Source organism: Rhodobium orientis, assembly GCF_003258835.1.
GTDB classification, from domain to species: domain Bacteria; phylum Pseudomonadota; class Alphaproteobacteria; order Rhizobiales; family Rhodobiaceae; genus Rhodobium; species Rhodobium orientis.
Genome location: NZ_NPEV01000020.1, coordinates 1 through 57,671 on the forward strand (window position 1 = coordinate 1; position 57,671 = coordinate 57,671).

Genomic DNA, 57,671 nt, shown 5'->3' on the forward strand with positions numbered 1-57,671 from the left:
ATCCAAAGGGCGCCGGTCTTGTCCTCCACCAGCGAGACCCGGCACGGCAGATAGGCCGCATAGGCGATGTCGAACTCGATCATCTTGGCCGCCGTCAGCGGGTTGCAGTACATGTAGATCTTGATCTTCTGGCCGGGCTCGCCGGTCATCGCCTCGACCTGGTCGGACAGCGGCAGCTCGCCGACGCCCTTTATGTTGCGCTCGATCGCCACCGACTTGATGGACTCGTCGACCTCCTCGAAGGTCAGGCCCTCGTTGACCTTGGCCTTCCAGACGGTGGCCTCGGCCGGGCTGCCGGTGGCGAGCAGTTGCGTTGCCATCCGCGTATAGGTCTCGGCCGCCTTGTCGTCGAAGGACGAGAACGCCGACAGGCGCGGCCCGATGGTGACGGCGAGATAGATGACGCCGGCAACGGCAACGAGCCCGATCAGGGCAAACAGATTCCACAGTAACCGCATATTTCCTCCCCCGTATTCCCGCCCTTGTTGTTCCGTCGCGGCGGTGTCTGGTTGGGGCATCGGATTTTTCCGAAAGCCGGTTTCCACTTTTCGCTTTCGCGGACCTCCGGTTCGCTCCGATGCTCTATGCGGTCATATCACCACATCTGAATGCAAGACGGAAGCATCACGCCTTTTTCAGGCAACGGCCGGAAAGCCGGCCGTGTCGCGTGCCTTCCACATCGCCTCGGCCGCTCCTTGCGCTTCCTCGATGGAGCCGGCGCGGCGCATCACCTTCAGCGCCAGCGCCACCGTGCCGGTGACCGCCGCCTCGGCGTAGTCGTCCGCGAATTCGCCGCGCCACAGGGCGGTGAGCCGTGAGATGTCCATATCCTCGTCGGCGCCCTGGCGCGGTTCCGGCAGCAGCGGCGGCCAGACCTCCTCGCCGGCGACGCCGTCATGGACGGTCCAGACCTCGCAGGGCTTGTTCGGCCGGCGCTCCACCTCGCCGCCCTCGCCCCGGAACACGGCCATGTTCGGCTCGCCGAGCACCTTCGCGGCGCCGCGATGGATGTCCATATAGCCGGGATGGAAGATGCCCTGGATGGTCGCCGGCGCCTTGAACGGATTGACCATGCGCGACAGGGTGTGCACCGGCGAGCGCAGGCCGAGGACGGGCCTCAGCTCGATCAGGTGCTTCAGCTTCGGCGAAATGACCTCAAGCGGCATGTAGGAGAAGTTCGTGGCGGCAAGCTGGGCGGCCGCCTCGTCGAAGCTGCCGGCGATGGAAAGGCCGAGCTGTTCCAGGGTCTCGCGGGTGTAGAGCCGGCCGGCCGTGTGGCCTTCCGTGCCGTGCATGAAGACCTTGATGCCGCTCCTGGCCAGCAGCATCGCGGAGAGCACGAACCAGGGAAGCTGGCGGCGCTTGCCGGCATAGGACGACCAGTCGAGATCGACCTTCGGCGCGCCGGCCGGAATGGCGACGTGGCTGCGCACGGCCCTGACGAAGCCGGCGATCTCCTCCGGGCTTTCCTCCTTGACGCGCAGAAGCATCAGGAAGGCGCCGACCTGCTCGGGCAGGACGCGGCCCTCGATGATCATCGACATCGCCTCTTCCGCCTCATCGACGGTGAGCGAGCGGGTCAGGGTCTTGCCGCGGCCGAGAATGGCGACGAACCGCGAAAAGGGGTGCGGCTCAGGGGTCATGATAAAAGCTCCGAAATGGTCGCGTTTAAGCTCAACAATGATCGCATTCTTTGCATGTTTCGATCCAGCGCAATCGCGGTCACAGAGGCTGGCGCTAGCCGCCGGCCTGGGCCGCCTCGACCGCCTCGCCCGGCAGGAAGCGCAGCACCATCAGGGCAAGGCCGGTGATCAGCATGGCGATCGAGACGCCGGCAAAGCCGAGGAGAACTTCAGGCAGCGACGGGGTGTAGGCGGCAATGGCGCCGTCGCCGAAGCTGCTGGAGACCTCCATGCCGGGGAACAACTGCAGCGGCCAGGCCTGACCGCCGATGATGATGACGTACATCTGGGCAAGGCCGCCGATCAGCACCAGGATGGAGGCAAGCGACAGGCCGTTGCGCGTGCGGCCGAACGCCGTGAAGTTGAGGATGAGGAGCGGGATGAGGCTGCCGAGCACGATCTGGACGCCCCAGAAGAGGACCGGATAGATGCCGCCATCGACCAAAAGGAACGCTTCGACGCCATGGTTCTTCGTGCCGTAGAGCTTGGTGAGGTGCATGACCGCTGTGAAATAGACGACGGCGAGCACGAAGATGGTCAGGAGGTTGCGGAACTTCTGCACCGCCTCCTCCGACATCAGCGCCTCGCCGAGCGAGCGGCACATGGTGATCAGCACCAGCACGGTGAAGGCGAGCCCGTAGGCGAAGGAGCCGGCGATGAAGAGCGGTGCGAGCAGCGCCGTATCGTAGGCCTCGCGCGCCACCAGGAAGCCGAAGATGGAGCCGGTGCCGGTCGTCAGGATCAACCGCCAGGCAAAGGCGGTATAGGCGGCGACCTTGTTGTAGCGGCCGGCCGTGCGCGCCATCATCGTCCAGAGATAGGCGGCGACGATGACGATGAAGCCGGTATAGAGATAGATGTTCCAGGCAAAGATCGACTTGAAGTTATAGGTCGTCATGGCCACCGTCAGCCGTTCCGGCCGGCCGAGGTCGAGGACCAGAACGGCAAGGCCGCCGATCAGCAGGGAGACCGCCAGAAGGCCGGAGACCCGGGCGAACGGCTTGTAGGTGAGCCGGGCAAAAACCGAGGAGATCGAGGCGACGTTGAGGGCGCCGGAGGCGGCGACCACCAGGAAGACGGCAAAGACGTGCGGCGTTCCCCAGACCACCTGGTTGGTCATGCCGGTGACGATGTGGCCGTTGTGTTCCATGTAGTAGAAGGCCGCAAGGCCGGCGGCGATGACGACGGCGTGCAGCGTCATCAGTCCGACGAAGAAGCCCTTCGGCCGCGACAGCTCGCGATAGGTGATGCGGGCCATGTCAGACGCCTCCCCGCGTCGTTTGCATTCTTGCCTCGGCCATCGCTCAAAGCCCCTGGTAGTGGACGCCCGGATCGACGTCGAGGTCGGCGCGGATCTGGCGGGTCGGATAGGCCTTGAGGCGCCTCGAAATATCGCTCTCGGGATCATTGAGGTCGCCGAAGACGAGGGCGCCGTTGCCCTCGGTGGCGCAGGCCGTGACGCAGGCCGGCAGCTCCCCGGCATCGACCTTGTGGACGCAGAGGGTGCAGGACTCCACCGTGCCCTTGCCGCGCGGGGCGTAGGGCTTCTGGTCGCTCAGCGGTTCGTGGACGAAGGAGCGGGCCTTGTAGGGGCAGGCCATCATGCAATAGCGGCAGCCGATGCAGATGTGCTTGTCGACAAGGACGATGCCGTCGTCGCGCTTGAAGGAGGCGCCGGTCGGGCAGACGTCGACGCAGGGCGGCTCGGCGCAGTGCTGGCACATGACGGGCAGCGAGCGGCTGTAGCCGGTCGCCGGGTCGTTGACCTCGACCTTGCGGATCCACTGGGCGTCAATCTTCGGATCGTCAAGCGCGCCGAGGCCGTTCTCGGTGCGGCAGGCGGTGACGCAGGCCGAGCAGTCCTCGGTACATTTGGAAACGTCGACCAGCATGCCCCAGCGTTTTTTCGGATCGACCGGCTGGTCCGGCGCGCGGGCCTCGGCCGGCCCGCCGACCACATAGAGCGTGACGCCCGGCGCGAGCGCGACAGCCCCGGCGGTGGCGGCGGTCTTCAGGAAGGAGCGGCGGGCGGCATCGACCGGGCGCTCGTCCGGCTCGGGGGTGCCGCAGGTGCAGGAGGAGGAACAGTTGCTCATTTCACCGCTCCCTCCCCGGTCTTTCGCTCGTGCACATAGGCGCCGAGGGCGGCAACCGCCTCGTTTTCCGCATCCGGCGCGGCGGCGGACTGGTCCGCCTCCTCCGGCACGGAGGCATGGCACTCGAAGCAGTCGATGCTGACGGCGGCGTAGTCGTGGCAGGAGCGGCAGAAGTGCCGGCCGTCGCTGACCTTTACCGGGGCGCCGTCCTCGCCCTTGACCTGATGGCAGTCGATGCAGCCCTTCAGCGAGAACTGCTTGGTGCGGATGCCCTCATGCACCGTGTCCCGGCGCTGGTGGACGAGCATCTGCATGTGGTAGCGGCGCATGAAGGCGGTATCGGCGACGCAGGCCGAACCGGCGCCCTTTGCCGGTTCGGGAAGCGGAACGCCGCCGGCACGGGCCCCGGTCGCTCCCGCCGCAACCAGGACCGCCACCGTCGCCAGTGCGACGACGAGAGCCGGCAGACCCCTTTTCACGCGATACCAACCGCCACCAGACATTCCGACGCTACTCCCCGAGGCCCATCTGGATGTAGCCCGACGGGCAGACGTCCTGGCAGATGTGGCAGCCGATGCACTTGCCGTAGTCGGTATCGACGTAGCGGCCGACCGCGCGCTGGTCCTTCTTGATCCGGAACACCGCATCCTGCGGGCAGAAGATCACGCAGTTGTCGCATTCGAAGCACATGCCGCAGCTCATGCAGCGCTTGCCCTCGGCCATCGCCTGCTCTTCGGTCAGGCCGACGAGGCGCTCGTCGAAATTGCCGACGACGGCGTCGCCGGCGATGTGGATCTCCTCGCGCACGGCCCGCGGCTCGTATTTGAAGTGGCCGAGGAACAATTCGTCGTGCGGGATGATCTGGGCCTTGGAGCGGTCCTCGTAATTGTGGATCGCAAAGCCCGCCTCGTTGGTGCCGCGGGTCTGCACGTGACCGTAGGGCTCCGGATCGAGCTTCCTCTGGTGCAGCTCGTTCAGGAGGTTGAAGTGGTGGACGTCGACCTTCGGGCGCTTGTCCTTCAGCGTGCCGGCGAGATAGCCGTCGATGCATTCCGCCGCGACCGAGCCGTGGCCGATGGCGGTCGTCAGAAGGTGCGGGCGCAGGATGTCGCCGCCGGCAAAGTGGTTCTCCTTGCCCTTGACCCGGAACACGGCGTCGGTGTCGATGAAGCCGCGGCCGTTGTCGAGGCTTTCCAGGTCGCCGGTGAGTTCGCCCATCTGGCCGATGGCCGAGACGACGATGTCGCATTCGATCTCGAACTCGGTGCCCTCGCGCGGGACCGGCCTCATGCCGTCCATGTCGCATTCGCACATCTTCAGGGCGACGGCGCGCCCGTCCGGGCCCTTGATGACCTCCAGCGGCATCACTCCGCCGCGGATGTCGACGCCTTCGCGCAGCGCATCCTCGCGTTCGCGGGCCGCCGCCGTCATGCCCTCGATCGGAAACAGCGAGGTCAGCACCGCGGTGACGCCCTCGCGGGCGATCGTGCCGGCGACGTCGTGGGCGGTGTAGCCGAGCATGCCCGGATCGCTGTTGTCCTTGGGATGGACGGTCTGGATGTGGCCGAGGCGGCGGGCGACGGAGGCGACGTCGATGGAGGTGTCGCCACCGCCGACGACGACGATCTTCTGCGCCGTGTGCACCACCCAGCCCTGGTTGAAGGCATCGAGGAAGTCGACGCCGGAAATGCAGTTCGGCGCATCGAAGCCGGGCACCGGCAGCGGCCGGCCGGCCTGGGCGCCGACGGCCCAGAAGATGGCGTCGAAGTCGCGCTCCAGCTCCTCGACCTTGATGTCCTCGCCGATGCGGGTGTTGAGCCGCGCCTCGACGCCGAGGTCGAGGATGCGCTGGATCTCCGCATCGACCATGGCGCGCGGCGTGCGGTAGCCCGGAATGCCGTAGCGCATCATGCCGCCGAGGTGGTCGTGGGCCTCAAAGACGGTGACGCCGTGGCCCTTCTGGCGCAGGAAGAAGGCGGCCGACAGGCCGGCCGGTCCGCCGCCGACGACGGCGACCTTCTTGCCGGTCTCGGCTTCGGGTCCCTTGCCCTTCAGGCCGTTCAGGATCGCCCAGTCGCCGACATACTGTTCGACGGCATTGATGCCGACGAAGTCGTCGACCTCGTTGCGGTTACAGCCGTCCTCGCAGGGGGCGGGGCAGACCCGGCCCATGACGGAGGGGAACGGGTTCGCCTGCATCATCCGGTCGAAGGCGTATTGCTGCCAGGTCATGCCCTCTTCGGTCGGCTTGTCCATGCCGCGGGCAATGGCCAGCCAGCCGCGGATCTCGTGGCCGGACGGGCACGAGCCCTGGCACGGCGGCGTGCGATGGACGTAGGTCGGGCACTTGTAGGAGTGATCGCCCTGGAAGATCTTCTCCTCCAGCGGCGGCGGCGCGGCATCGCCATCCTCGTAACGCCGGAACGTCAGCTTCTTGTCGTCGAGCGGCTTGGTCATTGTCGTTTCCTCCATCGCGTCGCCCTTGGGGGCCCGCATGACGCCGTTCCGATCCCCGGTTCGGGGGCGGAACGTCTCCCGGATCATGCAGGGCGTCGGCGCGTATTCCGTCTTCCCCGCCGTTTGATTTCGTGGCCGCACCTTGCGGGGTCCGGCCGTTCGTCATGCCGCCTTTGGCGGTCTTATTTTTCTTCCGCCGCGGCCTGAACCGCTTCTTCCGATTCCTGTGCCATCTCAACTGCCGCCGGCACATCGTCCTCGTCGTCCTCCTCGGGCGCGCCGGCGTCTTGCGGCGGATCGAGGACGATGGCGTTGGAGACGAGCTGGTGGACGCTGACGATCGATTCCCGGTCGAAGCCGAATTCCGGCATCACCTTGGTGAACTGCGTCTTGCAGATGGCGCAGATGGCGGCCATGTGGGTGACGCCGTTCTCGTCGGCGACCTGGCGCAGCGCCCGCATGCGCGGTTGCGCGCCCTTCTTGCGGATGTCCATGATCTCGTCGGTCAAAAGCCCGCCGCCGCCGCCGCAACAGAAGGTCGACTCGCGGATCGTGTCCGGGGCCATGTCGACATAATTGTTGCAGACCGCCTTGATAATCGCCCGCGGGATCTCGAACTGGCCGCCCGGCATGTCGCCCATGCGCGAGGCCCGCGAGACATTGCAGGAATCATGGAAGGTCAGCGTCATGTGGTCGTTCTTGGACTTGTCGAAGGTGAGCTCGCCCTTCTGGATCAAATCGTAGGTGAACTCGCAGATGTGCTGCGGGATCGGATAGTTCGGATCGAGGAAGTCGAAGGGACCTGCCAGCGTGTTCCAGAACGAATAGGCGACGCGCCAGGCATGGCCGCACTCGCCGACGACGATGCGCTTGACGCCGAGGTCGAGGGCCGCCTTGCGGATCCGGAGCGCGACCTCGCGCATCTGGTCGTAGGAGCCGATGAACATGGCGAAGTTGGCGGCTTCGGACGCGTAGGACGAAAGCGTCCAGGAGACGCCCGCCTGGTGGAACACCTTGGCGTAGCCGATGAGGCCGTCGATATGGGGCTCGGCGAAGAAGTCGGCGCTCGGCGTGATGAGGAGGATATCGGCGCCCTCGACGTTCAAGGGCAGCTTCACCGGGACGCCGGTCTCTTCCTCGATGTCCTCTTCCAGGTCCTCAAGGGTGGCTTCCAGCGCCGGCTCGGGCAGGCCCAGATTGTTGCCGATCTTGTGCACCTTGCCGAGGATCTCGTTGCAGTATTTCTGGCCCTTTCCGACGGTGTCGAGGATCTCGCGGGCGGCCATGGAAATCTCGGCGGTGTCGATGCCGTAGGGGCAGAACACCGAGCAGCGGCGGCATTGCGAGCACTGGTGGAAATAGGAGTACCAGTCGTCGAGCACGTCCTCGGTCAGGTCGGCAGCGCCGACGAGCTTCGGGAAATACTTGCCGGCGAGGGTGAAATGGCGGCGGTAGACCTTGCGCAAGAGGTCCTGGCGCGCCACCGGCATGTTCTTGGGATCGCCGGAGCCGAGGAAGTAGTGGCACTTGTCGGTGCAGGCGCCGCATTTGACGCAACTGTCGAGATAGACCCGGAACGAGCGGTACTTGCCGAGAAGCTCGCCCATCTTGTCGATGGCGCGGTCGTGCCAATCGTCGACCAGTTCGCCGGGAAAGCCGAGGGCCTTGTTGTGGTCGGGCTTGGCCGGATAGGGCGTGGAGCCCGCCATCGCGCCGGGGCAGAGCTTCGGCATCTCCAGCGGATCGGGCAGGTCCGTTGCCTCGGGGCGGTCGATGGTGTCGGCGTCGGCCATTTCGGCTTCTCCTTGTCCCTATTCGCCCGGCTGGCGGTCCATCCGCGCCGCCCAGGCCGCCAGGTGACGCCGCTCGCGCGGATTGTCGACCTGGTTGCGCGACGGCGAGAAGAAGACGCCGGGCGCATGCAGCAGCTTGGAGAACGGGAAGATGATCATCAAAAGCGCGACCAGCGTCAGGTGGACGAGGAGCGCCGGGTCGGCCGGCAGCGGCTGCACATCGAAGCGCATCAGGCCGAGGAAGAACGCCTTGACCGCGACGATGTCGGTGCGGGCGATAAACTTCATGCCGAGGCCGGAGAGCCCGATGGCGACGATCAGCGCCAGCATCAGGTGGTCGGACGGGGCGGAGATGTAGCGCACCCGCGGCACCAGGAACCGCCGCGCCCACAGGCCGAGGAGCCCGACGACCATGGCGAAGCCGGCATAGACGCCGAAGGGCTGCACGAACACCACCCAGCTCCAGACCGGCTCGATGAAGTAGCGCAGGTGACGCAGGATGACGACGGCGAGCGCGACGTGGAACAGCCAGCCGAACAGCCAGATCCACTTGTTGGACTTGAAGAGGCTTTCGAACAGGACGACCTCGCGGCCCATGCGGAAGATGACGCCGCGCCGCGTCGTCGGCGCCGGCGTCGTCGGGATCTTCAGGGGCGCGGGAACCGTCGCGTACTCGTAGATGCGCCAGGCAAGCCCTGCGACCAGCACGATCGTGGCGAAATAGAACAGCAGGGCATAGGCCGTCGTCAGCACGCGCACTCCTCCCAGGCTCGCTCACGCTCCGCGGCGGCGGAACGGCGATTCGCGTCGTCTCTTCGCATGGGCCTCATCCTGGGTCGTCGGAACCCGTCAGGCCATGCCTTTCTGGTGCCGGGTCCGGCCTTATCGGGCGGCCGGTTACCCTTATCTCGCGCTGTCGTCGATCAGACGCAGCCCGTCGGTTTCGGCAGACCGGCGATCTTACAGGCCTGCTTGGCCGGGCCGTACGGAAACAGCTCGTAGAGATACTTGTTCGAGGCCTTTTCCGGGCCGTACTTCTTCTTCAGCGCCTTGACGAGCACACGGATGGCCGGGGCGATCTGGTATTCGTCGTAATACTCCCGGAGGAAGTTGACGACTTCCCAATGCTCGGGCGTCATGTCGATGTTCTCGTCCTTGGCGATGATTTCCGCCAGGTCGTTCGACCAGACCGAAATGTCGGTCAGGTAGCCCTCTTCGTCGTGCTCGATGGTCGCGCCATTGAGTTGATAGGTCATGGGTGTGCTCCTCTTCCTTACCCTTTTTCGCTCAAAGCCTTTTATCGCTTCTTGCAACTCCAAGCTTTTACCTTAGCCGGGCTTTATCGCGCCTTGCGAATGATCAAAGCCAGGCCTGTGTTCTGTCGTGTTCTGCAACCAGATCGACGAAGCCGCCATAGTCGACGACGGTAACCCCGGACACGAGATCGTCCGGCTTGAGGCCGCGGGCGTCCAGATCGGGCCCGAGCGCGTAAAGCTTGTGGTCGCCGCTGACCGCGTCGAGGTCGCCGGCAAAGGCCGTCGCCTTGCGCAGACCCACCACCCCGTCTTCCAGGACGAGGACCGCGTCGCCGGCGGCAAGATGCTTCAGGCAACTGCCGAAGGCGGTGCGCTCGAAGGGCGATTTGTTGACCGTATGAAGTGTCGGCATTCTCTCGATCTCCCTTCCCGCGCCTCAGAAACTCAGGACCACGTCCTGGTCGGCCATGACGGCCGCCATCTCGGTGCGGCTGACGATGCGGATCGACGGCTTTTCGGCCCAGTCGTCGTCCTCGTCCTCATACATGATCTCCATCAGATCGTCTTCGGTAAGGCCGCGCTCGTCGAGGGATTCCTTTTCCACGAACAGCTTGGTGATCTCGTAGTCGCCAAGCGCCCGGTAGGTCGGCGAGAAGTTCTTCATGCCAATCGCCTTGGTGTCCTGGCCGTCGACGAGCTGGTAGACGCCGTCGTCGAGGAAGGCGAGGCTGACATCCTGGTCGAAGGCGGCCGAGATCAGCACGACCTCCAGGCTCTCCAGGGCGTAGATCGTGCCATAGGGCGCCTTGCGGTTCACATACAGGAACTTCTTGACGACTTCGGTATCGATGGTCTGTTCATCCATGGACATATCCGCCTCCCTCAGTCGCCGAACACAACGAGCCGGTCGGCGGCAATGCCCGCCTCCACGAGCTGGCCGAGACCGGAAATCCGGAAGCCCGGCGCGATGTTGTCGGCGTCCTTGCCCTGGCGCCGTGCTTCGTTCTCGTCGAGGATGCCGCGGCGCTGGGCGGCGGCGATGCACACGACCATGTCGAGGTCGTGCTTTTCGGCCAGTTCCGTCCAGTTCTTCTGCAGGTTGCGGTCGTCCTGGGGCGGCACCGTCAGCCGCGTGCCGTTGTTGACGCCGTCATTGTAGAAGAACACGCGAAAGACATCGTGCCCCTTGTCCAGACAGGCCTTGGTGAAATGGTAGGCCGAGTCGGACGCCTGGTGCGTGTATGGCCCTTCATTGATCAGCACTGCGAACTTCAACCTTCAACTCCCCCCGTGCGACATTCGGGCGAGGGGGGCCGGCTTCCGGCAAGAAACGATGCGGCGGAAGGACGGTCCCCGGCTCGCGATTTCCCCTAGAAGTGGACGTGCGCCGACATGTTCATGTTGTGGCGCGCGCCGGTCCAGGTATCGAGATGGTGCTTGGTGAACGGCAGGTCGGCAAGCTCGAAGAAGCGCGGCCAACCGATGCGCTCGATCCACTCGCCCATGCGCTCCCAGTCCTTGGCGTTGTCCTTGTAGGCCTTGAGGATCTTGCCGACGACCTCGGACACCTCCGGCCAGCGCGGCGGATTGTTCGGCAGGTTGGCCATCACCAGCTTGTGGAAGGTCGGCTTGGAGCGGGCATTGGAATGCTTGCCGCCGACCCAGATGGCGAGCTTGGTGGAGTCGTCGCCGTTGATCTGCATCGGCGGGCACGGCGGATAGCAGGCGCCGCAGCAGATGCACTTCTTCTCGTCGACTTCCAGCGACGGCTTGCCGTTGACCATGGCCGGCCGGATCGCCGCCACCGGGCAACGCGCGACCACGGCCGGGCGCTCGCAGACATTGGCGACGAGGTCGTGGTTGATGCGCGGCGGCTTGGTATACTGGACGTTGATGGCGATGTCGCCCTGGCCGCCGCAGTTGATCTGGCAGCAGGAGGTGGTGATGCGCACGCGGTTCGGCATCTCCTCCTTGATGAAGTCGTCGTACATCTGGTCCATCAGGCTCTTGACGACGCCGGAGGCATCGGTGCCGGGGATGTCGCAGTGCAGCCAGCCCTGGGTGTGCGAGATCATCGAGATGGAGTTGCCGGTGCCGCCGACGGGAAAGCCTTCCGCCTGCAGCTTTTCGATCAGCGGATCGACCTTGGCCGGATCGGCGACCAGGAACTCGATGTTGGAGCGGGTGGTGAACCGGACGTGGCCGTCGGCGAACTGATCGCCGATGTCGCACAGCTTGCGGATGGTGAAGAGGTCCATCTGGCGCTGGGTGCCGGCGCGCACGGTGTAGATGGACTCGCCGTCCTTGGAGACGTGGCGAAGGACGCCCGGGCGCGGCCGCTCGTGCCAGTCCCAGTTGCCGTAGTTCTTCTTCATCACCGGGTGCATGTACTGGAAGGGATCCGGTACCCCGACCTCGTCGGGCAGGCGCGGTTGGGTGGCTGCTTCACTCATCTGTCGTCATCTCCCCAGATCGGAATGCGGGTGCCGGTCGCGCGCATTCCCGGTCTTAGACTTTTCTGGAGCGCGGCCCTGTCGAGAAACCGGTGCCGACGTCGCCGGGCCACGCTTTTTTGAGGGATCTTGCCGCGTCGCCCGCCGCTATTCGGCGGCGACCGTGGCGTCGTCGTCCGCCTTGCGGCCCTTGCGCGCGTACCACTTCTCCGCTTCCTCGGTGAAGTCGTCGGTGCGCACGAAGCAGGACGTCCGCGGGTGCTTGACCATGTTCGGGTCCGGATCGACGCCGAGCGCCTCAAGGAAGGTCGGCAGGCCGATGCGGTCGATGGTCTCGCCGATGCGCTCGTGTTCCAGCGCGTTCTCGGCGAAGAAGTCGATCACCTCGCCGGCGAACTCCTTCAGTTCCTCATAGTCCTCTTCGGTCTCAAGCTTCATGAACGGCTTGATCATGATGCCCATGAGGTCGCCGATCTTGAGGGCGCGCTTGCCGCCGATGAGGATCGAAACGCCCTTGTCGTCGCCCGGCGACAGCGCCTTGGTCATGACGTTGAGGCAGTGCATGCAGCGCACGCAGGACTTGTTGTCGACGTCCAGCGTGTCGTCGTCATTGAGGCTGAGGGCGCGGGTCGGGCACATCGCAACGACATGGTCGATGGCGTATTTGCGGCCGACCTCGGCGACGTATTTCTTGACCTCTTCCTGGTTGACCTTCATGTCGTCGCGCCAGGTGCCGATGACCGCGAAGTCGGCGCGGTGGATGGCGTTGACGCAATCGTTCGGGCAACCGGAAAACTTGAACTTGAACTTGTAGGGCAGCGCCGGGCGGTGCATCTCGTCGAGGAACTCGTTGATGACCTCGCGGTGCGCCTTGACCTCGTCGTAGCAGGACATCTCGCAGCGGGCATGGCCGACGCAGCTCATGGAAGTGCGCAGCGCCGGGCCGGCGCCGCCGAGGTCGAAGCCGATCTCGTTGAGCTCGTCGAACGCCTTCTGGGTGTTCTCCGTGGAGCAGCCCTGGAACATGATGTCGCCGGACTGGCCGTGGAAGGCGATGAGGCCGGAGCCGTGGCGCTCCCAGATGTCGCACATCTGGCGCAGGATATCGGTGGTGTAATGGTAGCCCGCCGGCGGCTGGACGCGCAGGGTGTGGAATTCCTTGGAGGCCGGGAACTTGTCGGCGACCTCGGAAAAGCGCGGGATGATGCCGCCGCCATAGCCGAAGACCGACACGGTGCCGCCCTTCCAGTAGCCGAGGCGGTTCTCGTAGGAGTGCTCAAGCTGGCCGAGCAGGTCGTTGACCATCGGCGCATATTGCTTTTCGGAGGAATCACGCAGCCGCTTCAGGCCGGTGATGAAGCTGGGCCAGGGGCCGGTTTCCAGCTCGTCGAGCATCGGCGTGGCGTGATGGTCGCGCGCGTCTCCGCCATTCGAATTCGCCATGAGTTCTCACCCTCTCCTTGTGGCTCCGCGGTCGCGTCGGGGCGTTCACCGCCTCTTTTCGACATTCGCCGCGTTCAATAACAGTGACCGACCAGTCGATCGGCGCTCACTCCCGGTTGCCGCGAGATGCGCACCGGGAGCCCCCGTGTGCTGATACCGTTCCCTCTCGGCAGAAAGTCATCATATAGCGATGTTATCATATCAGCAAGAACTAATATGATTTATATCGACATTAAAAGTGGCAAGTTTCCGGGGATTATATACCTTCGCAGGCGCAACAATTGTGCTGCGCCGCACACAAACGGGCTGCGTGCGCAGCGTCCGTTCCCTCCCGTCCGGCGGGCATTTTTCCGGCGTGGCCGAGTGCGGCATGGCGCGCCCGGCGCGGCCCTCAGCCGGCGCCGATCATGCGGCCGACGGAGTAGAGCTGTTCGGGCGTGATCACCAGGTTGAAGGCCAGCCGCAGGCAGACTGCGAGCACCAGTGCCCCGAGCAGGGCACGCAACTGCTCGCCGCGCAGCTTCGCCCCGACCTGGGCGCCGAACTGGGCGCCGATGACCCCGCCGACCATCAGGATCAGCGCCAGCACCACGTCGACGGTCTGGTTGGCGGCCGACTGGCTGATGGTGGTGAAGCCGGTGACGAAGACGATCTGGAACAGCGAGGTGCCGATGACGATGTTGGTCGGCACGCGCAACAGGTAGATCATCGCCGGCACCATGATGAAGCCGCCGCCGACGCCCATGATGGAGGCGAGCACGCCGACGAGGCCGCCGAGCACCAGCACCGGGATGACGGACAGGTAGAGCTTGGAGCGCTTGAAGCGCATCTTGAAGGGCAGCCTGTGGACCCAGTTGTGGTGGCCGGGCCGGCGCCGGTCGGCGGCCGCGTGGTCCTTCGCCGAGCGGCGGATGGCGATCAGCGCCTCGACCATCATCAGGCCGCCGATGATGCCCAGAAACACCACGTAGCAGAGCGAAATGATCAGGTCGAGCTGACCGAGCTCACGCAGCAGCTTGAACAGCCAGACGCCGAAGCCGGCGCCGACGAAACCGCCGAGCAGCAGCATCACCCCGAGCCTGATGTCGACGGTGCCTCGTCGGTAATGGACGAGCGCGCCGGAGACCGAGGAGGCGATGATCTGGTTGGCGCCGGTGGCGACCGCGACGCCCGGCGGAATGCCGATGAAGATCAGGAGCGGCGTCATCAGGAAGCCGCCGCCGACCCCGAACATGCCGGACAGGAATCCGACGGCCGCCCCCATGCCGAGAAGCAGGAAGATGTTCACCGGCAGTTCGGCGATCGGAAGATAGAGCTGCACGAAAACGCTCGCGGAACTGTCGGGTTGGCGGAGCGCGTCGGCCGGGTGGGAAAGAAGCGGTCGGCGCCGGTTGCTACGTCAAAGACAGAATTGTCGCAGATGTCAATAGGCTGAAGACCTCCGCGAATATTCGAAATCGCCCTAACGTAAACTTCCGCCTTATGTTTTCGCCGCGACAGGAAACTTTACCGGCGCCGGGTCCAAAGCGCTTTAATGGCCGCCGATCATCTCGCCAACGGAATAGAATTCTTCCGGCGTGATCACCAGGTTGTAGGCAAGGCGCAGGCAGACGGCGAGCACGAGGCCGCCGAGCAGGGCGCGCAACTGCTCGCCGCGCAGCTTCTGGCCGACCTCGGCGCCGAACTGGGCACCGATGACGCCGCCGATCATGAGAATCAGCGCCAGCACCACGTCGACCGTCATGTTGGCGGTGGCCTGGGTGATCGTGGTGAAGGCGGTGACGAAGACGATCTGGAACAGCGAGGTGCCGATGACGATGTTGGTCGGCACCCGCAAGAGGTAGATCATCGCCGGCACCATGATGAAGCCGCCGCCGACGCCCATGATGGAGGCCAGAATGCCGACAAGGGCACCGAGCACCAGCACGGGAATGGCGGAAAGATAAAGCTTGGAGCGCTTGAAGCGCACCTTGAAGGGCAGCTTGTGGATCCAGTTGTGCTGGCCGGGGCGGCGCACGTCCGAGCGCCCGCTGCGGCTCGCCCGGCGCATCGCCATCAGGCTTTCGACCATCATCAGGCTGCCGATGACGCCGAGGAAGATGACGTAGCAGAGCGAAATGATGAGGTCGAGCTGGCCGAGCTCGCGCAGGATCTTGAACAGCCAGACGCCGAAGCCGGCGCCTATGAAGCCGCCGAGCAGCAACATGACCCCGAGCCTGATGTCGACGGTGCCTCGTCGGTAATGGACGAGCGCGCCGGAAAAGGACGAGGCGACGATCTGGTTTGCCTCGGTGGCGACCGCAACGGCGGGCGGGATGCCGGTAAAAATGAGCAGCGGCGTCATCAAAAAGCCGCCACCGACGCCGAACATGCCGGAGAGAAACCCGACGGCGGCGCCCATACCGAAAATCAGAAAGACATTGACCGGGATCTCAGCAATCGGAAGATAAAGCTGCACGAGGATACTCGCCAGTCTAGAGTTGAGATGCGGCCCGCAACGAATAGCAGGTCAAACCCAATATCATGCCTCCTGTCAATACCTGTTATACACATGCTAATATGAAAATGTCATAAAGTAGAAGTTTTTTCGGGATACGGCGACGCCGATTGCGTCCTGGCAAAAATCCCAAGGGCAATATTGCGATGCAACAATTCGGACTGCCCCGCGTTATCAAAGAGGTACCGGGGTATGGGCTTTTCGCCTCCCAAGCCGCCCACCCCCGCCTGACACCACCTTGTCATGCGCTTTCGTTTTCCTATGCTTGTCTGTAAGAAGGAATACGGAGGCGCCCGTCACTATTCCCGAGACGGCGGGCCAGGGCACATTGGCCGCCCCTCAACATCCGCGCGAAGGATTTCCATAGATGACGCTTTCCGGACTGGAACCTTTTGAGTCCGCTTCCGGCGCCGCCGCCGATCTGCAGCAGCGGATCGTCGACCGTCTGATCTACACCGTCGGCAAGGACCCCGACCGGGCCGATCTCAGCCACTGGAACGCGGCACTGTCGCTGGCCGTGCGCGACCATGTGGTCGACTACTGGCACACCGGCATGCGCAACCGGCGGGCGCACCGGCCGAAGCGCGTCTACTACCTGTCGATGGAATTCCTCATCGGCCGGCTGCTGCGCGACGCGGTGTCCAATCTCGGCATGGACGAGACCTGCCACGAGGCGATGGAACGGCTCGGCGTCGACTATGAGGCGGTGATCCAGTGCGAAGCCGACGCCGCGCTCGGCAATGGCGGCCTCGGCCGGCTTGCCGCCTGCTTTCTCGATTCCATGTCGAGCCTCGGCATCTCCGCCTTCGGCTACGGCATCCGCTACGAGCACGGCCTGTTCCGCCAGCGCATCGACAATGGCTGGCAGGTCGAAGAGGCCGAGGACTGGCTGGTTTCCGGCCATGTCTGGGAATTCGAGCGCTCCGAAGTGCGCCACACCATCAATTTCGGCGGCCATGTGGAGACCGACCAGAACGGCCGCGCCATCTGGCGCCCGGCCGACCGGGTCATCGCCTCGCCCTTCGACACCCCGATTGCCGGCTGGCAGGCCGCCAACGTCAACACGCTGCGCCTGTGGGCGGCCAACCCGATCAAGATGTTCGACCTCGACAAGTTCAATCGCGGCGACTACCTGTCCGCCGCCCGCCATGCGGTGCTTGCCGAAACCATCTCGCGCATCCTCTATCCCGACGACACCACCCAAGAGGGCAAGGAGCTGCGGCTGAAGCAGGAATACTTCTTCACCGCCGCTTCGCTGGAAGACATCCTGATCCGGCACCTGATGTTCCATGGCGACGTGGAGAGCCTGCCCGACCACGCCGCGATCCAGCTCAACGACACCCATCCGGCGATCGCCGTGCCGGAGCTTTTGCGCCGGCTCGTCGACGAGCACGACCTGCCGCTGGAAAAGGCGTTCGACATCACCAACCGGACGCTGTGCTACACCAACCACACGCTGATGCCGGAGGCGCTGGAGCGCTGGCCCGTCGACATGATGCGCCACGTCCTGCCGCGGCACATGCAGCTCATCGAGTGGATCGACCACCAGCACCGCAAATACCTGGAGAACCACCGCACCGACATCTCCTTCGGCTCCACCAAGGTCATCGACGACTATGGCGGGGTGCGGATGGGCAATCTCGCCTTCATCGGCAGCCACCGGGTCAACGGCGTCTCGGCGCTGCATACCGACCTGATGAAGAAGACGGTGTTCTCCGACCTGCACGCGCTCTATCCGGAGCGCATCGTCAACCAGACCAACGGCATCACGCCGCGGCGCTGGCTCTACCAGTGCAATCCGGGCCTGCGCGACCTGCTTATCGAATCCATCGGCGAGCGCTGGGTCGGCGACCTGGAATATATCGAGGCGGCACTGCCGCTGGCCGAAAACGCCAATTTCCGGGAGCGCTTCGCCGAAGCCAAGCTCGCCAACAAGGTGCGGCTTGCCGAGGAGATCAAGAAGCGCTGCGGCATCTCGGTCGATCCGCACGCCATGTTTGACGTGCACATCAAGCGCATCCACGAGTACAAGCGCCAGCTCCTCAACATCCTGGAGACGATCGCCCGCTACAACGCCATCAAGGCCGACCCGAACGGGGAGTGGACGCCGCGCGTCAAGATCTTCGCCGGCAAGGCGGCGCCCGGCTATTTCATGGCCAAGATGATCATCAAGCTGATCAACGACGTCGCCGCTGTCGTCAACAACGACCCGGAGATCGGCAATCTCCTGAAGGTCGTCTACATGCCGAACTACAACGTCTCGTCGGCCGAAATCATCATCCCGGCGGCCGACCTGTCGGAGCAGATCTCGACCGCCGGCATGGAAGCGTCCGGCACCGGCAACATGAAGTTCGCCCTCAACGGCGCGCTCACCGTCGGCACGCTCGACGGCGCCAATGTGGAGATCGGCGAGCGGGTCGGCGAGGACAACATCTTCATCTTCGGCCTGACCGCCGAGGGCGTTGCCGATATCCGCAAGACCGGCTTCAACTCCAACGAAATCGTCAACAACAACCCGGAGCTGTCGCAAGCCGTGCAGATGATCGAACGGGGCGACTTCTCGCCGGACGATCGCGGCCGGTTCCATGCCGTCACCGACAAGCTGCGCTATGACGACTATTTCCTCGTCACGGTCGATTTCGCGGCCTACTTTGATGCCCAGCGGGTTATCGACGGCGCCTTCCGCAATGCCGACGACTGGACCCGCCGGTCCATTCTCAACACTGCGAATGTCGGATGGTTTTCGTCCGATCGTTCCATTCGCGGCTACGCACGGGACATGTGGAACGTTCCCGTAGGAAGCTAGAGCAGTATCGATATGACCCTGAATACGGCGCCCGGACCCGGTCCGCAGAGCGCAATCACCGTGGGCGAGATCGCCGCACTCCTGTCGGCCGATCTCGCCGACCCCTTTGCCGTGCTCGGCCTGCACGATGAGAACGGCACGCTTGTCATGCGGGCCTACCTGCCCGATGCCGATGCCGTCACCGTCGTCGACGCGGCGAGCGGCGAGGAGGTCTGCGACCTCGACAAGGCGCATGGCGCTGGCATCTTCGCCGGCCCGGTGCCGGGCCGCACCGAATGGTTCCCCTATCGCCTGGCGGTGACCTGGGGCGACTGGCGCGAGGAGATCGAGGACCCCTACCGCTTCCCGCCGGTGATCGGCGAGATGGACGAGTACCTGTTCTCCGAAGGCAACCACCACAAGCTCTATGAGCGCCTCGGCGCCCATCCGACGGTGCATGAGGGGGTGTGGGGCACGGTCTTTGCCGTGTGGGCGCCGAACGCGCGCCGGGTCTCCGTGGTCGGCGACTTCAACTACTGGGACGGCCGCCGGCACATGATGCGCCAGCGCGGCCGCAGCGGCATCTACGAGATCTTCGTGCCGGGCATCGGCGCCGGTACCACCTACAAATTCGAGATCAAGGGGCCGGGCGGCTCGATCCTGCCGCTGAAGGCGGATCCCGTCGGCTTCGGCGCCGAACACCCGCCCTACACCGCCTCGATCGTACGCGAGGTCGGCACCAAGGTCTGGGACGACGCGGAATGGCTGGAAAGCCGCCAGGCCCGCAACAGCGTGACCGCGCCGATCTCGATCTACGAGGTACATCTCGGCTCCTGGCGCAAGGCCGGGCCGGAATCGCGGTTCCTGACCTATCGCGAACTCGCCGACACGCTGATTCCCTATGCCAAGGACATGGGCTTCACCCATCTGGAACTGTTGCCGGTCAGCGAGTTTCCGTTCGACGGCTCCTGGGGCTACCAGCCGGTCGGGCTCTACGCGCCGACCAGCCGTTTCGGCACGCTTGAGGACTTCCAGGCCTTCGTCGATACCTGCCACGATGCCGGGCTCGGCCTGATCCTCGACTGGGTGCCGGGCCACTTCCCGGCCGATGCACACGGGCTCAACCAGTTCGACGGCACCCATCTCTACGACCACATGGACCCGCGGCGCGGCTTCCATCCGGACTGGAACACGCTGATCTACAATTACGGCCGGCCGGAGGTCTCGAACTTCCTGATCGCCAATGCGCTCTACTGGCTGGAGCAGTTCCACATCGACGGGCTCCGGGTCGATGCCGTCGCCTCCATGCTCTATCTGGACTATTCGCGCAAGGAGGGCGAGTGGCTGCCAAACATCTATGGCGGCAACCATAACCTGGAAGCGATCGACTTCCTGAAGCGGATGAACGCGGTCGCCTACGGCCGCAACCCGGGCATCATGACGGTGGCCGAGGAGTCCACCTCCTGGACCGGCGTATCGCGGCCGACCGACAGCGGCGGCCTCGGCTTCGGCTTCAAGTGGAACATGGGCTGGATGAACGACACGCTGGCCTATATGGGCCACGAGCCGATCCATCGCCGGTTCCACCACAACCAGATGACCTTCGGCATGATGTATGCCTATTCGGAGAATTTCGTCCTGCCGCTCAGCCATGACGAGGTGGTCCATGGCAAGGGCTCTCTGATCGGCCGGATGCCCGGCGACGACTGGCAGAAATTCGCCAATCTCAGGGCCTATTTCGGCTTCATGTGGACGCAGCCCGGCAAGAAGCTGCTGTTCATGGGCGGCGAGTTCGCGCAATGGGCGGAGTGGAACCACAACGAGTCGCTGGACTGGCACCTGCTCGACGGTGCGCCGCACCGCGGCATGCAGAGCCTGGTGCGCGACCTCAACCGGATGTACCGGGAGCACCCGACGCTGCATGTGCGGGACTGCGAGCCGGGCGGCTTCGAATGGCTGGAAGCCAATGCCGATGCGGAATCGATCTTTGCCTATCTCAGGCTCGGCAATAGCGGCGACCGGCCGGTCGCCGTGGTCAGCAACTTCACGCCGGTGCCGCGCGAGAACTACCGGCTCGGCCTGCCCCAGCCCGGCCGCTGGCGCGAGATCATGAACACGGACGCTGCGGACTATGGCGGCTCGGGCATGGGCAACCAGGGCGCCGTTGAGGCCGACGGCTCCGTCGGCTGGCACGACCGGCCCTATTCGGCCCTGATCACCGTGCCGCCGCTCTCCACCGTCGTCTTCGAGCTGGACGCCTGATTTTCCGTCGCGGCAAGCCGGCCGTCGGCTACTCCGGCCCGGCGACCATCACGTAGACAACGGTGCGCAGCTCGTCCTCGGGCACCTTTGCCGGATCGTCGACATAGCTCTCCCAGGCCGGGCCGGCGAACTCCAGTCCGTTTTCCGCCATATGGGCCATCAGCTCCGCATAGGAGTCGCGCAGGCGCGCATAGGGTCCGACATGGGTGAACGTCATCACCCGGCCTGCCGGCAGCGTGCCGGCCTCAATGGTGCCGGCCGCCCTTTCCAGATCGGTTTCGGCGACCGGGAAACCTGCGCGGAAGGTGAGCTTCTCCGGATCGAAGTCGTAATAGGCCGAGAGCGGCGGACAGGTCGGCGCAATGTCGTGTTCCTGCAGGAACGCCGCGACCTCGCCGAAGGCCGCGCCCATCGCCGCACCGATTTCTTCCGGGTCCATGCCGGTGGTGCGCTCCACATAGAGATAGGGGCGCTCCGACACCTCGGTCATTTCGAACTTCATCGTTCCTCTCCCTGCCCTCGATCCACCCATACGCCGTTGGCATGTGGTGCCATGATGCCAGAGAAACGGCCGATGCGCCTCATTCGCTTCTGAAAACGAAGAAGCCGCCGGCCCTATTCAGGACCGGCGGCGCCGTGTGTTCGGTATTGCCGTGGCGATGAAAGCCGGTCAGACGGCCTTGATGTTCATCAAGAAGGCCGAGACGTGCTCGTTGAGCTGTTCGGACTGGGCCTTCAGGTTGACGACGGCCTTGGACACCGTGTCCGCCGCATGGCCGGTCTCGCCGGTGGCCTTGGAGACCTCGGAGATCGTCTCGGTGACCTCGTGTGTCGCTTCGGAGGTCTGGTTGACGCTGCGCGAGATGTCGGAGGTGGCCGCGCCCTGCTCTTCCACGGCCGCCGCGATCGCCGAGCTCGATTCGCTCATCTTGGCGATCTTTTCGGCAATGCCCTGGATGGCGTGGACGGTCTCCTGGGTGGCGCCCTGGATGGTGTTGACCTGGTCGGCGATGTCCTCGGTGGCGCGCGCCGTCTGGGTGGCCAGTTCCTTGACCTCGGCGGCGACGACCGCAAAGCCCTTGCCGGCCTCGCCGGCCCGGGCCGCCTCAATGGTGGCGTTGAGGGCCAGGAGGTTGGTCTGTTCGGCGATGCCCTGGATCAGGGTGACCACCTCGCCGATGCGCTCGGCGGAATCGGCAAGGCTCCGCACCCGGCTGTTGGCGGCGTCGGCATCGCCGGCAACCGCGCGGGCCTCGGTGCTCGACTGGGCGACCTGCGCACTGATTTCCTGGATCGAGGAGGAGAGCTCGTTGGTCGCCGCGGCCACCGTCTCGATGTTCGAGGAGACGTTCTCCACCGAGCGGGTGACGTCGGCGGCGCGGTGATTGGTGCGGTCGGCGGTATCGGTGAGATCCGATGACAGCGTCGCCATGCTGCCGGCCGCCTCCTGCACCGCCTTCATGACACCGGAGACGCGCTGTTCGAATTCCAGCGTCAGTTCTTCCATCAGGACGCGGCGCTCTTCCTTGCGCTCCTCTTCCTTGGCCTGGGCTTCGCCGAGCTCGGCCGAAGTGATCATGCTTTCCTTGAAGACCTGTACCGCGCCGGCCATCTGGCCGATCTCGTCCTTGCGGTGGCGGGCCGGGATGGTGGTGTCCAGCTCGCCGCCGGACAGCTTGCGCATCGCCTCGGTCATGCGGGTGAGCGGCACCGACAGGGTGCGGCGCAGGGCGATCGTCATGAAGACGACGGCGACGACCAGCACCACGGCCGTGACGATGATCAGCAGCCAGCGGGACTCGCCGTGCAGCGTGTTCAATTCCGTGCGTCTTTCGCCGACCAGCGCGGCGAGCGCGGCGACGTCCGCCTTCATCTTCTCGACCCGGCTCTCGGCCGCACTGCGGAGCTGTTCGGCCTCGGCCGCCTGGCTGGCCTGAAGGGCGGCGATTTCCTTTTCCGCGTTCTGCTGAAGGGCGAGAAGGTCGGCACGGGAAATGGCGATCTCGAGAACGCCGCGCGGGCTCGTCACGTCCGTGTGGCAGCCCTGGCATTCCTCGGTGTTCTTGAGGACGTGGTAGGAATAGATCACCGGCGTCTCGGTGCCGTCGATGTCCATCTCGGTTTCCAGCGTGACGTCGCCGTCCGGATCGGCGACGGCCTTCTGCAGCGCCTCGGCGCGCGGACCCTCGATAGTGTCCGCCGTCGCCGCGTCGCGGCGCTTGAAGACCTCGTCGCCCATCATCTCGTTGACCGCGTCGATGGTGGCGTTGTCGCTCAAGGCCATGACGCCGTTGGTGCGCCACAGGGAGATGGAGGCAAGGTTCGGATCTTCGGTCAGGGTGTCGATCAGGTCGGTGGTGGCGGACGCCTCGCCCGACATCATCGAGGCGCGGATCATGGTCACCACGGTGGCCGACAGGCCCGAGCGCTTGCCGTGCAGGAAGCTCTCCTCCTTCTCGGTCTTCATGGTGCTGCGCAGACGGTCGGTTTCCTGCAGGGCGCCAAGGCGCTCGGTCTCGAGGGTCAGCCCCTGGTGGACGGATTGTTCCAGGGCGGTTTCCTTGTCCTCGATCCCCTTCTGCATGACGTCGACGAGCTTCGACGAACCGTCGATGATGCTGTCGCCGACATAAAGACCGATGGCGAAATTCGTCGCCGAAACCACAAATAGCAGAAACACCACACCAAGGATGATGCGCGCACTCAAAGACCGGACCATCGCGGATTGCCTTCAATAAACGGAATGTTGTGCCAAAGTGGACGCGCTTTGTTAAAATTTGGAAAAGAACGGAAACCAACGCGACAATCTGCGCGTGGCGGTATTGTCTATCTAAAATATTGATTTCTATCTATGATATAAACGACGTACATTTTTCGCCGTAGTATTTAGGTTTTTGCAAGACTCAACCTGTTCGGCGCGCGCCTTGCCGCCCCCCCGGCAAGCAAAAAAGCCGGCCCAATCAAGTTAATCGTCTGACTTTTCCGGCCGGCCGCGTACGGCGTTCATGGCTTTGGCGGCATTCTGCACGCCGGCCCTGCCGGCCAGGCCCTCGATATCGAGCGGCAGGCGGCGGCACCAGTTGGGGTGCTCGTCGGTCGTTCCCGGCATGTTGGTGCGCTCGGTGAGGCCGAGCACGTTCTCGCTCTCAAGGGCGACGAGGCTCGCCGGGCTTTCGGCCAGTTGCGCGGTAAGGCCGGCGGACACCACGCCGAAGGCGCAGGGGTCCTCGATCGGATCGACGTCGAAATCGACGTCGTGACCGACGAGGCGGCAGAGCGCATGGCGGTCGGCGACGCGGCCGGCGATCTCAGCCTTTTCCTCGTCCTCGGAGATGTCGGCGATGTCGAACCGCCAGGCGAGATCGCAGCCCTCCCAGAAGCCGCGCAGCGGCGGCAGGTCGTGGGTACCGATCGAGGCGAGCACGTCGCGCGGATAGTCGCGCGGACTGAGGTAGTCGCCATTGGCCTGGCGCTCGAAATAGGCGGCGCGGCAGCCGAGGATGCCGCGGCCGGTCAGTGCCTCGTGCAGGCCGTCGGGGATATTGCCGAGGTCCTCGCCGATGACGACCGTACCGGCGCGGTGGGATTCCACCGCGATGATGGCCAGGAGGTCGTGCAGCGGATAGCGCACATAGGCTCCCGGCAGGCCGTGCGGCACCCAGAAGCAGCGGGCAAGGCCGAGGATGTGGTCGATGCGGATGACGCCGGCATGACGCATGACGGAGCGCAGGATCTCGATGAACGGGCGGAAATGGCGCCGCCGCAATTCGCCGACATTGAGCGGCAACAGGCCCCAGCACTGGCCGTCGGCGGAAAAGGCGTCGGGCGGCGCGCCGAGCGAGACGCCCCTGGCGTAGTCGCCGGGCGAGGTCCAGCAGTCGGCCGAGCCCTCGGTGACGCCGACGGCAAGGTCGAGATAGAGCCCGAGGGCCATGCCGGCGGCATCGGCGCGGGAGGCGGCGGCGCCGAGCTGCTCGTCGGCGATCCACTGCAGGTACTCAAAGAAGGTGACGTCGCGTTCGAAATCGTGCTCGAAGTCGGCGACCGCGGCGGTGCCCGGATCGCGATAGGCGCGCGGCCAGTGCATCCAGCCCTTCTGGCAGCCGATCACGGCGAAATGGCGGCTGAGGGCATCGAACAGGGCATGCTTGCGCAGCCGGCTGCCGCGGGCGGCGCGGAAGGCATCGAACGCGGCGATCCGATCCGGATCGGCGGCTTCCAGGAAGGTGGAGAAGAGCTGCTCGAAGATCGGCAACTTGATGCCGGCGACCCGGTTGTAGTCGACATAGGCCTTGGTGCGGTCCGCGGCGAGCGCGCCGGCCTTGTCCGAGGCAAAGCGCCGGGCGGCCTCGCTTGCGACAAATTCGGGCACCTTGTCGGGCGCGATCTGCATGACGTTGAGGAACAGCCGGCTCGACGGAGAATAGGGGCTGGCGGCCTCCGGCTCTTCCGGGAAGAGGGCGTGGACCGGATTGACGCCGACGAAATCGGCGCCGAGGCCGGCGGCGATCTCCGACAGCCGGCCAAGGTCCTCGTAGTCGCCGACGCCGAAATTGCGGTCCGAGACGAGGCCGTAGAGCGGCGCCATCAGGCCCCACAGCCGGTCCGGACCGCCGGTCGCATCGGTAACGCCGAAGGCCCGCGCCGGGGCGACGATGAGCGTTGCCTCCTCGCGCCGTTCGCCGGTCTCCACGATCACGCGGTGGATGCCGACCGGCACCGGTTCGGTGACGAGCAGCGCGCGGGACGGCACCGCCTCGCCGTGATAGGGGTGGAGGTTCTCCAGGAGGCCGTCCGTCGCCAGCTTTTGCCCGTCCTCAAGGACGATGGTGCGGCGATAGGCGCCGCGCTCGGCACGGACCGGAAAGCACAGCCAGCTTCCCTCGTTGACGCACCATGTCTCGGGAATGAGGCGGGCCGTGCGGATGGCGGTGACGGCATCGAGGGCGGCATCGAGATCGGCCTCGGTGTCGGCCGCATAGCCCATGGCGGCGACGATCGCCCGCAGCGACTCGTCGGGCGCGACGTGCTCGGCACCGATGCTGTCATAGACGTGGCGTTCGATCCCGAGCATGTCGGCAAGACGGTCGAGGCGCTCGGCAAACCCGCTCATGCGTCATCCTTGGGGCCGTTGTTGAAGGGCGGCCATCGCTTCGATTCCTCGCGGAAGATCAGCACCGACTGGCCCTCGACGGGGATCTCCATGCCGCCCATGACGATGTGGACGATATCGGGCGTGCCATCGGCCGTGGCGCTGGAAAACACCTCGTGCCAGAGATGGTTCTCGCGGGCGTCGGGGATGGTGAAGGCCGTCTCGGACGAGCCGGCGTTGAAGATGATGAAGAGGGCGTCGTCGTCGGCCTCGTATTCGGGCGCATCGGCGGCAACGCGCAGCAGAAGACCGATACAGCGCCAGTTGGAATCGCCCCAGTGGCCGTTGTCCGGCTCGCCGCCCTCCGGCGCCAGCCAGTGCACGTCGACCTCGCCGTCTTCGCGTTTCCCGCCATGCAGGAAGCGGGTCTGGCGCAGCACCTTGTGCTCGCGGCGGAAGCGCAGCAGGTTGGCGACGAAGCGCTGCTGGTTACAGCGGTCCTCCTCGCCCTCCAGCGGCCAGTCGACCCAGCCGATCTCGTTGTCCTGGCAATAGGCGTTGTTGTTGCCGAGCTGGCCGTTGGCGACCTCGTCGCCGGCAAGCAGCATCGGCGTTCCCTGGCTCAGCACCATGGTGGTGACGAGATTGCGCATCTGCCGGCAGCGCCGGGCCAGCACCTCCGGCTTGTCGGTCCTGCCCTCGACGCCGCAGTTGAAGCTGAAATTGGCGCTGTGGCCGTCGCGGTTGTCCTCGCCATTGGCCTCGTTGCGCTTGGCGGTGTAGCTGACCGTGTCGGCGAGCGTGAAGCCGTCATGGGCGGTGATGAAATTGATCGAGGCGCTGGGCCGGCGGCCGCGCTTGTCGAACATCTCGGCGGACCCGAGCAGGCGCGCGGCGAATTCCGGCGTCACGCCGCCATCGCCGCGCCAGAACCGGCGCACGGTGTCGCGGTAGCGGTCGTTCCATTCGCTGAAGCCCGGCGGAAAGCCGCCGAGCTGGTAGCCGCCATGGCCGGTGTCCCAGGGCTCGACGATCATCTTGGTCCGGGACAGCACCGGATCCTGGCGCATCGCGCTCATCAGCGGCGATTCCTGGTCGAAGCCGTGCCTTGTGCGGCCGAGGACGGCGCCGAGATCGAAGCGGAACCCGTCCACATGCATGGTCTCGACCCAGTAGCGCAGGGAATCGACCACCAACTGGATGACCCGCGGATGCAGCGTGTCGAGCGTGTTGCCGCAGCCGGTGTAGTCGGTATAGAAGCGCCGGTTTTCCGACGACAGCCGGTAGTAGCTGACATTGTCGATGCCACGGAAGGAGAGCGTCGGCCCGAGCTGGTTGCCCTCCGCCGTGTGGTTGTAGACGACGTCGAGGATGACCTCGATGCCGGCGGAATGGAAGCGCCGGACCATGTGCTGGAACTCGGCGACGCCGGGCCCGGCCAGGTAGCGCGGGTCGGGGGCGAAATAGCCGATGGAGTTGTAGCCCCAGTAGTTGACGAGGTCGCGTTCGACGAGGAAGCGCTCGTCGACGAAGGCATGGACCGGGAGCAGTTCCACCGCGGTGACGCCGAGCTTGACGAGGTGGTCGAGCATGGCCGGGGCGACGAGGCCGAGGAAGCGGCCGCGCTCGGTCTGCGGCACGTCGGAGCGCTGCATGGTGACGCCCTTGACGTTGGCCTCGTAGATGATCGTGTCCTGCCACGGCGTTTCCGGCGCGCGGTCGTCGCCCCAGACGAAGGACGGGTCGACGACGACGGATTTCGGCACCGCGAAGGCGCTGTCGCGGCGGTCGAAGGACAGGTCCTCGCGGCCGGAGCCGGCGCGGTAGCCCATCAGCGCATCGCTCCAGGAAAAGCGACCCGACAGTGCCTTGGCATAGGGGTCGATGAGGAGCTTGTTGGGGTTGAAGCGGTGGCCGGCCTCCGGCTCGAAGGGACCGTGCACGCGGTAGCCGTAGAGGGCGCCCGGCCGGATGCCGGTGAGGTAGGCGTGCCAGACCTCGTTGGTGTATTCCGGCATTTCGATGCGGGCCACCTCGCGCCCGGTCTGGGGCGAGAACAGGCACAGCTCGACGCGGGTGGCGTTGGCGGAAAACAGGGCGAAATTGGTGCCTTCCCCATCCCAGGTCGCCCCGAGCGGATCGGGGTGGCCGGCGGAGACGGAAAAATCGAGGTCGTGCGCGGGAGGTTTCATACGACCGGAGAGACCTTTTCGTTCTCAATGTCCCGGGCTGCCGGCAATCGGCCCCTGGCGGTACGGAATCGGGAGGCGCCGCGAAATGCGGCGGAAGGTCAGGACGCGGTGTCGAGCAACCCCTTGTAGAGCGCCATATAGCTCTTTGCGGAGAGCGACCAGCCGACTTCCTGAGCCATTCCACGGCGTTGTACCATGTGCCAGGAGGGTTTGTCCGCAAACAAGTCGAAGGCCCGCTCCAGGGCAAAGCCGAGTTCGCCGGCGGTGATCGGCGAGAATACGAAGCCGGTCGCCGTGCGCGCGGACATCGCCGCGGGATTGGCGTCGATCACGGTATCCTCAAGGCCGCCGGTGCGGGCGACCAGCGGCACCGCGCCATAGCGCAGGGCATAGAGCTGGGTCAGGCCGCAGGGCTCGAAGCGCGACGGGATCGCCATGACGTCGGCGCCGGCGTAGATCAGGTGCGACAGCTCCTCGTCATAGCCGATGCGTACGCCGACGCGGCCGGGATACTGCAGGGCGGCATCGCGGTAGCCGGCTTCCAGACCGGGATCGCCGGAGCCGAGCAGCGCGAGCTGGCCGCCGCGGGCAACGATCTGCGGCACGGTTTCCAGCAGGATATCGAGGCCCTTCTGGTGCACCAGCCGGCTGATGACCGCAATCAGCATGGCGTCCGGATCGCGTTCCAGGCCGAGGGCGTCCTGCACCGCATGGCGGTTTTCGGCCCGCCGCTTCAACTGGGTGCGCTTGTAGGTGGCGGCGATCTGTCCGTCGGCCTGGGGATCCCAGACGGTCTCGTCGATGCCGTTGAGGATGCCGGAAAGGTCGGCCGAACGGGCGTTCAGAACCCCCTCCATGCCGAAGCCGAACTGCGGCGTCCTGATCTCGCGGGCGTAGGTCGGGCTGACCGTGGTCACCTTGTCGGCATCGAGGATGCCGGCCTTCAGGAGGCTGATATTGCCCCAGTATTCCAGCCGGTCGGAGGTGAACTCTGTCGAATCGAGCGTCAGCTCCGTCAGCACGGACGGCGGCAGGTTTCCCTGGTAGGCGATGTTGTGGATGGTGAAGACCGTCTTCGGCCTGTCCGCTCCGAGGCGCTTGATGTAGAGCGGCACGAGGCCGGCCTGCCAGTCATGGGCGTGGACGATGTCCGGGTGCCAGTCGTCGACGCCGTCGCGGGCGATCATTGCCGCGGCCATGGACAGCGCCGCGAAGCGCCGATGGTTGTCGGGCCAGTCCTTCTTGTCGTCGTCGGTGTAGGGGCCGCCCGGGCGGTCGAACAGGTGCGGCGCGTCGAGCAGCAGCAGCGACAGCGCGCCGACGTCGGCCCGGCGGATCGTCGCCTCGCTGCCGAACAGGTCCTCTATGGTGGCCACGGTGCGCGGGTTGGCGACCTTGGCCATGACCTCCCGGTAGCCGGGAATGAGAATGCGGACATCGCAGCCCTGGCCCGTGAGGACCGGCGGCAGGGAACCGACGACATCGGCCAGCCCCCCGGTCTTGATCAGCGGAAAGCATTCGGATGCCGTAAATAATATGCGCAAGGATTACATCTCCAGGCGGTCGATCATCTTCTGCGTGATCAGACAGGTGCCCTTCTCGGTGCGGCGGAAGCGGCGGGCGTCCTCCTTCGGATCCTCGCCAACCACCAGGCCGGGGGGAATGGTCACGCCACGATCGATGACGACCTGTTTCAGGCGAGCTTTGCGGTTGATGGTAACATAGGGCAGCGCCACCACGTGTTCCATCTGGCTGTAGGAATGGGCATGAACGCCGGTGAAAAGCAACGACTTGTCGATGCCGGCACCGGAAATGATGCAGCCTCCGGAAACCAGCGACGAGGTCGCCGCGCCGCGCCGGCTCTCCTCGTCGTGGATGAACTTCGCCGGCGGCACGATCTCCGCGTAGGTCCAGATCGGCCAGTCGGTGTCGTAGAGGTCGAGGGACGGGGTGAAGTCGGTGAGATCGACATTGGCCTGCCAGAAGGCATCGACCGTGCCGACATCGCGCCAGTAGGCCTCCTCGTCGGTGCTCTTGCGCACGCATGAGGTGGTGAAGCGGTGGGCGACGGCTTTGCCGTTGCGGACGATGTCGGGAATGATGTCCTTGCCGAAATCGTGGGTGGATTCGGCGTTCTCGGTGTCCTCGAGCAGCCGCTCGAACAGATATTTCCGGTCGAAGACGTAGATGCCCATGGAGGCGAGCGCCCTGTCCGGGTCGTCCGGCATCGGCGGCGGGTCGGCGGGCTTTTCGACGAAGTCGATGATGCGGCCGGTGGTGTCGACCTTCATGACGCCGAAGCCGGTGGCCTCCTCGCGCGGCACCTCGATGCAGCCGACGGTGACGTCGGCATTGGATTCCACGTGCTGCTCGAGCATCAGCTCGTAGTCCATCTTGTAGATGTGGTCGCCGGCCAGGATGACGATGTAGTCGGCCTCGTAGCCCTCCAGGATGTCGATGTTCTGGGCCACGGCATCGGCGGTGCCGGCGTACCACTTGCCCTCCTCGACGCGCTGGGAGGCGGGCAGGATGTCGAAGATCTCGTTGCGCTCGGCGCGGAAGAAGTTCCAGCCGCGCTGCAGGTGGCGGATCAGGCTATGGGCCTTGTACTGCGTCGCAACACCGATCTTGCGGATGCCGGAATTGAGGGCGTTGGACAGGGCAAAGTCGATGATCCGGCTCTTGCCGCCGAAATAGACCGCGGGCTTGGCCCGGGTCTCCGTCAACTCCTTCAGGCGACTGCCTCTGCCGCCGGCCAGCACAATCGCCATGGTGTGCCGTGCAAGGCGCCGTTGCGTCAAAAAATTGGTGGGCATTTTCCGGACCCCGATTGCTCCAGACCGTTGAATTCCGGTCGGCTGCTGGATTTCGTCGTCGCACGTTTCGGTGCGCTGCAGAAGCTATTCAATCCATTATTTCGCAGAGATGACGTTGAATGCAATTTGCAAAACCATATGCCATCTACAGGTTTCCACCTGCCCGCGAACGGCCTGTCGCTGCGGTTGAATCGTTTTTCACAACGTGCAGTTCGACAAAACCTTTCCCTTTCATACGCTAATCGGCGGGCGAATGTGGCATTTTCAACACGTTTGCGGCGCAGCAGCCGAGCGCCCGCGGGGCCGCCGACGGGCATCGGGCGCCCCTGTCCGCAACCGGCCCCGGGGTTGGCCCATGTTCCGATTTTCGTAATTGTTTGCTCATCAACGCGCGCCGCGCGCCGATCCGAATCGCGTTTGGAATCGGGACTTTAGGAAAAAGATCGGGCGGTCGGCTTGACAGCGTGCGCAAGTGACGCACACTCGCAAGGTCCCTCCCATTGTGCCGTGCAGCACATGGACGCGCCGATGGGGGCCGACATGCGGGCCGAGGAAATAAAAACAAGACAGAGGAACTCGCGGTTTGCATGTAAATATTAGTATGTATTAAATTATCCGCAAAGAATGTGAGGAAGCGCCTCGGCACGCCCCGCGCGCCGGCCCTTTGGAGCCGTGCGTTCCGGCGTCCGTGATCGTCCGCCGGTCCGCCGCGGCATTTCCTCCACAACAATGCCCGACCCGGCCGCACGGCCGGCGCGGAGCGGCACGGCAGCCGGCAACGCACCCGTTGCGGCGGCCGAGGGACCAAGGGAGGGTTGCTGAGTGGCAACGAGGTTCAAGGACGGCGAGCCGATCAAAGGCGAGGACCGCAGCGGCCAGCGGGTCGTCAACACGACCTGTTACATGTGCGCCTGCCGGTGCGGCATCCGCGTGACGGTGAAGGAGGGGAAGGTCCGCTACATCGAGGGCAACCCCGACCATCCGCTCAACAAGGGCGTGATCTGCGCCAAGGGCGCCTCCGGCATCATGAAGCAGTATTCGCCGGCGCGGCTCTCCGAACCCTTGAAGCGGGCGCCGGGGAGCGAGCGCGGCGCCGGCAAGTTCGTGCCGATCTCCTGGGACGAGGCCTTCGACATCCTGGAGAAGCGGCTCGGGCACCTGCGCGCGACCGACCCGAAAAAATTCGCCATGTTCACCGGCCGCGACCAGATGCAGGCGCTGACCGGCCTCTTTGCCAAGCAGTTCGGCACGCCGAACTACGCCGCCCATGGCGGCTTCTGCTCGGTCAACATGGCCGCCGGCATGATCTACACCATCGGCGGCTCGTTCTGGGAGTTCGGCGGCCCGGATCTGGAGCGCTCCAAGCTCTTCGTCATGATCGGCACGGCGGAGGACCACCATTCCAATCCGTTGAAGACCGAGATCTCCAAGTTCAAGCGCAATGGCGGGCGGTTCATCGCGATCAACCCGGTGCGCTCCGGCTATGCGGCGATCGCCGACGAATGGGTGCCGATCAAGCCGGGCACGGACGGTGCGCTGTTCCTTGCCCTCATCCGCGAGATCATCAAGGTCGGGCTCTACGACCGCGACTTCCTGTGGCGCTATACCAACGCGCCGCAACTGGTGAACCTCGACGAGGCTTCGCAGGAACACGGCAAGTTCGTGCGCGCCGACATCGAGGTGGAGGAGGGCTGCTTCGATGCGCCCAACACCATGTGGTGGGACCTCAACAAGGACGAACCCGTCATCACCCACGCCGACGATGCCGAGCCGCGGCTGCTCGGCGAGTTCGAACTGAAGGACGGCACTCCGGTCAAGCCGGCGTTCCAGCTCTTGCTGGAGCGGGTCGAGCAGTACACCCCGGAATGGGCCGCCAATATCACCGGCATTTCGGCCGACACCATCCGCCGGCTCGCCTACGAGATGGGCGTTGTCGCCCGTGACCAGAAGATCGAATTGCCGATCTCCTGGACCGACGCCTGGGGCAAGGACCACGACACGGTCACCGGCAATCCGGTCTCGTTCCACGCCATGCGCGGCCTTGCCGCCCACTCCAACGGCTTCCAGACGATCCGGGCGCTGTCGATCCTGATGACGCTGCTCGGCACCATCGACCGGCCCGGCGGCTTCCGCCACAAGGCGCCGTTCCCGCGGCCGATCCCGCCCTGCCCGAAGACGCCGACCACCGACCTCGCGGTCAAGCCGAACACGCCGCTCGACGGCATGCCGCTCGGCTGGCCGGCCGATCCGGACGACCTCTTCGTCACCGAAGAGGGTGCGCCGGTGCGCATCGACAAGGCTTTCTCCTGGGACTACCCGCTCGCCGCCCACGGCCTGATGCACAACGTCATCACCAATGCCTGGCGGGGCGATCCCTACAAGATCGATACCCTGTTCATGTTCATGGCCAACATGGCCTGGAACTCGACCATGAACACGGTCGGCGTGCGCCAGATGCTGACCGACAAGGAGGAGAACGGCGAGTACAAGATCCCGTTCATCATCGTCGCCGACGCGTTCCACTCCGAGACCGTCAACTTCGCCGATCTGGTGCTGCCGGACACGACCTATCTGGAACGCCACGACGTGATGAGCCTGCTCGACCGGCCGATCTCCGAATATGACGGGCCGTGCGATTCCATCCGCGTTCCGGTGGTGCCGCCGCACGGCAATTCCAAGCCGTTCCAGGAGGTCATCATCGAGCTCGGCTCGCGGCTGAAGCTGCCGGCCTTCGTGCGCCCCGACGGGACGCGCAAATACCGCAACTATCCCGACTTCATCGTCAATTTCGAGACCGAGCCGGGCTCCGGCATCGGTTTCCTGTCGGGCTGGCGCGGCAAGGCGGGCGAGAAGGCGATGCGCGGCGAGCCGAACCCGAAGCAGTGGGAGATGTACGCCCGCAACAACTGCGTCTTCCATTACGAGCTGCCGCGCTCCTACCAGTACATGCGCAACTGGAACCGCGGCTATCTCGACTGGTCGCAGCGCATGCGGCTGACCCGCTACGCCGACCCCTTGATCATCCACCTTTATTCCGAGGTGCTGCAGAGCTTCCGGCTGGCCGCGCAAGGCAAGACCGACGGCCGGCAGCCGCCGGAGCGGCTGAAGAAGCGGATCGAGACCTTCTTCGATCCCCTGCCCTTCTATTACGAGACGCTGGAGGCGCAGCAGACCGACACGGCGAGCTTCCCGCTCAACGCCATCACCCAGCGGCCGATGGCGATGTACCACTCCTGGGACTCCCAGAACGCCTGGCTGCGCCAGATCCACGCCCACAACTATCTCTACGTCAATTCGGCCGTCGCGGCCGGCCTCGGCATCGCCGACGGCGACTGGATCTGGGTGGAGTCCCAGTGGGGCAAGGTGCGCTGCATGTGCCGCTACTCCGAATCGGTGGAGCCCGGCACGGTCTGGACCTGGAACGCCATCGGCAAGGCGTCCGGCGCCTGGAACCTGTCGCCGCAGGCCAACGAATCCCAGAAGGGGTTCCTGCTCAACCACCTGATCTCGGAGGAGCTGCCGGCGGATCCGGAGACCGGCGACATACACTCCAACTCCGACCCGATCACCGGCCAGGCCGGCTGGTACGACGTGCGCGTGCGCATTCGCAAGGCGGATGCCGACGAGCCGAAGCAGAGCTTCCCGCAGTTTCCGGCGATGAAGCCGGTGCCGGGCATGCGCGCGCGGAGCCTGTGGTCGAAGCTGTTTCCGAAAAAGGCGATGAGCGAGGAACCGGCCCCGATGGCGGCACCGGTGATCGGGGCCGGCGCTGCAACGGCGGCCGGCAACGGGACCGCCGCGATATCCGAACCGGCAGAGGTGGCGGCCGCGACCGAAGCCGCCGCCAAGGCGGCGCCCCCTGACGAAGAGCCGCCGAAACAGGAGGCCCCGCCACCGGCTGCCGCGCCGGCAGAAGAAAAGTCGCTCGAAGCCGAAGGAGACACCAAATGACCCAGCTTGCCCTGGTCATCGACCTCAATGTCTGCGTCGGCTGCCACGCCTGCGTGACCTCCTGCAAGGAATGGAACACGGCCGGCCAGGCCGGGCCGATGACCGACCAACGGCCCTATGAGGCCGACCCGAGCGGCACCTTCTTCAACCGGGTGCAGACCTTCGAGGTCGGCACCTTCCCGATGACGGAGACCGTGCATTTCCCGAAATCGTGCCTGCATTGCGAGGATCCGCCTTGCGTGCCCGTCTGCCCGACCGGGGCCTCCTACAAGCGCAAGGAAGACGGCATCGTGCTTGTCGACTATGACAAGTGCATCGGCTGCAAGTACTGCGCCTGGGCCTGCCCCTATGGTGCGCGCGAGATCGACGAGGAACAGAAGGTGATGAAGAAGTGCACCCTCTGTGTCGACCGCATCTACGACACCAACCTGCCGGAATCCCAGAGGAAGCCGGCCTGCGTGCTTGCCTGCCCGACCGGCGCCCGGCTCTTCGGCGACGTCCACGACCCGGACTCGGAAGCCTCCACGGCAGTGCGCGAGCGCGGCGGTTACGAGCTGATGCCGGAATGGGGCACCAAGCCGGCGAACCGCTACCTGCCGCGGCGCAAGACCCGCATCCACCTGCACGAGGACGAACTGACCCGTGCCGATAACCCCTTGAAGAAAGAACAGCAGCCGAAAGCGGAACTCGACAAGCCGACCTCGGACGAGTTCATGCCCTGGTAGCCCGAAGGAGCTTTACCCCATGCATCCCGCGTTTTCGGTTATCTTTCTGACGGTGCTCGCCGGTCTCGGCCAGGGCCTGTTCCTGGCCATGACGACGGCGGAGATCTACGATTTCTTCGAGCTCCTGCCCGTCGATCCGGCGCCGATCCTCTATATCGTCGGCAGCGCCCTGTCGTTCCTCCTCCTCATCGGCGGCCTCATCGCCTCGTTCTTCCACCTCGGCCGGCCGGAGCGGGCCTGGCGCGCGGCGGCGATGTGGCGGACCTCCTGGCTGTCGCGCGAAGTCATCATCATGCCGGCCGTCATCGGCCTCGTCTTCATCTACGGCGCCATCCACTATTTCGACTGGAACCCGGTGTTCCTGATCCGCGAGGGGGCGCCGCCGGTGCGGCTGTCGCTCGTCGTCGGCGTCGTCGGCACCGTGTTCTCCTTCGGCCTGTTCGTCTGCACGGCAATGATCTATGCGTGCCTGAAGTTCCTGCAGGAATGGCATTCGCCGCTGACGGTGCTGAACTACATCCTGCTCGGTGGCGCCTCCGGCTTCGTGCTGGCGACGGCGCTGGCGGCCTATTTCGACCCGGCGCTGACCACTTTCTACGGCGGTTGGGCGATCGTTCTGACCGTGATCGCCTTCATCACCCGCGGCGCCTCGCTGATCCGCAATGCGCGGCTTCGCCCCAAATCGACGCCGCAGACGGCCATCGGCGTCCACCACGACCGCATCGTCCAGAGGTCCATGGGCGCGCTCGGCGGCACCTTCAACACGCGGGAATTCTTCCACGGGGCGGGCGCCAGGCTGATGACGTCGCTGAGGCCGATCTTCCTCACCGCTGTCTTCGTCGTGCCGGTGATCCTGACGGCCGCCGGCATTTTCTTCTACTCCCTGCCGCTGCTGGTTGCCGCCGTCGCGGTGCAGGTGCTGGGGCTGCTGGTGGAGCGCTGGTACTTCTTCGCCGAAGCCAACCACCCGCAGAACATCTATTACCGCACGCTCGGCTGACGCCGGACGTTCCTGTCGCAACCTTGAACGCCGCCGGATATGAAAAATCCGGCGGCGTTTTTGTTCGGCAATTTGCTTTGGTCAGGGCTTCAGGATCTGGCGAAAGGCGCGGCTGTCGGCCATGCGGTCGAGGGCGGTGTTGACCTCCGACAGCGGCATCGTGTGGGTGATCAGCTTGTCGACCGGGAACCGGCCGGAACGGTAGAGGCCGACGAATTTGGGGATGTCGATCTTCGGATTGCAGCTTCCCATGTAGCTGCCGGTGATCGACTTGGCGCCGGTGACGAGGCCGGCGATGTCGAGGGCAAAGGGCGTTGCCGGATTGACGAGGCCGACGGTGACGACGCGGCCGCCGCGCTTGGCCGCGCCATAGGCGGTGGCGAAGGCATCGTGCTGGCCGGCCGTCTCGAAGGCACAGTCGACGCCGCCCCCGGTCATCTCCACGATCATGGCGGCCGCGTCGTCGCCCGCCGCGACCGCGTCGGTGGCGCCGAAGTCGAGGGCGGCCTTGCGCTTTTCCGGGTCCGGATCGACGGCGATGATGCGCGCGGCCCCGGCGACCCGCGCACCGAGGATGGCGCTCGCCCCGACCCCGCCGATGCCGACGATCGCCACCGTCTCACCGGCCCTGACGTGCCCCGTATGGATGACGCTGCCGGCGCCGCACATGACGGCGCAGCCGAACAGCGCGGCCACATCCGCATCGAGGTCGGCGTCGACCTTGACGAGCGAGGCCTCGGAGACGACGGCGCGGGTCGCAAAGGCGGAAAGTCCCATGTGGTGGTGGACCTTGGCCTCACCCTTGTGCAGCCGCTGGCCGCCGGAGAGAAGCGCGCCGGCGCGATTGGCGGCGAGCCCCGGCTCGCAGAGATGGGCATCGCCCCCGATGCAGTCAGGGCAGTGGCCGCATTGCGGCTGGTAGACCAGCACCACCCGGTCGCCGGGGACAAGGCCCGTCACCTCGACACCGACCTCTTCGACGACGCCGCTCGCCTCGTGGCCCGGCACGATCGGCATCGGCCAAGCGCGGATGCCGGTGATGACGGAGAGATCGGACCGGCAAAGGCTCGCCGCCTCGATGCGCACCACGACCTCACCCGCCTGCGGCGGATCGAGACGCAATGTCTCGATGGCGAGCGGCCGGCCGTCGGCGAAAGGGCGCTCCGGTGCCGGCGCGGCCAGCACCGCGGCTTCGATCTCGATGGTCATGGTGTCCTCCGCAGTCTGTATTTTTTACGTTTCGTGTTTTTCGTGTTTCGGTGTTTCGACGGGAATGACGTGCAGCCGGCCGTGGCGCACCCCGGTCTGGGAGGTGATGCGGTCGGCAAGGTCCTCGACCTCGGCGACGGTGCCCCTCAGCACGGTTGTCTCCAGGCAGGTCTCCGGGTCGATATGGACGTGGAGGGTGGCGGTCGGGATGTCGTGGTGGTGGTGCTGGGTCTCCACCAGGCGCGAGGACAGCGTGCGCTCCCGATGGCTGTAGACATAGGTGACGCAGCCGACGCAGGGCGCGTCCTTCTTCTGCGTCACTTCCTCGTCGGCGAGCAGTTGCCGGACGGCGTCGCGCACGCCCTCGGACCGCGTCTCGTAGCCCTTCTCGGCGATGAAGACGTCGAATTTTTCCAGGAGGTCGTCATCGATGGAAATGGTCACACGCGCCATGGCGTTTCGTCCCGCCCCGTTCGTTGCCTCGCCGCCCGATCGGGCGTATGATCTTTTTGTATTTCTTCATAACGATCCGCCGCACCTTCCGGAGATCAAGGCGGACGGCAACCAGGGGATTCCTTTGAGATGAATCGGTCGCTCCTTCCACTTTCGCTTCTTTTGACCGCCGTGGCCAGCCCGGCGCTCGCCCATACCGGCGTCGGCGGCGGCGCGGGATTTGCCACCGGCTTCGGCCATCCGCTCGGCGGCCTCGACCACATCCTTGCCATGGTCGCGGTCGGCTTCCTCGCCGCCCAGATGGGCGGGCGCATGCTGTGGGCGCTGCCGCTCGCCTTCCTCGGCATGATGGTCGTCGGCGGCGCGGTCGGCATGGCCGGCATCGGCGTGCCCTTCGTGGAGCTCGGCATCGTCGGCTCGATCATCGTCTTCGGCGCGGTGATCGCCTTCGGGCGCACCCTGCCGCTCGGCGCGGCGGTCGTCCTCGTCGGCGCCTTCGCGATCTTCCACGGCCACGCCCACGGCACGGAGATGCCGGCCGATGCCAGCGGCTTTGCCTATGGCGCCGGCTTCCTTCTGGCCACCGCGATCCTGCACGCGATCGGTATCGGCATCGGCGTTGCCGCGCAGATGACGAGCGCCGCCTTCGGCAAGACCGCGGTCCGCGCCGGCGGCGGCGCCATCGCCCTTGCCGGCGTGGCGCTCCTGGTGCTCTGAGCGCCCGACACCACACCCACCGACGGAGGCGGCGTCCGGGATTTTTCCGGGCGCCGTTTTTTGGAAGGCACCCCCACCGGCATCCGCTGGCCACGCCGGCAACGCCGACCCTTGCAGCCAAGGGCTGGATTGCCGCGTCGGCCTTGCGGCCTCCTCGCAATGACGTTGAAACTATTGAAGAATCACCCACTCGTCGTCATTGCGAGCGCAGCGAAGCAATCCAGGGCAACCGGCACGAAGCGGATGTCCGCACTTAGCGGGCCAACGCGACATTGACTGTTGGTGGGCGTCAGTGCGCCTCGTTCCAGTTGTCGGCGGCGCGGGCGTCGACCTGGAGGGGCACCTTTAGCTGCACGGCAGGCAGGGCGGCCTTTTCCATGATCTCGGTGATGACGGGGATGGTCTTGTCGACCTCGCCCTCGGGCACCTCGAAGATCAGTTCGTCGTGCACCTGCAGGAGCATTTCGGCGCCGAGGTCGGAGTGCTTCAACGCCTCCTCCATGCGCAACATGGCGCGGCGGATGATGTCGGCGGCGGAGCCCTGGATCGGCGCGTTGATCGCCGCCCGCTCCTGGAAGGCGCGCATGTTCGGGTTCTTGGTGTTGATCTCCGGATAGTGCGCGCGGCGGCCGAAGACGGTCTCCACATAGCCGTGCGCTCGGGCGAACTTCTTGGTCTCTTCCATGTAGTCGCGGATGCCCGGGAAGCGCTCGAAATATTTGTCGATATAGTCCTTGGCCTCGCCGCGCGGGATGCCGAGCTGGGCCGCCAGCCCGAAGGCGGAAATGCCGTAGATGATGCCGAAATTGATCGCCTTGGCGCGCCGGCGCACGGACGGCTCCATGCCCTCGATCGGCACGCCGAACATCTCGCTCGCCGTCATCGCATGGATGTCGAGGCCGTCCTCGAACGCCTGTTTGAGCTGCGGGATCTCGGCCATGTGGGCGAGCACGCGAAGCTCGATCTGGCTGTAGTCGGCCGAGACCAGCTTCGTGCCCTTCTCGGCGACGAAGGCGCAGCGGATCTTGCGGCCTTCCTCCGTGCGCACCGGGATGTTCTGCAGGTTCGGCTCCGACGAGGAGAGCCGGCCGGTCGTCGTCGAAGCGAGCGAATAGGAGGTGTGGACGCGGTTCGTCTCGGCGTTGATGTAGCCGGGCAGCGCGTCGGTATAGGTCGATTTCAGCTTGGAGAGCTGGCGCCAGTCGAGCACGCGCTGGGGCAGGTCGTGGCCCCTCGCCGCCAGTTCTTCAAGGACGCCGGCCCCGGTGCCCCAGGCGCCGGTCTTGGTCTTCTTGCCGCCTTCAAGGCTCATCTTGTCGAACAGGATCTCGCCGAGCTGCTTGGGGCTGGCGATGTTGAAGGTCTCGCCGGCCAACTCGTGAATTTCCGCCTCAAGCGCCGCCATGCCTTGCGCAAAATCGCCGGAGAGGCGCGACAGCATCTGCCGGTCGACGGAAACGCCGCGCCGCTCCATACGGGCGAGCACCGGCACCAGGGGACGCTCCAGCGTCTCGTAGACCGTGGCGGCGCGTTCCGCGACGAGCCGGGGCTTCAGGATCATCCACAGGCGCAGCGTGACGTCGGCGTCCTCCGCGGCGTAGGCGGCGGCGCGTTCGATCTCGACCATGTCGAAGGTGACGGCGTTCTTGCCGGAGCCGGCCACCTCCTTGTAGGGGATCGGCTCGTGGCCGAGCCAGCGCTTCGACAATTCGTCCATGCCGTGGCCGCCCTTGCCGGCATCGAGCGCATAGGAGAGCAGCATGGTGTCGTCATAGGACACCGTCAGGGCGCCGTGGCGGGCGAGCACCAGCCAGTCGTATTTCATGTTCTGGGCGATCTTCAGGATCGCGGGGTCCTCAAGCATCGGCTTCAGGATCTCCAGCGCCTTTTCCACCGGGATCTGGCCCTCGACGAGCCCGCCGCCGAGCAGGTCGCCGTTGCCGGCCTTGTGCTGCAGCGGCACGTAGCAGGCGCGGCCGGGGGCGAGAGCCAGGGAGACGCCGACGAGATCGGCGACCATCGGATCGAGCGATGTGGTCTCGGTATCGACGGCAACGAAGCCCTGCTCCACGGCATCGTCGACCCAGGCCTGAAGCGCCGCCGCGTCGCGGACGACCTCATAGGCGGAGGTGTCGATCTTCAAGGACGCAATGCGGTCAATCCGCTCTTCGGAAAGCGCCTTTGGCGTAAAGTCCGATTTTCCGTCCGTTGCCGAGCCGCCGGAGAGTGCGGATGCGGCGGCGTCCTCGGCAGAGGCGGCTTCGGTTTCCGCTTCCCAGCCGGCGACCGCGATCTCGGTCGGCTCGACCTCGGCGCCCTCGACGTCCGTTGCCTCGGCGACGCGGCGGGTGAGCGTGGAAAACTCCAGCGCCTTCAGGAAGGCGACCAGCTTGACGCCGTCGACGGCGGTGACGGCGAAATCGTCGAGGCCTTCCTCCACCGGGACGTTCTGGTCGAGCTCCACCAGCTTTCGGGAAATGCGCGCCTGGTCGGCGAATTCGATGAGGTTCTCCCGGCGCTTCTTCTGCTTGATGGTCCCGGCGTTCTGAAGCAGCGTTTCCACATCGCCGAACTCTTCGATGAGCTGGGCCGCGGTCTTGACGCCGATGCCGGGAACGCCCGGGACGTTGTCGACGGAATCGCCGGCGAGTGCCTGGACGTCGACGACCTTTTCCGGCGGCACGCCGAATTTCTCCACCACCTCGTCCGGGCCGATGCGCTTGTTCTTCATAGTGTCGAACATGTCGACATCGCCGCCGACGAGTTGCATCAGGTCCTTGTCGGAGGCGACGATCGTCACCTTGGCGCCGGCCTCGCGCGCCTGGCGCGCATAGGTGGCGATGAGGTCGTCGGCCTCATAGCCGAGCATTTCCACGCAGGCGACGTTGAAGGCATGGACGGCCTGGCGGATGAGGCCGAACTGGGGCCGCAGATCCTCCGGCGGCTCGGGCCGGTGGGCCTTGTACTGGTCGTAGATGTCGTTGCGGAACGACTTTCCGGAGGCATCGAAGATGACCGCGAAATGGGTCGGCTCGTCGCCTTTTTCCGGGGTCAGCCCCTCGCGCAGCAGCTTCCACAGCATGTTGCAGAAGCCGGAGACGGCGCCGACCGGCAGGCCGTCGGACTTGCGGGTCAGCGGCGGCAGGGCGTGGTAGGCGCGGAAGATGTAGGAGGAGCCGTCGACAAGGAAGACGTGGTCGCCGGGGCCGATGGCTTTTGCGGTGCTGGAATCGTCGGTCATGGGGCGGATCATGCCCGCCCGGTGCGCGCAATAAAAGCTCTTTTGTGCGCCGTTTTGACGGGTGTCGGCAGGACTGCCGTCCGTCAGCCGCCGGCACCATAGGCATGGAGCCGCGGGCCGTTGCTGCGCAGCCAGGCGCGAGGCTCTTCCATGCCCGGGCAAAGGGTCTCCACATGGCGCCAGAAGCGTGGCGAGTGGTTCATTTCCTTCAAATGCGCGACCTCGTGGGCGGCGACATAGTCGAGCACTTCCGGCGGGGCGAGCACCAGGCGCCAGGAAAAGGAGAGCGCGCCGGACGACGAGCACGAGCCCCAGCGGGTGGTGGTATCGCGTAAGGTGACCCGGCCGGGCGTCACCTTCAGCCGGGCGGCATGGTCGGCGACGGCCGCTTCGATGTCGGCGCGGGCCTCGCGCTTCAGCCAATCGGTGAGACGGCGGGAAAGGTGCTCGGCCGCGCCAAAGACGACGAGGCGGGGGCCCAAATCGCCGTCCTCGCGCCGGACGGTGCCGCGATGGCGGCCGCCGGAGACGATGCGATGCTCGATGCCGCGCAGGGGCACCAGCGCGCCTTCCTCAAACGCAACGCTATCCGGCCGACGCTTCAGCCTGGCAGCGAGCCAGTGCCGCTCACGTTCGGCAAAATTCCGCGCGGCGCGGGAGCAGCCGTCGGCCGGAAGGGTGACGACCGGGTCGCCGCCGCTCGCCGGCAGGCGCAGGGTGAAGCGGCGGGCGCGCGCGTCGCGGCGCAGCCGGACGCGGATGTCGGCACCGTCGATGGTCAGGAGGAAATGCTCCTCCTTCGGCAGGGCGCTGGCGCGGCGCGGTTTTCTGAAGAACGTCATCTGTCGTCGGCGAATCGGGAACTGATCCAATGATCCCAGATACGGGAGTGTTTCGGCACCCTTTTTAACATTTTACGCCGCTGCAAAAACGAAAGGCGGCACCGAATGTGATACCGCCTCGCCGTAGTCCGCGGGGACGCGGACCTTACCGGACGTGCCCGTCGCCCGGCGTCGATCGGCCGTCGCGGCGCAACTCGTCCATATAGTCGTAGAATTCCTCCCGCTCGCCGGCCTCGTTCGCCGCTTCGGCGCGAAGGCCGCGCAGGTACTCCTCGAAGGCCGCGTCGGACGCCGAGGCGGCGTTGAAGCCGGACGGCACGTCGTCGCGATAATAGGGATCGTCCATGGCAGGATCGACGTCGGTGTCGGCCGCCTCGCGGCGCGCGATCTCGAAGTCGGACGCGCGCGACCGCTCGCGGCGGCGCCCGCAGAAGCCGCCGGGCGCCCGGCCCATGCGGCGGGCCTCGCGCGCCGCCTGCCAGCGCTCGCCCCAGAGGATGTAGGCGAGAACGGCAAGGCCGAGCGGCCAGAAGACGACGAAGCCGACGACCATCAGGGCGATCATCGCCGGCGTCCAGGCAGGTCTGATTACCGAAGTGCTGCTCATGTCATCCCAACCCCGGCGCCACGGCGGCAAAGAAAAAACCGGCGGCTGCCGAAAACGCGCCTCTGCCATCGGCGTCACAGCCGCAAGGCGCCGCATATTCGCGACGTGGGGATGATGGCGCCGCTTTTCAAGTGGACGCCAGCGCCCACCCGCCCGGGGCGGGGCGGATCAGCTCTCGATCAGAGCCCTTGCCTGGCCGACCCAGTCGTCGCGGGTGGCGCGGCCGGCAAAGGCGAGGCGTTCCTCCAGTTCTGCAAGCTGGTCGGCGGAAAGCTCGGCGATCTGCCAGAAATGGAAGATGCCGGCCTCGTTGAGCAGCTTTTCGATCTTCGGACCGACGCCGCTGATCTTCTTCAGATCGTCGGCGGGGCTGTCCGGCGCGGCCTTGGCGGCCTCGGCCTTTGCCTCTTCGGCCTTAGGGCCGGCGGCGGCCCGGGCGATCCCCTTCATCGCGGCTTTCCTCGCCGCCTCCTTGGCGGCTGCTTCCGCCGGTTCCGGCCTCGGCATCATTTCGCTCGGCGGCAGGGTGTTGGCGACCGGCGGGCCTTCGGCCGCAACGCGGCGGGCGCGCACGGCGCGGTGGCCGACCGAATGGGTGATGATGAAGTCGGAGATCCGCGGCGCGATCTCGGCGCGGAAGCGCGAGCCGTTGAAGACGCCGTAATGGCCGACGCCCGGCTGCACGTAGTGGGCGCGCATTTCCGCCGGGATGTTCGGGCAGATGCGGTGGGCGGCGTGGGTCTGGCCGACGCCGGAGATGTCGTCCTTCTCGCCCTCAACCGTCAGCAGCGCGACATTGCGGATCTTGGTGGTGTCGACGCGCTTGCCGTGGTGCATCAACTCGCCCTTCGGCAGGGCGTGGGTGACGAAGACGGTCTCCACGGTCTGCAGGTAGAACTCCGCGGTCAGGTCCATGACGGCGAGATATTCGTCGTAGAAGTCGCGGTGCTTTTCGGCCGAATCGCCGTCGCCCTCGATGAGGTGATTGTAGAAGTCGTGCTGGGCCGACAGGTGCCGATCCAGGTTCATGCTCATGAAGCCGGAAAGCTGCAGAAAGCCCGGATAGACATCGCGCCAGACGCCGGGATGGGGCAGCGGCACCTTCATGATGACGTTGCGTTCGAACCAGTCCATATCCTTGGACTTGGCCATGTCGTTGACGGCCGTCGGGTTGACGCGGGTGTCGATCGGGCCGCCCATCAGCGTCATGGAGCACGGAGCGTAAGGATCGCCCGCCTCATCCATGACGGCGACGGCGGCCAGCACCGGAACGGAGGGCTGGCAGACGGCGACCACATGGGTATCGGAGCCGAGCGCCTGCAGCATTTCGATGATGTAGTCGACATAGTCGTCGAGGTCGAACTTGCCCTCGGCCAGCGGCACCATGCGGGCATCGACCCAATCGGTGATGTAGACGTCGTGGCGCGGCAGCATCGCCTCGACCGTGCCGCGCAGGAGCGTGGCGTAGTGGCCGGACATCGGCGCGACGATCAGCAGTTTCGGCACCGGATGGCGCAGGGTCGGGATCTGGCGCTCGAAATGCAAAAGCCGGCAGAATGGCTTTTCCCAGACCACCTGCTCGCGCACCTTGACCCGTTCGCCGCCGACGACGGTCTCCGGCAGGCCGAATTCCGGCTTGCCGTAGCGCCGCGTCGCCCGCTCGAACACCTCGCAGGCGGCCGACATGTTGCGGCCGATCGCGGTGTGGGTCAGCGGATTGAGCGGATTGTTGAAATAGAGGCGGGTGAGGTCGCAGGCCGCACGCATCGGGCTCATGGCCGCGTGATGCATCTCATAGAGATGATAATAGGGCACCGGAGAGGCTCCTCGGCATATGCTGCACTGCAGTAACTGTTCTGCATTGCAGCGTCATTGTCCAGAGGATAGCGCACAACGTGCGGATTCCCAATCGAGCCAACCGCTCCGGTATGGCGGATATCCACGGATTCCCGGTATCTCGGCCGTTTTGTGTCGTTTTTGTCACACTTCTCACGGTGTCGCACCGGTGCGGCAGATGGCCCCGTTGCCGCGCCGGTTCCGGTCAGCGCTTGGCCTTGACGAGGATGTAACCGGGCGCCGGGACCGCTTTGCCGACCTTGCGCGCGCCGGGGCCGCTTGTCAGGGAATTCATCTTGAAGGAGCTGCCCTTCTTTTCGCTGTAGGCGCGGATGAGCTGACCATCCTTGGATCTCAGGATGATCGTCTTGGTGCCGTTGCCGTTGTCGATGATGGTCTTGGTGCCATGGGCGGTGCGGATGGTGAGCCGCAGCTTGTCCGATTTCGGCGCCTCGCCGGCCGTGCGGGTCACCGCCGAGGCAGCGGGCTTGACCCGCGGCACCGGGCTCGCCGCCGCCGGCAGCACGATGGTGGATGCGGCAATGGTTGCCATGATCGCGGCCAGCAGTGTCGCAGCGCCTGGTTTCTTCGTCAGACCGTACATTTCCCTCTCCCGTTTCGGTCCGCGCCGACGGCATCGCCGGCGTCCTCAGGAACCACAGTGGCGGGAAACGGTTCCACGGCCTGTGACGGCGGTCACAGGCCGGGCGAATCGGGACCGGGAAAACGGAAAAGCGCCCTGCTACTCGCCGAGCTGCAGGAGCGAGCCGACCTTTCGGGCGCTGTCGAAGAGGCGGAAGAAGGTGAAGACGGCAACGCCCATGAAGACGACGTTGAGCCCGAAGGCGATCAGCATCAGGTCGCCGCGGAAAACATTGTCGATGAGGATCGCCCGCATGCCCTCAAAGACGTAGGTCGGCGGCAGGGCGAGCGCGATCCATTGCAGCCAGTCCGGCAGGGTCTCCACCGGATAGTAGACGCAGGACAGCGGCAGCAGCAGGAACATCACCGTCCAGGCGAGGCTTTCCGCGCCGAGGCCGTTGCGCAGGACGAGGCCGCTGACGACGATGCCGATTGACCAGGAGGTGAGGATGAGGTTGGCGAAGAAGGCGGCAAGCGCCAGCCCGAGGCTCCAGATGTTGAAGCCGAAAAAGCCGATGGCGAGCAGCGTCACCGGCACCATGCCGATGGTCAGGCGGATGACGCTCATGGTCATCAGGGCGGCGATGAACTCCATCGGCCTGAGCGGGCTCATCATCAGGTTGCCCATGTTGCGGGCCCACATCTCCTCCAGGAAGGAGATGGAAAAGCCGAGCTGGCCGCGGAACAGGATGTCCCACAGCAGGACGGCGCCGATCAGCGTGCCGCCGGTCTTGGCGAAGAAGCCGGAATGCTGGTTGAGGTAGGTCTGCAGGAACCCCCACATCAGCATCTGCACAGTCGGCCAGTAGACGAGTTCCACCGTGCGCGGCCAGGAGGAGCGCAGCAGATACCAGTAACGGCGCACCATGGCGAAGGTCCGGGCCGGGGAAAACGCCTTGTAGGTGAGGTCGATGGGGCCCGTGTCCGTGGCTCCGGAGTCGGTGGGAGCGGTGTCGGTGGTCATGCGGAGGCCTCCTCAAGGCTGGCGGCATGGCCGCGGCCGCGAGCGACGTCGAGGAAGACGTCCTCCAGGTTGGAGCGGCCGTAGCGCGAGATCAGCGCCTTCGGCGCGCCGCGGTCGACGATCCGCCCGCCCTTCATCATGATAACGTCGTCGCAGAGCCGCTCGACCTCCGGCATGTTGTGGGAGGCGAGAAGGATGGTGGCGCCGCGATCGCGCCGGTAGCGGTCGAGGTTGCCGCGGATCCAGTCGGCGGTGTCGGGATCGAGCGAAGCGGTCGGCTCATCGAGGAGCAGCAGTTCCGGGCGGTTGATCAGCGCCTTGGCAAGGCTGACGCGGGTCTTCTGGCCGGCCGAGAGCTTGCCGGAGGGCCGATCGAGGAAGTCCGTCAGGTCGAGGCTTTCGGCCAGCTCCGCGACCCGGCCCCTGGCGTCGCCGACGCCGTAGAGGCCGGCAAAGACGGTGAGGTTCTGGCGCACCGTCAGGCGCATCGGCATGTCGACATAGGGGCTTTCGAAATTGATCCGGTGCAGCACCCGGTGGCGGTCGCGCAGCATGTCGTGGCCGAGCACGCGGATCGCGCCGGCGGTCGGCAGCACGAGGCCGAGGATCATGGCAATGGTCGTCGTCTTGCCGGCGCCGTTGCCGCCGAGAAGGCCGACGATGGTGCCCTTTTCAATAGAAAAATCAATGGGCCCAACGGCGTTGACGGCATCGAAGCTCTTGGCAAGGCCGGCGACGGAAATGACCGGCTGGTCGGTGGACTGGTCCAAGGAGACCTCCCAAAAAGAGCGGCCGCGTTTGCGCTGCGCGGCCGAATCTTCGAAGAAATATCAGCAAATCCTTGTCCATTCGATTATATGGACCCGCCCGATGGAGAATCCAGCCGGGCATAGAGACCCCGAGTTGAACGGAAGACCCGGTAAGATGTTTGGTTCCGTCGCATCGCCCTCGTCCCAGGGCCCGAGCTTTTCCCACCGCAAGGTGCGCCTCGACACGCTGGTGCGGCTGCGCTGGCTGGCGGTCGCCGGCCAGAGCGTCGCCGTGCTCGCCGTCGCCGTCTGGCTGAAATTCCCGTTTTCGGTCTGGTGGTGTTTCGGCCTGATCGGGCTGTCCGCCTGGCTCAATCTTTTCCTGAAGATCCGTCATCCCTCGAGCCGGCGGCTGACCGAGGGCAACGCGACGCTGCTGCTGTCGTTCGACATCCTGCAGCTTTCCGGCCTGCTGCTGTTGACCGGCGGGCTGACCAACCCCTTTGCGCTCCTGCTGCTTGCCCCGGTGACCGTCTCGGCGACGGCGCTGCCGCCGAAACGCACGGCACTGCTCGGTGCGCTGGCGGTCGGTGCGAGTTGCGTGCTCGCCGTCTTTCCACAGCCGCTGCCCTGGTTCCCGGGCGAGCGGCTGGAGTTCCCGCAGCTCTACGTCCTCGGCATCTTCCTGGCGCTGACGTCGAGCCTTGCCTTCATCGCGGTCTATGCGTTCCGGGTGGCGGAAGAAGGCCGCCAGCTCGCCGATGCGCTCGCCGCCACCGAACTGGTGCTCGCCCGCGAGCAGCATCTTTCCGCGCTCGACGGACTGGCGGCGGCTGCCGCCCACGAACTCGGCACGCCGCTCGGCACCATCGTCCTGACCGCCAAGGAGCTTGCCGGCGAGTTTTCCGACGACAGCGCGGTCGCCGAGGACATCGCCCTCATCCGCTCGCAGGCGGAGCGCTGCCGGGAGATCCTCGCCAAGCTGACCTCCCTGTCGGCGGCGCCGGACACCCATTTCGACCGCATGCCGATCAGCCACATCCTGGAAGAGGTGGTGGCGCCGAACCGCGACTTCGGCGTCGACATCGAGGTGATCAAGAACGGCGTCGGCAAGGAGCCGGTCGGCGTGCGCAACCCGGCGGTCCTTTACGGGCTCGGCAATCTTGTTGAAAACGCTGCCGATTTCGCGAAAGAAAAGGTCGTTCTGACGGCCGAGTGGAACGACCAGACCGTCCGGGTGACGATCGCCGACGACGGCCCGGGCTTTGCCGCGAGCGTGCTCGACCGGCTCGGCGAGCCCTATGTCACCACCCGCAAGCACAGCGAGGCCGAAGAGGGCCATTCTTCCGGCGGCGGGCTCGGGCTCGGGCTCTTCATCGCCAAGACGCTGCTTGAGCGCACCGGAGCGCAGGTCGACATCAGCAACCGGACCGCACCGGAAACCGGGGCGGTGGTTGAGATCGCCTGGTCGCGTGCACGCCTTGATTTCGCGAGCGGCGACGATACCAATGCCGACCCCGACGAATTTTCAATCCGACCAAGCGTCGCAGCGAGCTTGCCCGACGGGCTATAGTTCGGCTAAACATCAACCGAACATTATGTCCGAAGTTTCCAACAGTAGCGTGTAGCGAAGGCGGTCCCATGAGCGACGGAACCCAGATGGCCAACACAGGCGACAAACGTTTGCTGATCGTCGATGACGACCGCCCGTTTCTCAGCCGGCTTGCGCGGGCGATGGAAAAGCGCGGCTTCGAGACCGACACGGCCGAGTCGATCCAGGAGGCGATCGGCAAGGTCGACGCCAACCCGCCGGACTATGCGGTGGTGGACATGCGGCTCGGCGACGGCAACGGCCTCGACGTCATCTCGACCCTGCGCGAGCGGCGCCCGGATGCGCGCGCCGTCATCCTCACCGGCTACGGCAATATCGCAACGGCCGTCACGGCCGTGAAAATGGGCGCCATCGACTATCTCTCCAAGCCGGCCGATGCCGACGACGTCTATGCGGCCCTGACCCGCAACCCGGACGACAAGGCGCCGCCGCCCGAGAACCCGATGTCGGCCGACCGGGTGCGCTGGGAGCACATCCAGCGGGTCTACGAACTCTGCGACCGCAACGTCTCGGAGACCGCCCGCCGGCTCAACATGCATCGCCGTACGCTGCAGCGAATCCTCGCCAAGCGCGCCCCGCGCTGACCCCTCGCGGCCTCAGTCGTCCCCGATCTCGGTGACCGTGCCGGCAAGGCGCGGATCGGCCAGTTCGTGCAGCCGGTTGGCGGCCGCCTGGGCAAAGCGCAGCATCACCGCCTTGCGGGTGGCGCCGGCGAGCCGGTCCTCGCCGCAGTCGCGGACGATCTCCGCGCCGTAGCCGTCGGAGAGGATGAGGCCCGCTTCCTCGGGAAAAATCCCCGCGTCGACGCCCGGATGGGTGGCGAAAAACAGCCGGTCGCAATGGCTGTGGTAGTCGGGCCATTTGGAATCGGCGCGGAAATCCTCCAGCGACGACTTGATTTCCACGATCCAGATATCGCCCTTCAGGCCCACCGCGACCATGTCGGCGCGGCGCCCGGAGGCGAGCGTCAGCTCCGGCAGATAGGCATAGCCGAGGCCGCGCAACAGCCGGCCGACGCCGCGGCGGATCATCAGCGCGGTTTCCGACTGGCGGCCGTCGGGGGCGAGATCGGCGGTGCGGACTAGGGCCATGGGGCTTCGGGCATTGGTCGAAACGGACGGTCAATTGTTCCCCATCTGTTCGGACCGATCAAGCCCCTCCGCGTTTTGCCCTCGGGTCTGTCACCACGACAGCGCGCCCATGAGGCGGTCGATGGGGGCATAGTCGTCGGTGAGGACCGGGGGGTCGTGTTCCGCGACGAGGCGGGCAACGCGGTCCGGCGGGATACGGGCGAAGATGCGGCCGGTGGACGGCTCGACGACGCGGGCCTCGTCCGTCGGCGTCCTGGCGGCCAGGAGCACGAAGGTGGTGCGGCCCCCGGCCGAAAAATCCTCCGCCTCGACCCAGACTTCCACGACCGGAAAAATCTCTTTCAGCGTCCGGTGGACGGCAGCGAGCGCATGCAGCCGCTCCATGCGGTCGACGAGGTTCATCATGTAGACGCCCCCATCGTTCAGTCTTTCCGCGACCAGCGCAAAAAACTCCTTCGTCACCAGATGGGGCGGCACGGCGATGTCGGTGAAGGCATCGCCGACGACGATGTCGAAGTCGCCGCCGCTGTTGCTCAGAACCCGGCGGGCGTCGTGGTGGTGGATCGCCATCTTTTCCGGATCGAGCCAGAAATCGCTGACGGCAATTTCTGTCACCGCCGGATCGATCTCCGCGACGGTGACGAGATCGGGGCTTGGCCCTTCCGTCCACGCGCGGGGCAAGGTATAGGCGCCGCCGCCGATGAAGAAGGCCGAGACGGGATGCGCCCCGAAGCGCAAACGCCGCAAATGGTCGATGGTGGCCACATAGGGCGTGACGAGGCGCCGGGGATCGTCCCGAACGTTGATGCCGTGACCCAGATGGTCGAGCACCATCAGCCGCGCTTCGGTGCCGACGTCGCCCGTGATGTCGATGCTGCGGATGCAGTAGTAATCGCTCTCCACCGTGCAGGGGGATTTCGCGCTTGCCAATCCGGCGGCGGCGGCCGAGAGCGCCATTGCGACGAGGATGGCGACCGCGGTGCGGCCCCGGCGCCGGCCGGCATAGCCGAGGAAGACCAGGGCAAGCCCGGCATCGACGGCGGCGACGACAGCAAGGGTTCGCGCCGTCCCGAGCCAGGAAATGAACAGGTAGCCGGCGAGCAGCGTGCCGGCGATGGCCCCGAGCGCCCCGGCGGCGTACATGCGCCCGAGCGCCCGTCCCGCGGCGTGGGGCGCGCGGTCGATGGCAATCTTGGTCAGCGCCGGGGCCGGCACGCCGACCATGAAGGACGGCACCAGGAAGAGCACGGCGGCGAGAACGACGAGGCCGAGGACCGAGGTGCCCGCGCTGCCGAGGATCGGGCCGGAGAGCGCCTGGAGCAGCGGCAGGGCGAGCGCGGTGGCAACGGCGGCGAGCGCCAGGGCGGCGGCGATGCCGAGCGCGATCGCCCTTTCCTCCCGCTCCGCAAGACGACCGCCGACCCAATGGCCGATGGTGAGGCCGGCAAGCACCACGGCAATGACCGCGGTCCAGGAATAGAGCGACATGCCGACATAGGGCGCGAGCATGCGCCCGGCGACGATCTCCACCACCAGCCCGGCGGCGGAGACGAGGAATTCGGCGGCGACCAGAAGGACCATCAAACCCGCGCCGGACGGCCCGTTCTCGTCGCGCACCTCCGGCGCGTCGTGTTCTTCCATTTGCGGACGTCTCCCCGTTCGTCGCTGTCTTCACGGCAGCGTTGCCGGAGAGAGTGCCCGCACGCGGCGGCAAAGGAAAGGTCTACCGCTGGGCCATGGCCCAGTCGGGGTTGATCCAGGGCTCCGCATTGGCGGCGGCAAGCGGGGTTCGGCCGAGCACCAGGTCGGCGCCCTTCTCGCCGACCATGATGGTCGGGCCGTTCAGGTTGCCGTTGGTGATCTGCGGGAAGATCGAGGAATCGATGACCCGGAGCCCGTCGACGCCGACAACCCGGCACTCGGGATCAACGACGGTCCACTTGTCGTCAGCATCGCCGATGCGGCAGGTGCCGCAGGGGTGGTAGGCGCTTTCCACCGCCTCGGAGATGTAGGCGTCGAGCTCCTCGTTCGAGGTCTTGTCGGCGCCCGGCGTCAGTTCCTCGCCGCGATAGGGCGCAAAGGCCGGCTGGTCGAAGATCTCGCGGGTCAACCGGATGCAGGTGCGGAAGTCGGACCAGTCGTCGTCGTGGGACATGTAGTTGAAAAGGATCGACGGCGGGTCCTTCAGCGTCGGGCCGGTCAGCGCGACGCGGCCTCGGCTCTTGGAGCGCATCGGGCCGACATGGGCCTGGAAGCCGTGCGCCTTGACCGGCAGTTTGCCGTCATAGCGGATCGCCACCGGCAGGAAGTGGTACTGGATGTCGGGATAGTCGACGCCGGCCGCGGAGCGCACGAAGGCACAGGATTCGAACTGGTTGCTGGCGCCGATGCCGTCGCCGGAGAACATCCAGCGCGCGCCGATCAGCGCCTTGGAGACCCAGTTGAGCTTGGAATAGAGCGAGACCGGCTTCAGGCAGGTCATCTGCAGGTAGAGCTCCAGGTGATCCTGCAGGTTCTGGCCGACGCCGGGCCGGTGCGCGCGGGTCGAAATACCGTGTGCCTGCAGGTGCTCGCCGTCGCCGATGCCGGAGAGCATCAGGAGGCGCGGCGAGTTGATGGCGCTGGCGGCGAGGATCACCTCGCGCCTTGCACGGATGATGCGCCGGCCGCCGCCGTTCTCCACTTCGACGCCGACCGCGCGGCCGTCCTCAAAGACGATGCGGTGCGCGAAGGTGCGCGTCATCAGTTCGAGGTTCTTGCGGCCGAGCGCCGGCTTCAGATAGGCGTTCGCCGCCGACCAGCGCCGTCCCTTCCAGATGGTCATCTCCATCCGGCCGAAGCCTTCCTGGCGGCTGCCGTTGTAGTCCTCGGTCAGTCCGTAACCGGCCTCCGCGCCGGCCTCCATGAAGGCGTGGTGGAGCGGGTTGTCGAGCGGGCCTCTGGTGACGTGCAGCGGCCCGTCCGTGCCGCGCCAGCCATCCTCGCCGCCATGGCTGGTCTCGGCGCGCTTGAAATAGGGCAGCACATTGCGAAAGCCCCAGCCGCGCGCGCCCATTTCCTCCCAGGTGTCGAAGTCACGGGCGTGGCCGCGGACGTAGACCATGCCGTTGATGGAGGACGAGCCGCCGATCACCTTGCCGCGCGGGCAGACCAGCCTGCGGCCGCCGAGATGGGGCTCCGGCTCGGTCTGGAAGCCCCAGTCGTAGAAGGGCAGGTTCATGGGATAGGAGAGCGCTGCCGGCATCTGGATCAACGGCCCGGCGTCGGTGCCGCCGAATTCGATGACGCCGACGGTCGTCGTGCCGTCCTCTGTCAGGCGACTTGCCAGGACGGAGCCGGCGCTGCCGGCGCCGACGACGAGGAAGTCAAAGGTCTCGCCTTCCCGCATAGCTTAAACTCCTGCGCACCCTCACTTGCATGTCGGGGAGGACCGGGTGCGTTCTCTTGTGGCGACGTCCGCGTGTCGGCAGACGTCAAAACGGGGTTTCGGTCGGCGTCATGGCCACGTAGACGCTCTTGACCTGGGAATAGTGCTCGAGCGCGGCCTTGCCGTTTTCGCGGCCGATGCCGGACTGCTTGACGCCGCCGAAGGGCATCTCGACGGGCGTCAGATTGTAGGTGTTGATCCAGCAGGTGCCGGCCTGAAGCTCGGCGACGACCCGGTGGGCGCGGGCGAGATCGCGGGTGAAGACACCAGCCGCCAAGCCGAAGGGTGTGGCATTGGCGCGCGCGATCGCATCGGCCTCGTCGTCGAAGGTGAGGATGGTCAGGACCGGCCCGAAGATCTCCTCGCTGGCGATGCGCGCCTCATCGGAGCTGGCATCGAACACCGTCGGCTCGACGTAAAAGCCGCTGTCGAGGCCGGGCCCGGTGGCGCGGCCGCCGCCGATGAGGCACGTCGCCTCGGCTTTGCCGATCTCCATGTAGGAGAGCACCTTTTCCATGTGGCGCTCGGAGACGAGCGGGCCGATCTGGGTTTCCGGATCGAGCGGATCGCCGAGCTTCAAGGCTTTGGTGCGGGCGATGAGGCGCTCGATGAAGGCGTCCTTGACGCTGGAATGGACGTAGACGCGCGTGCCGTTGGAGCAGATCTGGCCGGAGGAATAGAAATTGCCGAGCATCGCCCCGCCGACGGCGGCATCGAGGTCGGCGTCTTCAAAGACGAGGATCGGCGACTTGCCGCCGAGCTCGAAGGTGACGTGCTTCAGGGTCTTTGCCGCATCGCCCATGATGCGCTTGCCGGTGCCGACCTCGCCGGTCAGCGAGACCTTGGCGATCTCGGGGTGGGCGACCAGCGCCGCGCCGACCTCGGCCGCGCCCTGTACGACGTTGAAGACGCCGGCGGGCAGCCCTGCCTCGGTGAGGATTTCGGCAAGGATCAGCGCCGACAGCGGCGTTTCCTCCGACGGCTTGAAGATCATGGCGTTGCCGCAGGCAAGCGCCGGGGCCGCCTTCCAGGAGGCGATCTGGACCGGATAGTTCCAGGCGCCGATGCCGGCGACGATGCCGAGCGGTTCGCGGCGCGTGTAGATCCAGTCGCCGCCGAGGTCGACATAGTCGCCGGACAGGCTGGATGCGATGCCGGCGAAATATTCCAGGCACTCCACGCCGGAGAGCGCATCGGCAACGAGCGTTTCCTGGATCGGCTTGCCGGTGTCCAGCGTCTCGATGCGGGCGATCTCCTCGTTGCGGGCGCGAAGGAGATCGGCGGCGCGGCGCAGCACCCGCGCGCGCTCCGCACCCGGCGTCTTCGACCAGACCGCGAAACCGCGCTTCGCCGCCGCGATCGCCGCCTCGATCTCGTCCGGCTGGGCGTGGCGGATCTCAGCGATGACCTCGCCGGTCGCCGGATAAATGTCCGGCACGGCCAGGCCGGCACCCGGCACATACTCGCCGGCGATGAAGTGGGAGCCTTTGGGTTGGGCGTTCGGCATCGGGTGGTCTTTCTTGTCTGTGCGGGCGTTGACCGGAGCGTTCAGGCAGCCGGACAAGCCCCGTGTTCCAATTCCTCCGCGCGCATCGCAACGAAGGTCGTCAATGCCCTTTGGGTGGCGCTCCGGCGGCGCCGAGCCGGGTTTCGACATAGTCCTCGACGAGGGCGGCGGCGCTTGCCGCGTCGGCGGCGCCTTCGCGCAACGCCCGGCGCAGCCAGACGCCGTCGATCATCGCCGCCGTGCCCTCGGCCGCCAGCGCCGCATCGGCGCGCGGCAGCAGCCGGGCATAGGCGTCGACAAGGTTCGAATTCAGCCGGTGGGCGTAGATCCGCAAAAGCTGGCGCGCCTCGGCGGAGGCCTGGGCATGCACATAAAAGGCGAGCCAGGCGGAGATCACCTCCGGGCGGAACTGCTCGGGCGTGAAATTGCCGGCGATGATCGCGGTGAGGCGGTCGCGCGGATCGCGCGCCTCGCGCAGGCGTTCGGCGACCCGGCGCGACAGGCCCTTCAACAGGTAGCGCATGGTGGCAACCAGGAGGCCGTCCTTGTTGCCGAAATAGTGGTGCGCGAGGCCCGACGAGACGCCGGCCCGGCGCGCGATCTGGCCGACCGTGACGTCGAGCGAGCCATGGGCGTGGATCTCGTCGATGGCGGCCGCGATCAGTTCCTTGCGGCGGATCGGCTCCATTCCGACCTTGGGCATCTTTTGTCTCCGCTCTCGGGTCTCCTCCCGGCCATCTTATTTTTGATTGACGCGTCAATCAATAAAAACCTACGGTGATTTCGGAGCCCGCCCGTGCGACATTTCCGGCTCGAGAATCTCACCCGAACCGCGACGCCGCATCGGCGTCGGGAAGGAACAGTCAAATGGCCCACGGCCGCCGTCCCAATATCCTGATGATCATGGCCGACCAGCTCACCCCGTCGGCGCTCGGGGCCTATGGGCACCCCATCGTCCGAAGCCCGAACATCGACCGGCTGGCAGCCGAGGGCGTCACCTTCGAGTCGGCCTATTGCAACAATCCGCTCTGCGCGCCGTCGCGTTTCACCATGCTCGCCGGACTGCATTCCTCAAGGATCGGCGCCTACGACAACGCCTCCTACTTCCCGTCGAACCAGCTCACCTTCGTGCATGTGCTGCGTGCCGCCGGCTACCGCACGGCGCTGGCGGGCAAGATGCATTTCATCGGCGCCGACCAGACGCACGGCTTCGAGGAGCGGCTGACGACGGACATCTATCCCGGCGATTTCGGCTGGGTGGCCAATTGGGACCAGGCCGAGGAGCGCATCGACTGGTGGTACCACAACATGTCGAGCGTGACGGAAGCGGGGGTTGCCGAAGTCACCAACCAGCTCGATTTCGACGACGAGACCGGCTTCCACGCCGTGCGGGAGATCCGCGACCTCGCCCGGGCCGAGGACGGACGGCCGTTCTTCCTGTGCGTCTCGTTCACCCATCCGCACGATCCCTACACGACGCGGCAGGAGTTCTGGGACCTCTATGAGGGCGTCGACATCGACCTGCCGCGGGTGCCGGAGCCGGAGCGGACGTTGCTCGACCCGCACAGCCGGCGGCTGATGGAAGCCCTCGACCGGGACGCGGCAACGATCACCGAAGCGGAGATCAAGCGGGCACGGCGCGCCTATTACGGCAACATCTCCTATGTCGACCAGTGGGTCGGCCGCATCCGCCAGACCCTGCAGGCCTGCGGCCTTGCCGACGACACCATCATCCTTTTTACCGGCGACCACGGCGACATGCTCGGCGAGCGCGGGCTCTGGTACAAGATGAGCTTCTTCGAGAACGCCGCGCGGGTGCCGATGATCGTCCACGCGCCGCAGCATTTCGGCCCGAGGCGGGTGTCGCAGAACGTCTCCCTCGTCGACCTGGCGCCGACGCTGATGACGCTCACCGACAGCGCGCCGGAGGATTTCGAGCCGGGCTTCGACGGCCGCGACCTCACCCCGCTGATCGCCGGCGATGCGGACGAAGACGAGGACACCGTCTTCGGCGAGTTCTTCGGCGAGGGCGCTGTCGCCCCGCTCGTCATGATCCGGCGCGGCAATTACAAATACATCGCCTGCCCGGCCGACCCGCCGCAGCTCTTTGATCTGTCCGTTGACCCGGACGAGCTCACCAATCTGTGCGGCAATCCGGAGGTGGCGGAGACGGAAGCGGCGTTTGCGGCCGAGGTCTCGGAACGCTGGGATTTCGAGGCCCTGCAACAGGCCGTTCTTGCCGACCAGCGCAACCGGCGCTTCATCGACAAGGCG

44 protein-coding genes and 1 pseudogene (1 of these 45 running past the window's edge) are annotated in these 57,671 nt (G+C 65.8%); 9 read left to right on the plus strand and 36 right to left on the minus strand.

Annotation, left to right across the window (positions count from 1 at the left end):
* The 16 genes from CH339_RS10755 to CH339_RS10830 form a co-directional block, all read right to left on the minus strand.
* Window positions 1-458: DUF302 domain-containing protein (locus tag CH339_RS10755; RefSeq protein WP_111434362.1), on the minus strand; the 458-nt coding region annotated here is incomplete at its 3' end.
* A gap of 177 nt (window positions 459-635) precedes the next feature.
* The gene (locus CH339_RS10760; RefSeq protein WP_111434363.1) at window positions 636-1,643 is read right to left on the minus strand and encodes a glycosyl transferase family protein; all 1,008 of its coding nucleotides are present in this window, start codon (window positions 1,641-1,643) and stop codon (window positions 636-638) included.
* A 94-nt stretch (window positions 1,644-1,737) separates the two neighbouring features.
* A complete protein-coding gene (gene nrfD, locus CH339_RS10765; protein ID WP_111434364.1) occupies window positions 1,738-2,940 on the minus strand; it encodes an NrfD/PsrC family molybdoenzyme membrane anchor subunit in 1,203 nt (400 codons plus the stop codon).
* A 46-nt stretch (window positions 2,941-2,986) separates the two neighbouring features.
* Entirely contained in the window at window positions 2,987-3,778 is a 792-nt protein-coding gene (gene dsrO, locus CH339_RS10770; protein ID WP_111434365.1) for a sulfate reduction electron transfer complex DsrMKJOP subunit DsrO, read from the minus strand.
* A complete protein-coding gene (locus CH339_RS10775; RefSeq protein WP_184443251.1) occupies window positions 3,775-4,257 on the minus strand; it encodes a cytochrome c3 family protein in 483 nt (160 codons plus the stop codon). The genes dsrO and CH339_RS10775 overlap by 4 nt, the downstream gene beginning before the upstream one ends.
* A 31-nt stretch (window positions 4,258-4,288) precedes the next feature.
* On the minus strand, window positions 4,289-6,274 hold the full coding sequence (locus CH339_RS10780) for an NAD(P)-binding protein (RefSeq protein WP_245408135.1): 1,986 nt from the start codon (window positions 6,272-6,274) through the stop codon (window positions 4,289-4,291).
* 143 nt (window positions 6,275-6,417) lie between these two features.
* Window positions 6,418-8,028: a sulfate reduction electron transfer complex DsrMKJOP subunit DsrK gene (gene dsrK, locus CH339_RS10785; RefSeq protein WP_111434366.1), complete on the minus strand. Its 1,611-nt coding sequence runs from the start codon at window positions 8,026-8,028 to the stop codon at window positions 6,418-6,420.
* An 18-nt stretch (window positions 8,029-8,046) separates the two neighbouring features.
* Window positions 8,047-8,781, minus strand: coding sequence for a respiratory nitrate reductase subunit gamma (locus CH339_RS10790; RefSeq protein WP_201240945.1), 735 nt, complete (start codon window positions 8,779-8,781; stop codon window positions 8,047-8,049).
* Window positions 8,782-8,951: 170 nt separating this feature from the next.
* Complete coding sequence (locus CH339_RS10795) at window positions 8,952-9,284, minus strand: TusE/DsrC/DsvC family sulfur relay protein (RefSeq protein ID WP_111434368.1); 333 nt, start codon at window positions 9,282-9,284, stop codon at window positions 8,952-8,954.
* 103 nt (window positions 9,285-9,387) lie between these two features.
* Window positions 9,388-9,696: a sulfurtransferase complex subunit TusB gene (gene tusB / locus CH339_RS10800; RefSeq protein WP_111434369.1), complete on the minus strand. Its 309-nt coding sequence runs from the start codon at window positions 9,694-9,696 to the stop codon at window positions 9,388-9,390.
* Between the two features lie 24 nt (window positions 9,697-9,720).
* The gene (gene tusC / locus CH339_RS10805) at window positions 9,721-10,155 is read right to left on the minus strand and encodes a sulfurtransferase complex subunit TusC (protein WP_245408136.1); all 435 of its coding nucleotides are present in this window, start codon (window positions 10,153-10,155) and stop codon (window positions 9,721-9,723) included.
* 11 nt (window positions 10,156-10,166) lie between these two features.
* A complete protein-coding gene (tusD, locus tag CH339_RS10810; RefSeq protein WP_111434370.1) occupies window positions 10,167-10,559 on the minus strand; it encodes a sulfurtransferase complex subunit TusD in 393 nt (130 codons plus the stop codon).
* A 95-nt stretch (window positions 10,560-10,654) separates the two neighbouring features.
* Window positions 10,655-11,737, minus strand: coding sequence for a dissimilatory-type sulfite reductase subunit beta (gene dsrB / locus CH339_RS10815; RefSeq protein ID WP_111434371.1), 1,083 nt, complete (start codon window positions 11,735-11,737; stop codon window positions 10,655-10,657).
* 147 nt (window positions 11,738-11,884) lie between these two features.
* Complete coding sequence (gene dsrA, locus CH339_RS10820) at window positions 11,885-13,180, minus strand: dissimilatory-type sulfite reductase subunit alpha (protein WP_111434372.1); 1,296 nt, start codon at window positions 13,178-13,180, stop codon at window positions 11,885-11,887.
* Window positions 13,181-13,571: 391 nt separating this feature from the next.
* Complete coding sequence (locus CH339_RS10825; protein ID WP_111434373.1) at window positions 13,572-14,501, minus strand: sulfite exporter TauE/SafE family protein; 930 nt, start codon at window positions 14,499-14,501, stop codon at window positions 13,572-13,574.
* A 210-nt stretch (window positions 14,502-14,711) separates the two neighbouring features.
* The gene (locus CH339_RS10830) at window positions 14,712-15,638 is read right to left on the minus strand and encodes a sulfite exporter TauE/SafE family protein (RefSeq protein WP_111434374.1); all 927 of its coding nucleotides are present in this window, start codon (window positions 15,636-15,638) and stop codon (window positions 14,712-14,714) included.
* Window positions 15,639-16,044: 406 nt separating this feature from the next.
* Between CH339_RS10830 and CH339_RS10835 the strand changes: the two genes are divergently transcribed.
* Both CH339_RS10835 and glgB read left to right on the plus strand, forming a co-directional pair.
* Window positions 16,045-18,483, plus strand: a complete 2,439-nt coding sequence (locus CH339_RS10835) for a glycogen/starch/alpha-glucan phosphorylase (protein ID WP_111434375.1) — start codon at window positions 16,045-16,047, stop codon at window positions 18,481-18,483.
* Between the two features lie 12 nt (window positions 18,484-18,495).
* Entirely contained in the window at window positions 18,496-20,724 is a 2,229-nt protein-coding gene (gene glgB / locus CH339_RS10840) for a 1,4-alpha-glucan branching protein GlgB (RefSeq protein ID WP_111434376.1), read from the plus strand.
* Between the two features lie 28 nt (window positions 20,725-20,752).
* Here the strand turns inward: glgB and CH339_RS10845 are convergent, their stop codons facing one another.
* From CH339_RS10845 to glgC, 6 genes are all read right to left on the minus strand, one after another.
* Window positions 20,753-21,226, minus strand: coding sequence for a GyrI-like domain-containing protein (locus CH339_RS10845; protein ID WP_170138490.1), 474 nt, complete (start codon window positions 21,224-21,226; stop codon window positions 20,753-20,755).
* A gap of 168 nt (window positions 21,227-21,394) precedes the next feature.
* Entirely contained in the window at window positions 21,395-23,443 is a 2,049-nt protein-coding gene (locus CH339_RS10850) for a methyl-accepting chemotaxis protein (protein ID WP_111434378.1), read from the minus strand.
* A gap of 246 nt (window positions 23,444-23,689) precedes the next feature.
* Window positions 23,690-25,837, minus strand: coding sequence for a 4-alpha-glucanotransferase (malQ, locus tag CH339_RS10855; RefSeq protein WP_111434379.1), 2,148 nt, complete (start codon window positions 25,835-25,837; stop codon window positions 23,690-23,692).
* Window positions 25,834-28,008, minus strand: coding sequence for a glycogen debranching protein GlgX (glgX, locus tag CH339_RS10860; RefSeq protein ID WP_111434380.1), 2,175 nt, complete (start codon window positions 28,006-28,008; stop codon window positions 25,834-25,836). Before glgX ends, malQ begins: the two co-directional genes overlap by 4 nt.
* Before the next feature lie 98 nt (window positions 28,009-28,106).
* Window positions 28,107-29,552 (minus strand): glycogen synthase GlgA, encoded by a 1,446-nt coding sequence (glgA, locus tag CH339_RS10865; RefSeq protein WP_111434381.1) that lies wholly within the window; start codon window positions 29,550-29,552, stop codon window positions 28,107-28,109.
* A 3-nt stretch (window positions 29,553-29,555) separates the two neighbouring features.
* Window positions 29,556-30,824: a glucose-1-phosphate adenylyltransferase gene (glgC, locus tag CH339_RS10870; RefSeq protein ID WP_111434382.1), complete on the minus strand. Its 1,269-nt coding sequence runs from the start codon at window positions 30,822-30,824 to the stop codon at window positions 29,556-29,558.
* Between the two features lie 852 nt (window positions 30,825-31,676).
* On the opposite strand from glgC, the pseudogene CH339_RS10875 reads away from it, so the two are divergent.
* From CH339_RS10875 to CH339_RS10885, 3 genes and pseudogenes are all read left to right on the plus strand, one after another.
* Window positions 31,677-34,520: pseudogene (locus tag CH339_RS10875) on the plus strand (molybdopterin oxidoreductase family protein); the annotation flags it as partial.
* A 251-nt stretch (window positions 34,521-34,771) separates the two neighbouring features.
* The gene (gene soeB, locus CH339_RS10880; RefSeq protein WP_111434383.1) at window positions 34,772-35,500 is read left to right on the plus strand and encodes a sulfite dehydrogenase subunit SoeB; all 729 of its coding nucleotides are present in this window, start codon (window positions 34,772-34,774) and stop codon (window positions 35,498-35,500) included.
* Between the two features lie 19 nt (window positions 35,501-35,519).
* On the plus strand, window positions 35,520-36,500 hold the full coding sequence (locus CH339_RS10885; RefSeq protein WP_111434384.1) for a dimethyl sulfoxide reductase anchor subunit family protein: 981 nt from the start codon (window positions 35,520-35,522) through the stop codon (window positions 36,498-36,500).
* Window positions 36,501-36,581: 81 nt separating this feature from the next.
* Here the strand turns inward: CH339_RS10885 and CH339_RS10890 are convergent, their stop codons facing one another.
* A complete protein-coding gene (locus CH339_RS10890) occupies window positions 36,582-37,709 on the minus strand; it encodes a zinc-binding dehydrogenase (RefSeq protein ID WP_111434385.1) in 1,128 nt (375 codons plus the stop codon).
* A gap of 24 nt (window positions 37,710-37,733) precedes the next feature.
* Window positions 37,734-38,162, minus strand: a complete 429-nt coding sequence (gene nikR, locus CH339_RS10895) for a nickel-responsive transcriptional regulator NikR (protein ID WP_111434386.1) — start codon at window positions 38,160-38,162, stop codon at window positions 37,734-37,736.
* Between the two features lie 129 nt (window positions 38,163-38,291).
* Between nikR and CH339_RS10900 the strand changes: the two genes are divergently transcribed.
* Window positions 38,292-38,879, plus strand: coding sequence for a HupE/UreJ family protein (locus CH339_RS10900; RefSeq protein ID WP_111434387.1), 588 nt, complete (start codon window positions 38,292-38,294; stop codon window positions 38,877-38,879).
* Window positions 38,880-39,168: 289 nt separating this feature from the next.
* Here CH339_RS10900 and polA read toward each other — a convergent pair whose 3' ends face one another.
* From polA to CH339_RS10935, 7 genes are all read right to left on the minus strand, one after another.
* Window positions 39,169-42,120: a DNA polymerase I gene (gene polA / locus CH339_RS10905; protein ID WP_207189577.1), complete on the minus strand. Its 2,952-nt coding sequence runs from the start codon at window positions 42,118-42,120 to the stop codon at window positions 39,169-39,171.
* Window positions 42,121-42,203: 83 nt separating this feature from the next.
* Complete coding sequence (locus CH339_RS10910; RefSeq protein ID WP_111434388.1) at window positions 42,204-42,962, minus strand: M48 family metallopeptidase; 759 nt, start codon at window positions 42,960-42,962, stop codon at window positions 42,204-42,206.
* Between the two features lie 145 nt (window positions 42,963-43,107).
* The gene (locus tag CH339_RS10915) at window positions 43,108-43,569 is read right to left on the minus strand and encodes a DUF2852 domain-containing protein (RefSeq protein ID WP_111434389.1); all 462 of its coding nucleotides are present in this window, start codon (window positions 43,567-43,569) and stop codon (window positions 43,108-43,110) included.
* A 168-nt stretch (window positions 43,570-43,737) separates the two neighbouring features.
* Complete coding sequence (phaZ, locus tag CH339_RS10920) at window positions 43,738-45,384, minus strand: polyhydroxyalkanoate depolymerase (protein WP_276329878.1); 1,647 nt, start codon at window positions 45,382-45,384, stop codon at window positions 43,738-43,740.
* Window positions 45,385-45,610: 226 nt separating this feature from the next.
* Entirely contained in the window at window positions 45,611-46,009 is a 399-nt protein-coding gene (locus tag CH339_RS10925; protein ID WP_111434391.1) for a hypothetical protein, read from the minus strand.
* Between the two features lie 138 nt (window positions 46,010-46,147).
* Window positions 46,148-46,915, minus strand: coding sequence for an ABC transporter permease (locus tag CH339_RS10930; protein ID WP_111434425.1), 768 nt, complete (start codon window positions 46,913-46,915; stop codon window positions 46,148-46,150).
* A gap of 92 nt (window positions 46,916-47,007) precedes the next feature.
* Window positions 47,008-47,781, minus strand: a complete 774-nt coding sequence (locus tag CH339_RS10935; RefSeq protein WP_111434392.1) for an ABC transporter ATP-binding protein — start codon at window positions 47,779-47,781, stop codon at window positions 47,008-47,010.
* A gap of 154 nt (window positions 47,782-47,935) precedes the next feature.
* On the opposite strand from CH339_RS10935, the gene CH339_RS10940 reads away from it, so the two are divergent.
* Together CH339_RS10940 and CH339_RS10945 are read left to right on the plus strand one after the other, a co-directional pair.
* Complete coding sequence (locus tag CH339_RS10940; protein ID WP_111434393.1) at window positions 47,936-49,333, plus strand: ActS/PrrB/RegB family redox-sensitive histidine kinase; 1,398 nt, start codon at window positions 47,936-47,938, stop codon at window positions 49,331-49,333.
* Window positions 49,334-49,401: 68 nt separating this feature from the next.
* Window positions 49,402-49,956 carry an ActR/PrrA/RegA family redox response regulator transcription factor gene (locus CH339_RS10945; RefSeq protein WP_111434394.1) on the plus strand — a complete coding sequence of 185 codons (555 nt, stop codon included), beginning with the start codon at window positions 49,402-49,404 and terminating at the stop codon, window positions 49,954-49,956.
* A gap of 12 nt (window positions 49,957-49,968) precedes the next feature.
* Here the strand turns inward: CH339_RS10945 and CH339_RS10950 are convergent, their stop codons facing one another.
* From CH339_RS10950 to betI, 5 genes are all read right to left on the minus strand, one after another.
* Entirely contained in the window at window positions 49,969-50,463 is a 495-nt protein-coding gene (locus CH339_RS10950; protein ID WP_111434395.1) for an MmcB family DNA repair protein, read from the minus strand.
* A 90-nt stretch (window positions 50,464-50,553) separates the two neighbouring features.
* Entirely contained in the window at window positions 50,554-52,104 is a 1,551-nt protein-coding gene (locus tag CH339_RS10955; protein ID WP_111434396.1) for a fused MFS/spermidine synthase, read from the minus strand.
* 82 nt (window positions 52,105-52,186) lie between these two features.
* Window positions 52,187-53,851, minus strand: a complete 1,665-nt coding sequence (betA, locus tag CH339_RS10960) for a choline dehydrogenase (protein ID WP_111434397.1) — start codon at window positions 53,849-53,851, stop codon at window positions 52,187-52,189.
* A gap of 85 nt (window positions 53,852-53,936) precedes the next feature.
* Complete coding sequence (gene betB, locus CH339_RS10965) at window positions 53,937-55,397, minus strand: betaine-aldehyde dehydrogenase (protein ID WP_184443255.1); 1,461 nt, start codon at window positions 55,395-55,397, stop codon at window positions 53,937-53,939.
* 100 nt (window positions 55,398-55,497) lie between these two features.
* Complete coding sequence (betI, locus tag CH339_RS10970) at window positions 55,498-56,100, minus strand: transcriptional regulator BetI (protein WP_111434399.1); 603 nt, start codon at window positions 56,098-56,100, stop codon at window positions 55,498-55,500.
* Between the two features lie 164 nt (window positions 56,101-56,264).
* Between betI and betC the strand changes: the two genes are divergently transcribed.
* Window positions 56,265-57,671, plus strand: the 5' portion of a protein-coding gene (betC, locus tag CH339_RS10975) for a choline-sulfatase (RefSeq protein WP_111434400.1). 129 nt of this gene lie beyond the right edge of the window; 1,407 of the gene's 1,536 nt are visible here — the first part of the coding sequence; the start codon lies at window positions 56,265-56,267; its stop codon lies off the right edge, out of view.

Coding starts and splice junctions, on each gene's coding strand:
- glgC (WP_111434382.1), bottom strand. CDS start 30,824: ATGCCCACCAATTTTTTGACGCAACGGCGCCTTGCACGGCACACCATG.
- nrfD (WP_111434364.1), bottom strand. CDS start 2,940: ATGGCCCGCATCACCTATCGCGAGCTGTCGCGGCCGAAGGGCTTCTTC.
- dsrB (WP_111434371.1), bottom strand. CDS start 11,737: ATGAGTGAAGCAGCCACCCAACCGCGCCTGCCCGACGAGGTCGGGGTA.
- soeB (WP_111434383.1), top strand. CDS start 34,772: ATGACCCAGCTTGCCCTGGTCATCGACCTCAATGTCTGCGTCGGCTGC.
- betI (WP_111434399.1), bottom strand. CDS start 56,100: ATGCCCAAGGTCGGAATGGAGCCGATCCGCCGCAAGGAACTGATCGCG.
- CH339_RS10945 (WP_111434394.1), top strand. CDS start 49,402: ATGAGCGACGGAACCCAGATGGCCAACACAGGCGACAAACGTTTGCTG.
- CH339_RS10835 (WP_111434375.1), top strand. CDS start 16,045: ATGACGCTTTCCGGACTGGAACCTTTTGAGTCCGCTTCCGGCGCCGCC.
- glgB (WP_111434376.1), top strand. CDS start 18,496: ATGACCCTGAATACGGCGCCCGGACCCGGTCCGCAGAGCGCAATCACC.
- tusB (WP_111434369.1), bottom strand. CDS start 9,696: ATGCCGACACTTCATACGGTCAACAAATCGCCCTTCGAGCGCACCGCC.
- CH339_RS10950 (WP_111434395.1), bottom strand. CDS start 50,463: ATGGCCCTAGTCCGCACCGCCGATCTCGCCCCCGACGGCCGCCAGTCG.
- CH339_RS10955 (WP_111434396.1), bottom strand. CDS start 52,104: ATGGAAGAACACGACGCGCCGGAGGTGCGCGACGAGAACGGGCCGTCC.
- CH339_RS10845 (WP_170138490.1), bottom strand. CDS start 21,226: ATGAAGTTCGAAATGACCGAGGTGTCGGAGCGCCCCTATCTCTATGTG.
- CH339_RS10900 (WP_111434387.1), top strand. CDS start 38,292: ATGAATCGGTCGCTCCTTCCACTTTCGCTTCTTTTGACCGCCGTGGCC.
- glgX (WP_111434380.1), bottom strand. CDS start 28,008: ATGAAACCTCCCGCGCACGACCTCGATTTTTCCGTCTCCGCCGGCCAC.
- CH339_RS10890 (WP_111434385.1), bottom strand. CDS start 37,709: ATGACCATCGAGATCGAAGCCGCGGTGCTGGCCGCGCCGGCACCGGAG.
- CH339_RS10885 (WP_111434384.1), top strand. CDS start 35,520: ATGCATCCCGCGTTTTCGGTTATCTTTCTGACGGTGCTCGCCGGTCTC.
- CH339_RS10930 (WP_111434425.1), bottom strand. CDS start 46,915: ATGGTGCGCCGTTACTGGTATCTGCTGCGCTCCTCCTGGCCGCGCACG.
- nikR (WP_111434386.1), bottom strand. CDS start 38,162: ATGGCGCGTGTGACCATTTCCATCGATGACGACCTCCTGGAAAAATTC.
- dsrO (WP_111434365.1), bottom strand. CDS start 3,778: ATGAGCAACTGTTCCTCCTCCTGCACCTGCGGCACCCCCGAGCCGGAC.
- malQ (WP_111434379.1), bottom strand. CDS start 25,837: ATGAGCGGGTTTGCCGAGCGCCTCGACCGTCTTGCCGACATGCTCGGG.
- betA (WP_111434397.1), bottom strand. CDS start 53,851: ATGCGGGAAGGCGAGACCTTTGACTTCCTCGTCGTCGGCGCCGGCAGC.
- dsrA (WP_111434372.1), bottom strand. CDS start 13,180: ATGGCGAATTCGAATGGCGGAGACGCGCGCGACCATCACGCCACGCCG.
- CH339_RS10925 (WP_111434391.1), bottom strand. CDS start 46,009: ATGTACGGTCTGACGAAGAAACCAGGCGCTGCGACACTGCTGGCCGCG.
- polA (WP_207189577.1), bottom strand. CDS start 42,120: ATGACCGACGATTCCAGCACCGCAAAAGCCATCGGCCCCGGCGACCAC.
- CH339_RS10795 (WP_111434368.1), bottom strand. CDS start 9,284: ATGACCTATCAACTCAATGGCGCGACCATCGAGCACGACGAAGAGGGC.
- CH339_RS10760 (WP_111434363.1), bottom strand. CDS start 1,643: ATGACCCCTGAGCCGCACCCCTTTTCGCGGTTCGTCGCCATTCTCGGC.
- CH339_RS10780 (WP_245408135.1), bottom strand. CDS start 6,274: ATGCGGGCCCCCAAGGGCGACGCGATGGAGGAAACGACAATGACCAAG.
- betB (WP_184443255.1), bottom strand. CDS start 55,397: ATGCCGAACGCCCAACCCAAAGGCTCCCACTTCATCGCCGGCGAGTAT.
- CH339_RS10910 (WP_111434388.1), bottom strand. CDS start 42,962: ATGACGTTCTTCAGAAAACCGCGCCGCGCCAGCGCCCTGCCGAAGGAG.
- dsrK (WP_111434366.1), bottom strand. CDS start 8,028: ATGGCCGACGCCGACACCATCGACCGCCCCGAGGCAACGGACCTGCCC.
- CH339_RS10940 (WP_111434393.1), top strand. CDS start 47,936: ATGTTTGGTTCCGTCGCATCGCCCTCGTCCCAGGGCCCGAGCTTTTCC.
- CH339_RS10850 (WP_111434378.1), bottom strand. CDS start 23,443: ATGGTCCGGTCTTTGAGTGCGCGCATCATCCTTGGTGTGGTGTTTCTG.
- tusC (WP_245408136.1), bottom strand. CDS start 10,155: ATGTCCATGGATGAACAGACCATCGATACCGAAGTCGTCAAGAAGTTC.
- CH339_RS10915 (WP_111434389.1), bottom strand. CDS start 43,569: ATGAGCAGCACTTCGGTAATCAGACCTGCCTGGACGCCGGCGATGATC.